General features: G+C 61.9%; 56 protein-coding genes and 1 tRNA gene (1 of these 57 running past the window's edge). 14 read left to right on the top strand and 43 right to left on the bottom strand.

What is annotated here, in order from left to right; all coding sequences use genetic code 11:
* Positions 1-1,302: the 3' portion of a YifB family Mg chelatase-like AAA ATPase gene (locus J2T57_RS19515; RefSeq protein WP_253483919.1), read on the top strand. It extends 195 nt beyond the left edge of the window; the window shows 1,302 of its 1,497 coding nt (coding positions 196-1,497); its start codon lies off the left edge, out of view; the stop codon is at positions 1,300-1,302.
* 162 nt (positions 1,303-1,464) lie between these two features.
* On the opposite strand, the gene ureG is transcribed toward J2T57_RS19515, so the two are convergent.
* The 20 genes from ureG to J2T57_RS22510 form a co-directional block, all read right to left on the bottom strand.
* On the bottom strand, positions 1,465-2,100 hold the full coding sequence (gene ureG / locus J2T57_RS19510; protein ID WP_253483917.1) for an urease accessory protein UreG: 636 nt from the start codon (positions 2,098-2,100) through the stop codon (positions 1,465-1,467).
* Positions 2,101-2,126: 26 nt separating this feature from the next.
* A complete protein-coding gene (locus tag J2T57_RS19505; RefSeq protein WP_253483915.1) occupies positions 2,127-2,849 on the bottom strand; it encodes an urease accessory protein UreF in 723 nt (240 codons plus the stop codon).
* Positions 2,800-3,279 (bottom strand): urease accessory protein UreE, encoded by a 480-nt coding sequence (gene ureE, locus J2T57_RS19500; protein ID WP_253484275.1) that lies wholly within the window; start codon positions 3,277-3,279, stop codon positions 2,800-2,802. Before ureE ends, J2T57_RS19505 begins: the two co-directional genes overlap by 50 nt.
* A 9-nt stretch (positions 3,280-3,288) precedes the next feature.
* On the bottom strand, positions 3,289-4,995 hold the full coding sequence (gene ureC, locus J2T57_RS19495) for an urease subunit alpha (protein ID WP_253483913.1): 1,707 nt from the start codon (positions 4,993-4,995) through the stop codon (positions 3,289-3,291).
* The gene (locus J2T57_RS19490; RefSeq protein ID WP_253483911.1) at positions 4,992-5,312 is read right to left on the bottom strand and encodes an urease subunit beta; all 321 of its coding nucleotides are present in this window, start codon (positions 5,310-5,312) and stop codon (positions 4,992-4,994) included. The genes ureC and J2T57_RS19490 overlap by 4 nt, the downstream gene beginning before the upstream one ends.
* Positions 5,313-5,323: 11 nt before the next feature.
* Complete coding sequence (gene ureA, locus J2T57_RS19485) at positions 5,324-5,626, bottom strand: urease subunit gamma (RefSeq protein ID WP_253483909.1); 303 nt, start codon at positions 5,624-5,626, stop codon at positions 5,324-5,326.
* Between the two features lie 3 nt (positions 5,627-5,629).
* Complete coding sequence (locus J2T57_RS19480) at positions 5,630-6,475, bottom strand: urease accessory protein UreD (RefSeq protein ID WP_253483907.1); 846 nt, start codon at positions 6,473-6,475, stop codon at positions 5,630-5,632.
* 8 nt (positions 6,476-6,483) lie between these two features.
* Positions 6,484-7,080 carry a HupE/UreJ family protein gene (locus J2T57_RS19475; protein WP_253483905.1) on the bottom strand — a complete coding sequence of 199 codons (597 nt, stop codon included), beginning with the start codon at positions 7,078-7,080 and terminating at the stop codon, positions 6,484-6,486.
* A gap of 249 nt (positions 7,081-7,329) precedes the next feature.
* A complete protein-coding gene (locus J2T57_RS19470) occupies positions 7,330-8,841 on the bottom strand; it encodes an amidase (protein ID WP_253483903.1) in 1,512 nt (503 codons plus the stop codon).
* A 10-nt stretch (positions 8,842-8,851) separates the two neighbouring features.
* Complete coding sequence (locus J2T57_RS19465) at positions 8,852-9,967, bottom strand: AAA family ATPase (RefSeq protein ID WP_253483900.1); 1,116 nt, start codon at positions 9,965-9,967, stop codon at positions 8,852-8,854.
* A 69-nt stretch (positions 9,968-10,036) separates the two neighbouring features.
* Positions 10,037-11,083 (bottom strand): aliphatic amidase, encoded by a 1,047-nt coding sequence (locus J2T57_RS19460; RefSeq protein WP_253483883.1) that lies wholly within the window; start codon positions 11,081-11,083, stop codon positions 10,037-10,039.
* 89 nt (positions 11,084-11,172) lie between these two features.
* Complete coding sequence (gene urtE, locus J2T57_RS19455) at positions 11,173-11,868, bottom strand: urea ABC transporter ATP-binding subunit UrtE (protein ID WP_253483880.1); 696 nt, start codon at positions 11,866-11,868, stop codon at positions 11,173-11,175.
* Positions 11,861-12,607, bottom strand: a complete 747-nt coding sequence (gene urtD / locus J2T57_RS19450; RefSeq protein ID WP_253483876.1) for an urea ABC transporter ATP-binding protein UrtD — start codon at positions 12,605-12,607, stop codon at positions 11,861-11,863. Before urtD ends, urtE begins: the two co-directional genes overlap by 8 nt.
* Before the next feature lies 1 nt (position 12,608).
* A complete protein-coding gene (gene urtC / locus J2T57_RS19445; RefSeq protein ID WP_253483874.1) occupies positions 12,609-13,742 on the bottom strand; it encodes an urea ABC transporter permease subunit UrtC in 1,134 nt (377 codons plus the stop codon).
* 9 nt (positions 13,743-13,751) lie between these two features.
* Complete coding sequence (gene urtB, locus J2T57_RS19440; RefSeq protein WP_253483872.1) at positions 13,752-14,621, bottom strand: urea ABC transporter permease subunit UrtB; 870 nt, start codon at positions 14,619-14,621, stop codon at positions 13,752-13,754.
* Positions 14,622-14,683: 62 nt separating this feature from the next.
* Positions 14,684-15,913 (bottom strand): transporter substrate-binding protein, encoded by a 1,230-nt coding sequence (locus tag J2T57_RS19435; protein ID WP_253483870.1) that lies wholly within the window; start codon positions 15,911-15,913, stop codon positions 14,684-14,686.
* A gap of 561 nt (positions 15,914-16,474) precedes the next feature.
* Positions 16,475-17,137 (bottom strand): ANTAR domain-containing response regulator, encoded by a 663-nt coding sequence (locus tag J2T57_RS19430; protein WP_253483868.1) that lies wholly within the window; start codon positions 17,135-17,137, stop codon positions 16,475-16,477.
* 13 nt (positions 17,138-17,150) lie between these two features.
* The gene (locus J2T57_RS19425; RefSeq protein WP_253483859.1) at positions 17,151-18,329 is read right to left on the bottom strand and encodes a transporter substrate-binding domain-containing protein; all 1,179 of its coding nucleotides are present in this window, start codon (positions 18,327-18,329) and stop codon (positions 17,151-17,153) included.
* Between the two features lie 189 nt (positions 18,330-18,518).
* Entirely contained in the window at positions 18,519-19,208 is a 690-nt protein-coding gene (locus tag J2T57_RS19420; RefSeq protein ID WP_253483857.1) for a TorF family putative porin, read from the bottom strand.
* A 296-nt stretch (positions 19,209-19,504) separates the two neighbouring features.
* Entirely contained in the window at positions 19,505-20,047 is a 543-nt protein-coding gene (locus tag J2T57_RS22510; RefSeq protein ID WP_253483856.1) for a c-type cytochrome, read from the bottom strand.
* A 160-nt stretch (positions 20,048-20,207) separates the two neighbouring features.
* On the opposite strand from J2T57_RS22510, the gene J2T57_RS19410 reads away from it, so the two are divergent.
* Positions 20,208-20,284, top strand: a tRNA-Arg gene (locus J2T57_RS19410).
* A 58-nt stretch (positions 20,285-20,342) separates the two neighbouring features.
* Here the strand turns inward: J2T57_RS19410 and J2T57_RS19405 are convergent.
* Positions 20,343-20,891: an outer membrane beta-barrel protein gene (locus J2T57_RS19405; protein WP_253483854.1), complete on the bottom strand. Its 549-nt coding sequence runs from the start codon at positions 20,889-20,891 to the stop codon at positions 20,343-20,345.
* Positions 20,892-21,385: 494 nt separating this feature from the next.
* Here J2T57_RS19405 and J2T57_RS19400 point away from each other — a divergent pair, with 494 nt between their 5' ends.
* Both J2T57_RS19400 and J2T57_RS19395 read left to right on the top strand, forming a co-directional pair.
* Positions 21,386-21,787 (top strand): DUF4398 domain-containing protein, encoded by a 402-nt coding sequence (locus J2T57_RS19400; protein WP_253483850.1) that lies wholly within the window; start codon positions 21,386-21,388, stop codon positions 21,785-21,787.
* Positions 21,784-22,614 (top strand): OmpA family protein, encoded by an 831-nt coding sequence (locus J2T57_RS19395; RefSeq protein ID WP_253483847.1) that lies wholly within the window; start codon positions 21,784-21,786, stop codon positions 22,612-22,614. Before J2T57_RS19400 ends, J2T57_RS19395 begins: the two co-directional genes overlap by 4 nt.
* A gap of 72 nt (positions 22,615-22,686) precedes the next feature.
* Here J2T57_RS19395 and J2T57_RS19390 read toward each other — a convergent pair whose 3' ends face one another.
* On the bottom strand, positions 22,687-23,466 hold the full coding sequence (locus J2T57_RS19390; protein WP_253483844.1) for a Crp/Fnr family transcriptional regulator: 780 nt from the start codon (positions 23,464-23,466) through the stop codon (positions 22,687-22,689).
* Between the two features lie 225 nt (positions 23,467-23,691).
* On the opposite strand from J2T57_RS19390, the gene J2T57_RS19385 reads away from it, so the two are divergent.
* From J2T57_RS19385 to J2T57_RS19365, 5 genes are all read left to right on the top strand, one after another.
* Positions 23,692-23,901, top strand: coding sequence for a hypothetical protein (locus J2T57_RS19385; protein ID WP_253483840.1), 210 nt, complete (start codon positions 23,692-23,694; stop codon positions 23,899-23,901).
* A gap of 157 nt (positions 23,902-24,058) precedes the next feature.
* Positions 24,059-25,408 carry a diguanylate cyclase domain-containing protein gene (locus J2T57_RS19380; RefSeq protein ID WP_253483837.1) on the top strand — a complete coding sequence of 450 codons (1,350 nt, stop codon included), beginning with the start codon at positions 24,059-24,061 and terminating at the stop codon, positions 25,406-25,408.
* Positions 25,409-25,471: 63 nt separating this feature from the next.
* On the top strand, positions 25,472-26,065 hold the full coding sequence (locus J2T57_RS19375) for a PAS domain-containing protein (protein WP_253483819.1): 594 nt from the start codon (positions 25,472-25,474) through the stop codon (positions 26,063-26,065).
* Positions 26,062-28,620: a chemotaxis protein CheB gene (locus tag J2T57_RS19370; RefSeq protein ID WP_253483816.1), complete on the top strand. Its 2,559-nt coding sequence runs from the start codon at positions 26,062-26,064 to the stop codon at positions 28,618-28,620. Before J2T57_RS19375 ends, J2T57_RS19370 begins: the two co-directional genes overlap by 4 nt.
* A 126-nt stretch (positions 28,621-28,746) precedes the next feature.
* Positions 28,747-29,061 (top strand): BON domain-containing protein, encoded by a 315-nt coding sequence (locus J2T57_RS19365; protein ID WP_253483813.1) that lies wholly within the window; start codon positions 28,747-28,749, stop codon positions 29,059-29,061.
* A 60-nt stretch (positions 29,062-29,121) separates the two neighbouring features.
* Here J2T57_RS19365 and J2T57_RS19360 read toward each other — a convergent pair whose 3' ends face one another.
* The 4 genes from J2T57_RS19360 to J2T57_RS19345 all read right to left on the bottom strand — a co-directional run bounded on the left by J2T57_RS19360 (position 29,122) and on the right by J2T57_RS19345 (position 31,793).
* Entirely contained in the window at positions 29,122-29,415 is a 294-nt protein-coding gene (locus tag J2T57_RS19360) for a HigA family addiction module antitoxin (protein ID WP_253483810.1), read from the bottom strand.
* Complete coding sequence (locus tag J2T57_RS19355) at positions 29,415-29,693, bottom strand: type II toxin-antitoxin system RelE/ParE family toxin (protein ID WP_253483807.1); 279 nt, start codon at positions 29,691-29,693, stop codon at positions 29,415-29,417. The genes J2T57_RS19360 and J2T57_RS19355 overlap by 1 nt, the downstream gene beginning before the upstream one ends.
* 120 nt (positions 29,694-29,813) lie before the next feature.
* The gene (locus J2T57_RS19350; RefSeq protein WP_253483804.1) at positions 29,814-30,578 is read right to left on the bottom strand and encodes a polyphosphate kinase 2 family protein; all 765 of its coding nucleotides are present in this window, start codon (positions 30,576-30,578) and stop codon (positions 29,814-29,816) included.
* A 72-nt stretch (positions 30,579-30,650) separates the two neighbouring features.
* Entirely contained in the window at positions 30,651-31,793 is a 1,143-nt protein-coding gene (locus J2T57_RS19345; protein WP_253483801.1) for an NAD(P)/FAD-dependent oxidoreductase, read from the bottom strand.
* A gap of 144 nt (positions 31,794-31,937) precedes the next feature.
* Between J2T57_RS19345 and J2T57_RS19340 the strand changes: the two genes are divergently transcribed.
* The 3 genes from J2T57_RS19340 to J2T57_RS19330 all read left to right on the top strand — a co-directional run bounded on the left by J2T57_RS19340 (position 31,938) and on the right by J2T57_RS19330 (position 35,155).
* Positions 31,938-33,158, top strand: a complete 1,221-nt coding sequence (locus J2T57_RS19340; protein WP_253483798.1) for an NnrS family protein — start codon at positions 31,938-31,940, stop codon at positions 33,156-33,158.
* A 111-nt stretch (positions 33,159-33,269) separates the two neighbouring features.
* On the top strand, positions 33,270-34,472 hold the full coding sequence (locus J2T57_RS19335; protein WP_253483795.1) for a CaiB/BaiF CoA transferase family protein: 1,203 nt from the start codon (positions 33,270-33,272) through the stop codon (positions 34,470-34,472).
* Positions 34,472-35,155 (top strand): glutathione S-transferase family protein, encoded by a 684-nt coding sequence (locus J2T57_RS19330; protein ID WP_253483780.1) that lies wholly within the window; start codon positions 34,472-34,474, stop codon positions 35,153-35,155. Before J2T57_RS19335 ends, J2T57_RS19330 begins: the two co-directional genes overlap by 1 nt.
* Before the next feature lie 33 nt (positions 35,156-35,188).
* On the opposite strand, the gene J2T57_RS19325 is transcribed toward J2T57_RS19330, so the two are convergent.
* Together J2T57_RS19325 and J2T57_RS19320 are read right to left on the bottom strand one after the other, a co-directional pair.
* Positions 35,189-36,418, bottom strand: coding sequence for an amidohydrolase family protein (locus tag J2T57_RS19325; RefSeq protein ID WP_253483763.1), 1,230 nt, complete (start codon positions 36,416-36,418; stop codon positions 35,189-35,191).
* A gap of 170 nt (positions 36,419-36,588) precedes the next feature.
* The gene (locus J2T57_RS19320; RefSeq protein WP_253483760.1) at positions 36,589-37,416 is read right to left on the bottom strand and encodes a class II aldolase/adducin family protein; all 828 of its coding nucleotides are present in this window, start codon (positions 37,414-37,416) and stop codon (positions 36,589-36,591) included.
* A gap of 187 nt (positions 37,417-37,603) precedes the next feature.
* Here J2T57_RS19320 and J2T57_RS19315 point away from each other — a divergent pair, with 187 nt between their 5' ends.
* Both J2T57_RS19315 and J2T57_RS19310 read left to right on the top strand, forming a co-directional pair.
* Positions 37,604-38,446 (top strand): DUF6279 family lipoprotein, encoded by an 843-nt coding sequence (locus tag J2T57_RS19315; RefSeq protein WP_253483757.1) that lies wholly within the window; start codon positions 37,604-37,606, stop codon positions 38,444-38,446.
* A gap of 21 nt (positions 38,447-38,467) precedes the next feature.
* Positions 38,468-39,589, top strand: coding sequence for a site-2 protease family protein (locus tag J2T57_RS19310; protein ID WP_253483754.1), 1,122 nt, complete (start codon positions 38,468-38,470; stop codon positions 39,587-39,589).
* 291 nt (positions 39,590-39,880) lie between these two features.
* Here J2T57_RS19310 and J2T57_RS19305 read toward each other — a convergent pair whose 3' ends face one another.
* From J2T57_RS19305 to J2T57_RS19235, 15 genes are all read right to left on the bottom strand, one after another.
* On the bottom strand, positions 39,881-40,309 hold the full coding sequence (locus J2T57_RS19305; RefSeq protein ID WP_253483751.1) for a polysaccharide deacetylase family protein: 429 nt from the start codon (positions 40,307-40,309) through the stop codon (positions 39,881-39,883).
* Positions 40,310-40,568: 259 nt separating this feature from the next.
* Positions 40,569-42,023 carry an amidase family protein gene (locus J2T57_RS19300; protein WP_253483748.1) on the bottom strand — a complete coding sequence of 485 codons (1,455 nt, stop codon included), beginning with the start codon at positions 42,021-42,023 and terminating at the stop codon, positions 40,569-40,571.
* The gene (locus J2T57_RS19295; RefSeq protein WP_253483743.1) at positions 42,020-42,799 is read right to left on the bottom strand and encodes an ABC transporter permease; all 780 of its coding nucleotides are present in this window, start codon (positions 42,797-42,799) and stop codon (positions 42,020-42,022) included. The genes J2T57_RS19300 and J2T57_RS19295 overlap by 4 nt, the downstream gene beginning before the upstream one ends.
* Before the next feature lie 9 nt (positions 42,800-42,808).
* Positions 42,809-43,558, bottom strand: a complete 750-nt coding sequence (locus J2T57_RS19290; RefSeq protein ID WP_253483740.1) for an ABC transporter ATP-binding protein — start codon at positions 43,556-43,558, stop codon at positions 42,809-42,811.
* A gap of 89 nt (positions 43,559-43,647) precedes the next feature.
* Positions 43,648-44,772 (bottom strand): ABC transporter substrate-binding protein, encoded by a 1,125-nt coding sequence (locus J2T57_RS19285; RefSeq protein ID WP_253483737.1) that lies wholly within the window; start codon positions 44,770-44,772, stop codon positions 43,648-43,650.
* A 106-nt stretch (positions 44,773-44,878) separates the two neighbouring features.
* Positions 44,879-46,270, bottom strand: a complete 1,392-nt coding sequence (locus J2T57_RS19280; protein WP_253483734.1) for a UbiD family decarboxylase — start codon at positions 46,268-46,270, stop codon at positions 44,879-44,881.
* Positions 46,271-46,316: 46 nt separating this feature from the next.
* Positions 46,317-47,948, bottom strand: coding sequence for a gamma-glutamyltransferase family protein (locus J2T57_RS19275; RefSeq protein ID WP_253483732.1), 1,632 nt, complete (start codon positions 47,946-47,948; stop codon positions 46,317-46,319).
* A gap of 52 nt (positions 47,949-48,000) precedes the next feature.
* Positions 48,001-49,890, bottom strand: a complete 1,890-nt coding sequence (locus J2T57_RS19270) for a TRAP transporter permease (protein ID WP_253483729.1) — start codon at positions 49,888-49,890, stop codon at positions 48,001-48,003.
* A gap of 82 nt (positions 49,891-49,972) precedes the next feature.
* Positions 49,973-51,019 (bottom strand): TAXI family TRAP transporter solute-binding subunit, encoded by a 1,047-nt coding sequence (locus J2T57_RS19265; RefSeq protein ID WP_253483727.1) that lies wholly within the window; start codon positions 51,017-51,019, stop codon positions 49,973-49,975.
* 318 nt (positions 51,020-51,337) lie between these two features.
* Positions 51,338-51,580 (bottom strand): DUF6356 family protein, encoded by a 243-nt coding sequence (locus J2T57_RS19260; RefSeq protein ID WP_253483724.1) that lies wholly within the window; start codon positions 51,578-51,580, stop codon positions 51,338-51,340.
* 136 nt (positions 51,581-51,716) lie between these two features.
* Complete coding sequence (locus tag J2T57_RS19255; protein ID WP_253483720.1) at positions 51,717-53,231, bottom strand: class I adenylate-forming enzyme family protein; 1,515 nt, start codon at positions 53,229-53,231, stop codon at positions 51,717-51,719.
* Positions 53,215-54,120: a VOC family protein gene (locus J2T57_RS19250; protein ID WP_253483717.1), complete on the bottom strand. Its 906-nt coding sequence runs from the start codon at positions 54,118-54,120 to the stop codon at positions 53,215-53,217. The genes J2T57_RS19255 and J2T57_RS19250 overlap by 17 nt, the downstream gene beginning before the upstream one ends.
* The gene (locus J2T57_RS19245; RefSeq protein WP_253483712.1) at positions 54,120-54,545 is read right to left on the bottom strand and encodes a PaaI family thioesterase; all 426 of its coding nucleotides are present in this window, start codon (positions 54,543-54,545) and stop codon (positions 54,120-54,122) included. The genes J2T57_RS19250 and J2T57_RS19245 overlap by 1 nt, the downstream gene beginning before the upstream one ends.
* A gap of 4 nt (positions 54,546-54,549) precedes the next feature.
* Positions 54,550-55,572 (bottom strand): quinone oxidoreductase family protein, encoded by a 1,023-nt coding sequence (locus J2T57_RS19240; protein ID WP_253483709.1) that lies wholly within the window; start codon positions 55,570-55,572, stop codon positions 54,550-54,552.
* 90 nt (positions 55,573-55,662) lie between these two features.
* Entirely contained in the window at positions 55,663-56,409 is a 747-nt protein-coding gene (locus J2T57_RS19235) for a GntR family transcriptional regulator (RefSeq protein ID WP_253483706.1), read from the bottom strand.
* Between the last annotated feature and the right edge of the window lie 449 nt (positions 56,410-56,858).

The raw sequence follows: 56,858 nt of genomic DNA, 5'->3' as shown, positions 1-56,858 counted from the left end.
ACCGTGAATCTGGCTCCTGCGGACCTGCCCAAGGACGGCGGCCGCTTCGACCTGCCCATTGCCATCGGCGTACTGGCCGCGTCAGGGCAATTACCGTCTGAACAGCTCCCGCACTGGGAATTCGCCGGGGAACTCGCCCTCACCGGCGCCCTGCGTGCCGTGTCCGGCGTGTTGCCGCTGGCAGTCCAGACCCGCCGGGCCGGCCGCCGGGTGATGGTGCCCAGCGAGAACGGTGGCGAGGCGGCCCTGGCTCATCCCGGTGAGAGCTTCGGCGCGGATACACTGAACGCGGTCACCGCCCATCTCCGTGATGACGCACCACTAACCCCGTCCGAGCCCCTTACCCCGTCAGAAACCCTGTCCGTTGCCGACCTCTCGGCGGTGAAGGGGCAGGCGCGGGCAAGGCGCGCGCTGGAAGTTGCCGCCACGGGTTGCCATTCACTGCTGCTGGTCGGGCCACCCGGCACCGGCAAGAGCATGCTGGCGTCACGATTGCCCGGCATCCTGCCGCCCATGACCGAAGATGAGCGCCTGGCCTCCGCCGCCGTGCGGTCACTGGCCCGGGCCGGCTTCTCCGCAAGCGACTGGAATCACCGCCCTTTCCGCGCCCCGCATCATTCGGCATCGCCGGTGGCCCTGGCGGGCGGTGGTAGCCGTCCGCGCCCGGGAGAAATTTCCCTGGCCCACAACGGCGTGCTGTTTCTCGATGAACTGCCGGAATTCAGCCGCCACGCCCTGGAGATCCTGCGCGAGCCGCTGGAGACAGGCCATGTCACCGTCTCCCGGGCAGCGGCCCAGGTTGAGTATCCGGCCCGCTTCCAGCTAGTCACCGCCATGAATCCCTGCCCCTGCGGTCACCTGGGCGATCCGGTCAAGGACTGTTCCTGCAGCCCGGACCAGATCGCTCGCTACCGTGGACGCATCTCGGGACCCCTGCTTGACCGCATCGACCTGCAGGTGGAAGTGCCGCGCCTGCGGCCGGAAGAATTGCAGGATGAAGCGCCCGGCGAAAGCAGCGATGTGGTGCGGGACCGCGTACTGGCCGCCCGCGAACGGCGCCTGGCGGAGAGCGGTTGTGCCAGCGCCGCCATTGCCGCCGACGCCATTGAGGCCGCCTGCGGGCTGGGTGCCACCGAACGGCGCTTTCTCACGGAAGCGCTGCACCGGCTGGGGCTCTCCGCCCGGGGCTATCATCGCGTGCTGCGGGTGGCCCGGACCATTGCAGACCTGGCGGGAGACGATCGCGTGACCGTGGGTCAACTCGGTGAGGCTCTGGGCTATCGGCGGGTACTGAACGAATAGCAGAGGGGCAATGGTCAGCGTTGGTTTGGTGCGTTACGGCCTTTGGCCTAACGCACCCTACGGGAGGCCGTGCAAATTGCTTGGCCGGCATGATGGGCGGGCTGCGGGCACGGCTGAATGTAGGGTGCGTTAGCGCTTGCGCGTAACGCACCGCGACCTCAGCTAGGCCGCTCCGGTCTTCTGTTTGGTAACAAGCATGCCTTCCCGGATGATGAAGTCCCGCACGGTCTCGAGGCCCTCACCGGTCTTGAGGTTGGTAAAGACGAACGGCCGGTCGCCGCGCATCTTGCGGCTGTCGCGGTCCATGACTTCCAGCGACGCGCCGACGCCATCCGCCAGATCGATCTTGTTGATCACCAGCAGGTCCGACCGGGTGATCCCGGGGCCGCCCTTGCGCGGGATCTTGTCGCCGGCGCAGACGTCGATCACGTAGATCGTCAGGTCGGAGAGTTCCGGGCTGAAGGTCGCCGACAGGTTGTCGCCACCGCTTTCCACGAACACCACGTCGAGCCCGGGAAAGCGCTGGTTGAGATCGGCCACCGCGGCCAGGTTCATGGACGCGTCCTCGCGGATGGCGGTATGCGGGCAGCCGCCGGTTTCCACACCGACGATGCGATCCGGCTCCAGCGCCCCGCGACGGGTGAGAAACTCGGCATCTTCCCGGGTGTAGATGTCATTGGTCACCACGGCGATGTTGTAGTCATCACGCATGGACTTGCATAGCGCCTCCAGCAGCGCCGTCTTCCCCGAACCCACCGGGCCGCCGATACCCACACGCAGGGACTGGCTGTCGCTCATGGCTGTCTCCTTCATCAAGTGCGCGGTCAACTGCGAAACAATCGTGAATACTGGGTCTCATGCAGGCTGCTGGCGATGGCGAGGCCCGGGGCGCTGCCGCCGATGGCCTCATCCTCCAGGGCCAGGCCCACATCCGCGGCGGTGCCCACCGGCCCTGCCAGATCCTGCAAAAGGCGCTGCCCGGCGGTCTGCCCCAGAGGCACCAGCTTGACCGCCGCAGCGACCTGATTGTCGCACCAGCTCCACAGGTAGGCTTCGGCCCCCTCGCGAAGGGGAATCTGCCAACGCGCCAGTGCCAGGGCGAACAGGGGCGCCCAGGCGGCCAGCCGTTCATTGCGCCATGGCTCCGCGTCCTCCAGACCCAGGTCGGCCAGTAACGTGGCCAGCGCGCGGCCCAGGTGGTGATCCTCGGCGGCCAGTTCCGCAGTCTCGCGGCTGGCACGCAACCACGCGCTATAGCGCATGACCGCGCCTGTGTCGTCAACCAGCCAGGCCTCGTGCAGGCGGGCAAGCAGTGGCACATCGACCCGCGAAAGGGTGTGTCGGAGCTGCCCCTCGAGCCAGTCACGCACGGCGTCGGCAGAGGGAATCCACCCCGCCTCCACCGCCGCTTCCAGGCCACCGGAATAGCTGTAGGCGCCAATGGGCAGCGTCGGACTCAGCAGCTGCCAGAGCCGCCGCCGGGCCAGACCGGCCTGGTCAGTGGTGATGGCCGTGTTCATGGGAACCGTGATCGTGGTCGTGTGCATGGGAATGACCGCCACCGTAGGCGCCGGCCTCGGGCTCGAAGGGTGCCTCTTCGCAAACCACCGCCAGGCCGAGCCCCTGGACCATGGCATCCAGCACATGGTCATGCCGGTAGCGGGCGAAGCCATCCCCCACCTGCAGGGGCACATGCCGATTGCCCAGGTGATAGCAGACCCGGGCCAGCTGACGGGCATCGGCGCTGCGAACCGTGCTGACAGATTCCTCGGCAGCTTCTACCCGGATCAATCTGCCGCATTCGGCCCGCAGGCAGTCGCCATCCCGCAGGATGTGGCCGCGATCAAGGAAGACACCCACCTCGGTACCATCGGTCAGGCGGGTCCGGAATCGGCTTTTCTGGCGGAGATCGAAGGGCAGGCACAGCACCCCATCGACCCGTTCCGCAGCAGCAACACGCTCCACCAGTCGTAACATCATCCACCCTCAGAACAGGAAATAGCGCTGCGCCAGAGGCAGTTCCTTCGCCGGTTCACAGGTCAGTAATTCGCCATCTGCGTGCACCGCGTAGGTTTCCGGATCCACCTCCATGGTGGGCTGCCAGTTGTTAAGTATCATGTCCTTCTTGCCGATGCTGCGACAGTTCTTCACCGCGACCAGGCGGCGTTCGAGCTTTGCCTGCTGGGCCAGACCGGCATCCAGTGATGCCTGGGAGACGAAGCTCACACAGGTCTCGGTCATGGCCCGGCCGTAGGCACCGAACATCGGGCGGTAGTGCACCGGCTGCGGGGTGGGAATCGAGGCATTGGGATCCCCCATGGGCGCACAGGCAATGAAGCCGCCCTTGATGATCAGCGCCGGCTTGACGCCGAAGAACGCCGGATTCCACAGGCACAGATCGGCCAGCTTGCCGGGCTCCACCGACCCCACCTCGTGGCTGATGCCGTGGGCGATGGCCGGGTTGATGGTGTACTTGGCCACGTAGCGGCGGGCGCGGTAGTTATCGTTGCGGTCACTGTCCTGCGCCAGGGGGCCGCGCTGCATTTTCATCTTGTGGGCGGTCTGCCAGGTGCGGATCAGGTTCTCCCCGACCCGGCCCATGGCCTGGGAATCCGACGAGATCACCGAGAACGCCCCCAGGTCGTGAAGAATATCCTCGGCGGCGATGGTCTCCCGGCGGATGCGGGACTCGGCAAAGGCCACATCCTCGGGGATGCGCGGGTCCAGGTGGTGGCAGACCATGAGCATGTCCAGATGCTCATCAATGGTGTTCACCGTGAATGGCCGCGTCGGGTTGGTGCTGGAGGGCAGCACATTCGGCTCGCCACAGGCCTTGATGATGTCCGGCGCATGGCCGCCACCGGCCCCTTCCGTGTGATAGGTATGGATGGTCCGGCCCTTGAAGGCGGCCAGGCTGTCCTCGACGAAGCCGGACTCGTTCAGAGTGTCGGTGTGGATGCAGACCTGCACGTCGTATTCCTCGGCGACGCCGAGGGCACAATCGATGGCCGCCGGGGTGGTGCCCCAGTCCTCGTGCAGTTTCAGGCCCAGGGCACCAGCCTCGATCTGCTCCTGCAAGGCACCAGGCAGGCTGGCGTTGCCCTTCCCGAGAAAGCCCAGATTCATGGGAAAGCCTTCCGCCGCCTGGAGCATCCGGTGGATATTCCAGGGGCCCGGGGTGCAGGTGGTGGCATTGCTACCGGTAGCCGGGCCGGTGCCGCCACCGAGCATGGTGGTCACACCCGAGGTCAACGCCTCCTCGATCTGCTGCGGGCAGATGAAATGGATATGGGCATCGATACCACCGGCGGTCACGATCTTGCCCTCGGCGGCGATAGCCTCCGTGCCCGGCCCCACCACGATATCCACGCCGGCCTGGGTATCCGGATTGCCAGCCTTGCCGATGGCATGAATGCGTCCGTTCTTCACACCGATGTCGGCCTTCACGATTCCCCAGTGATCGAGAATCAGCGCATTAGTGATCACCAGGTCCACCACCTCGTTGGCGAGGCGCTGGCTCTGACCCATGCCGTCGCGGATGACCTTGCCACCGCCGAACTTCACCTCGTCGCCATAGACGGTGTGATCCCGCTCGACTTCGATCACCAGGTTGGTATCACCGAGGCGCAGCCTGTCACCCGTGGTGGGGCCGAACATGTCGGCGTAGGCCCTGCGCGAGATCCTGTTGCTCATGCCGAACCCCCTTTCAGTGGACCCATCACACGACCCTTGAATCCGTAGACCGCCCGTTCGCCCGCATAGGCCACCAGCTGCACGGTGCGCGCCTGGCCCGGTTCGAAGCGCACGGCGGTGCCAGCCGGGATATCGAGACGAAATCCCAGCGCCTGCTCACGGTCGAACTGCAGGGCGTCGTTCACCTCGAAGAAATGGTAGTGGGATCCCACCTGTATGGGGCGGTCGCCGCTGTTGGTCACGGACACGGTGACCGTGTCCCGGCCTTCGTTCAGCGTGATCTCGCCGTCCGCCGGCAGCACTTCTCCTGGAATCATGGCTGCACCTCCTATCGAATCGGCTCATGCACGGTGACGAGCTTGACCCCGTCGGGAAAGGTCGCCTCCACCTGGACCTCGGGAATCATCTCGGCAACTCCGTCCATGACGTCCTCCCGGGTGAGTACCTCGGCACCGGCGCTCATCAGCTCGGCCACGCTGCGCCCGTCCCGGGCACCCTCGAGGATGGCGGCAGAGATCAGCGCCATGGCCTCCGGGTAGTTGAGCTTGAGCCCCCGGGCCTTGCGCCGCTCGGCGAGCAGTGCCGCAGTGAACAGGAGCAGCTTGTCTTTCTCCCGTGGTGTGAGTTCCATCGGTCAGGTCCTCCAGATTCTCGGTGGGCAGGCGGGTCGCCCCAGAACGGGCTCCCGCAGCAGCGTCCAGGCGCGTTCGAGCAGTGCCCGCACCGGCTCTGCGCCCGGGCCAAGGCAGCGCAGCACTAATAAATCGTCGAGTCGTGTCACTCCCAGGCGCAGCGTATCGGCACCGTCCAGGTTTTCCCGGAGTTGTTGTTCCAGACCAGGCGGCGCGGGCGTGGCCACCAACGTGCCGATCACCGTGCGCCCCCCAAGACCCCAGGGTGCTGTCAGCAGTCTGTCGCCGGCATCGAGCCGCAGACGCTCATGCAGGCAAATGACACCATCCCGGAAGACGCGGAGATCCTGCAGGCAGGCGCCGCTGGCATAGTGATCGCCGCTACCGGGGCGCCCAAGGCAGACCACGTCCCAGGCGCACAGCCGGGCCTCGCCGACCAGATCAAAGCGATTGCGCAGGTTGACGTCGCAGCCACCGTGCAGAATGGTCTCGGCGGGCAGAAACTCCAGCGCACCGCCATCGGCAACCGTGAAGTGCTGATCCTGCTCGGCACGATGGCCGCCGCTGCGGTAGAACTTGGCGGCAGCCGGAGTCGTCAGCACGGCATGGGCGCCAGCAGCCACATCCACGTCAAGCAACAGCCGGTCTCCGCCAACCACGCCCCCTGGCGGGTGAATCACATAGCTATGGCAGGGTTCGCCCTCGGGGTGGAAGCTGCGCTGCACCAGCAGCGGCCCTTCGTGGTAACGATGAGCCAGCACGGTGCGGTCGCGACGCCGCGCGTATTTCAGCCGCAGACGCGCCAGCCAGCCGCCGGCTTCAACGACGTCGGGAACAGCCGCCGCCATGGGGCGGCCTAGACCAGCAGGACCAGATAGACCGCACTCGCCGCCAGCAAAGCCAGACCGGCGGTGCGGGACACCGATGCCTGCGCCATTCGCCGCTCTGCGAATCGCCAGGCCGTGACGCCCGCCGCCAGTAGCATGCCAGAGGCGATCACGAATCCGGCACCGAACAGGTTGCCGGAAAGCCCCACGGCCATTTCGGCACCGTGGGCATGACCATGGAAAACGGCAAACAGGCCCGCAAGCACACCGGCCGCCGCCACGGGCAGCTGTCGCTTGACCAGTATCAGCAGCCCCACCAGGGCCAGCGAGCCGACGATGCCGAACTCGATGATCGGCAGCGAGGCAGAGCCGAGACCCAGCACGAATCCAATCACCAGGGCCGTGATGAAGCCCGCCGGAATCAACCAGAAGGTGCGGCGGTCCGCCTGCTGTGCGGCCCAGAGACCGACGCCGAGCATGGCGAGAAGATGGTCCAGACCCAACAGAGGATGCAGGAAGCCCGCGCCGAAGCCACCGTGAGCGTGGGGGTGGGGATGGGCGAGCACCAACGCCGGCACGGCCAGCAGCGTCAAGGCCGCGATGATTGACAGCACGATCCGTTTCACGGGGTAACCTCCATTGCGAAGCCGGCTATTCGAGTGTTGCTGCGAAGCGCCTGCATGGTGCGTGCCACGCCAGGGGCATGCCCAACCCGCGCCCGCAGCCATCCGCACGCGTGCCGCGCGAATCTCCGCAGCGCAGATATACCCTGGGCCTGACCGCCTTCCCGCGTTGCATGTTCGTCGAGCGATCTGACGCACTATAACGGTGCAATCGCACCAATATTGCACCGAGCCTGCGCGGCCGCGTTCGCTTCAGGAAGCCTTCATCTGAAAGGCATGGGCTGCCCGCAATACGGTTGCGTCCTCCCAATGCCGGCCGATCAGCATCATTCCGATCGGCAGACCGTCGGACATGCCCGCCGGCACGCTCATCGCCGGATGACCGGTAACATCGAATGGCGCAGTGTTGTAGAGGTTACCCAGGGCGCTGGCCATGATCGTTGGTAGCGATCGATCGGCCGGCTTGCGCATGGCCTTCATCGGTGTCGTGGGGAGTACCAGCAAGTCGACATCCCGCAGGGCCTCGTCGTAGCCCGCCTGGAGACGCCGCCCCAGATTCTGGGCCTTGGCGTAGTAGTGGCGATTGTAGCAAGTCGACATGTAGTGTCCGGCCAGCACCGTGGCCTTGACTGTCTGGCTGAAGTCGCGGCCACGGGCCCGGCGTGCGCGGCCGAAGAAATCGATCAGGTCCGTTGAATAGTGGCCGCGGGCATTGGTGCCGTAGGCGTCCCCCCAGACCATGAGCTCCGTGGCGCCTTCGTTGGCAATGGCAACCCAGAGCACCAATCCGTCAGCGTGCATCGGCACGGAGACTTCGGAAACGCTGGCGCCGGCCTTCTCCAGCACCGATGCGGCCTGGCGCACGCCGTCGTCCACGTCGGCCTCGCTCATATCCGGGATGGCAAAGCCCTCGCGCAATAGCCCAACACGCAGTCCGGACAGGCTGTCTCCCAGCGAGGTCAGGTAGTCGTCAGTGCGCACGTCATACTGGCGCGGATCCAGCCCGTCGGGGCCGGCGATGACTTGTAGCATCCGTGCACAATCCTCGGCGCTGCGGGCCATGGGGCCCGTGTGATCCAGGGTTCGCTCGATGGGGAATATCCCCGTGTAGGGCACCAGACCCTTGGTCGGCTTGAGCCCATAGCAGCCGCTCCAGGAAGACGGCATCCGGATTGACCCGCCCTGATCGCCACCCAGCGCCATGTCCACCTCGCCGGTGACGACCACCACAGCACTGCCGTTGGACGATGAGCCCGCCATGTGATCGGGGTTGTGGGGGTTCTCGGGCTGCGGCTCCGGGTAGCCGGTGCAACCGCCGCCGTCGAAGCAGAAGGCCGGAACGGCAGTCTTGCCGATGATGTGGGCACCCGCATCGAGCAGGCGGGTCACCACCGTCGCATCCTCCCGGGGAACGTATCCTTCAAGGATGGGAGAACCATTGAGCATGGGAATGCCTGCGACCAGGACATTATCCTTGATGCCAACGGTGCACCCGGCCAGTGGTCCGCTGTCGGCCCCGGGAATCGAGCATTTCCAGGCCCAGCCGTTATTCGGGTTCTCCTCTCCCACCGGTCGATAGCCGACACTTGCTCTCGGGTACTTCACCGGGAGCAGTTCGTCGGCATACTCGTCAATGCGGGCATAGATGCCGAGACCGGCGGCAACGGCGGCTTCGTACTCCACCAGTTCCTGAGGCGACAAGTCAAAGCCGTACTCGTCGGAAATGGCCTTCAGCGTGGACGGACCGGGTGGCTTCACCGACATGTTGTTCTCCTTAAGTGTTTGCGACCGCACGAAATCTGACCTTGCCTGTCTTCAGGTGCGCCTCCAGCGACTGAAAGCCGCCGGCGCTGCGGAATTCCGTGAGCAGGAAATGGGCTAACGGTGCCTCGATGCGATGACGCATGGCGCGACGCAGGGACCGGGCGCCATACTTGCGATCAAACCCCTCCCTGGCGATGTGGGCCCGCACCGATGGCTCCAGCTGCAACTCCACGCTGTGCTTGCGCAGACGGCGATTGAGGCGAACCAGTTCCAGGTCCACCAGTTGCTCCACCACGTCCCCGTGAATCCAGTTGAATACGGTGATGGTGTCGATACGGTTGACGAATTCGGGCACGAAACGGCGCAGCAGTTCCCGCTCCATCATCTGGTAGAGTTTGTCGCGGCGGCGGCGCGCAGGCATCGGGAACAGCTTGCCCGGGAAGCGCTCGCGACGCTCCTCGAAACTCTGAAGGCGGCGCGCACCCAGGTTGCTGGTCATGAACACCAGGGCGTTGCGGAAACTGTAGGTGCGCTCCCCGGAGGCGACGGTGAGCATGCCGTTGTCGAACACGTTGAGGAGCGCCTGGACGACTTCGTCCGAGGCCTTTTCCAGTTCATCGAATAGTACGATACCCGGCTTGCCCAGGCTGCCCTCGATCAGTTCCTGATTGAGAATGGTGGTGCCTTCCTTGCTGCCCACATAGCCGGGCGGCGCCCCGGTCAGAGCGGCGGCGTAGTGTTCCTGGGACAGGGTGTTCATGTCCACTCGGCAGAAGGCGTCAGCGTCACCGTGCAGTGCCCGGGCCACGGCGCGGACCAGTTCCGTCTTGCCAACGCCGGTGGGGCCGAGGAACAGGGCTGTATGCAGCGGCCGGCGCGGATCGGCGATATCGGCGCGGACGATATGCAGCATGCGCTCCACGGCATCCACGGCCTCGTCCTGGCCGAGAATTTCACCGCGAACGGCGCGCATGATAGCGTTGACATCGAAGCGATAGCGGCTCTCGATGGTATTGGGTTCCGGGACTTCGGCAGGCAGCAGTTCGCCGGCGTTGTCCTCCGCCAGGCGTTGTTGTTCCAGCCGTTTACGACTGGTTTCGTCCAGCATGTCGTTCAGAAAGGGCATGCAGTTGCTCCACGATAGCAGCGGCGGCCGGATCCGCAGACCCGACCGCCGCGATCAAGGCCCGGGCCGTTACTCGGCCGCCTCTTCCTCCTTGGCGTCGTAGGGCAGGTCCTTCACCGGCGCGCTGGCAACACCGGCTTTCTTGCGGGTGATCTTCTCCACGTCGGCCCGCGCCTTTTCGGCATCGTTGACCCAGGTGCGGTAGAACTCGAACGGGCACTCCGCCAGACCCTGGGAACCGTCACCGGAATCGTGCATGCCGGTGTAGCCGCGATGCAGCAGTTTGAACAGGTGGTTCTGCGACTGATCGTTGGCACGGGCATCGCGAATGGCTGACACCGAGAACTGGGCGTACTGCACGCCGTTCTCCTCGGTACCGCACTCACCGAGAGTACGACCGTCGAAGCCGATCAGCGCAGAATGGCCGAAGTAGCTGTAGACACCGTCGAAGCCGGAGGCGTTGGCCACGGCCACGTAGGTGTTGTTGGCCCAGGCCATGCACTTGGACATGTTGATCTGCTGCTCCTTGGCCGGGTACATGTAGCCCTGGCAGCGGACGATGAGCTCGGCGCCCTTCATGGCGCAGTCGCGCCAGATTTCCGGGTAGTTGCCGTCATCACAGATGATCAGGCTGACCTTCAGGCCCTTGGGCCCTTCGGTCACGTAGGTGTTGTCGCCGGGATACCAGCCCTCGATGGGGCACCAGGGAATGCACTTGCGGTACTTCTGAACAACTTCACCCTTGTTGTTCATCAGAATCAGGGTGTTGTAGGGCGCCTTGTTGGGGTGATCCTCATGGCGCTCGCCGGTCAGCGAGAACACGCCCCAGACGTTGGCCTTGCGGCAGGCACGGGCGAAGATCTCGGTCTCGTCACCGGGAACGGTGGCGGCCGTGGCGTACATCTCGTCCGGGTCGTACATGATCCCCATTGTGCTGTACTCGGGGAAGACGATCAGATCCAGGCCGGGCAGACCAACCTTGATGCCCTCGATCATGTCAGCGATCTTCTGGGCGTTGTCGAGCACCTCGGCCTTGCTGTGGAGCCGCGGCATCTTGTAGTTGACGACCGCTACACCCACCGTGTCCTTGCTGCTGGAAATGTCACCGTGACGCATGATTGAACTCCTCTCTCTTCACTAAGCACTCGTGGTGTCCGGGGCACGTCGCCCCATTGCCTCGCGATGCCGGGCGGGAGCCCGACGCTCTAGAACGTGAGGTACTCATCCTGGATTTCATCGGTGAGTTCCTCACCCGTACCGGAAACTGCGACTCGGCCCTTGTCGAGCACAATGAACTGGTTCGATGCACGCCGGGCAAAGCGCACGTTCTGCTCAACAAGAAGGATGGTGATGCCCATCTCCCGGTTGAGCCTGACGATCACATCCTCGATTTGCTTGACGATGTTCGGCTGGATGCCCTCGGTGGGCTCGTCGAGCAGCAGCACCTTCGGGCCCATTGCCAGGGCGCGGGCAATGGCCAGTTGCTGCTGCTGGCCGCCGGACAGGTCGCCACCCCGGCGATTCAGAAACTCCTTGAGAATGGGGAACAGCTCGTAGATGAAATCGGGGATGCCCCGCTTGCCATCAGTCCGGGCGTAGGTGCCCATGACGATGTTCTCCCGCACCGTAAAGCGCGGAATGATCTCCCGGCCCTGGGGGATATAGCCGATACCCAGCTTGCTGCGGGCGTGGGTCGGCATACTGCCGAGGTTCTCGCCGTCGAAGCTGAGATTGCCGGCAATGCCATCGGTCAAGCCCATGATGGTGCGCAGCAATGTCGTCTTGCCGACACCGTTACGGCCGAGAATGCTGGCGAAGGCACCTTTCTCGATGCGAAAGCCGACATCCTGGATGATCGGGCTCTTGCCGTAATACGAAAACAGACCAGTCGCCTCAAGCATCGTCGTGCCCTCCATCGCCGAGGTAGGCGGCACGGACGGCCGGATCGTTTTCCACCTCCTGAATGCTGCCCTGGGCCAGCAGGCTGCCCTGGTCCATCACCGTCACCGTCTCGGCGATCTGGCGGACAAAGCCCATGTCATGCTCAACCACGATCATGGTGTGGCTGCCTTTCAGGGAGTTGAAGATCTCGCCAGTCTTCTCCGTCTCCTGGATGGTCATGCCTGCGGTGGGCTCATCCATGAGGATCAAGCGTGCGTCCTGCATCAGCAGCATGGCGATCTCCAGCCACTGCATCTGCCCATGGGACAGGTTGCCGGCCTTGGTATGGATGTGCTCCCTGAGCTCGACCAGTTCCAGCACCTCCTTCAGCCGCCCCTGCACACGGGTACGGAACACCGTCAGCGAGGCCAGCACGCCTGGTTTGTGGGAGCGAGCGAGTTCGAGATTCTCGATGACGCTGAGCTCCCTGAAGATCGCCGGCGTCTGGAACTTGCGGCCGATACCGGACCGGGCCCGCTTGAATTCCTGCAGATGGGTGATGTCTTTACCGTCGAAAATGATCTGCCCGCCGGTGGGCTCCGTCTTGCCGCATATCAGGTCCAGCGTGGTGGACTTTCCTGCACCGTTGGGGCCGAGCAGGCAGCGGAGTTCACCGTGCTCCAGGGCGAGATCCAGGCCATCCACGGCGCGCAGGCCACCGAACTGCACCGATAGGCCCTTCAATTCAAGATGCGCCATGTCAGCGGCCTCCCTTCTCGGTGGATTCGGAACCGATGGGCCGGCCGCCCTGCAAGGACTCACGACGTTCTGCGGTGGCCTTGCCGTAGAAGCTCACGATGCGGTCCATCGCAGACTGGAACAGGCCAAACAGACCCTTGGGCATGAGCAGGACGACGAGGATGAAAGCGGCGCCCAGGAAGAGGGTCCAGCCATCGACGAAGAGGTCGGACAGTCGCCCTTCCAGCATATTGACGATGATGCCGCCCAACGCCGCCGCAACCAGGGATTCCCGGCCACCCACGGCACACCAGATGACAATGGCAAGACTGAAGGGCACGCCCATGTAGGTGGGTGCCGCGAATTCCAGCACCAGGACGTAGAGCATTCCCGCCCAGCCGGCAATGGCTGCCGACATGCAGAACGCCAGCGTCTCGTAACGGGCCACGTCGTAGCCGAAGAAGCGGACTCGTGACGGATCTTCCTTGATGGCCCGCAGGACCAGGCCCACCTTGCTGCGCACCAGCGCGATGCAAAGCGCCAGCGCGGCGATCAGGCAAGCTGCCACGAAGTAGTAGAAATCAAGGCTGTAGCCGTCCGCGGTCCAGCCGAAGAGCTCAAGGGGTGCGAGGCCCGTGATGCCGTTGAATCCCCCGGTGTAACGCTGCTCCTCGATGAAAACCAACTGGATCGCCACCAGGAAAGCCAGGGTGATGATGGCCACGAATACGCCGGTGATACGGCCACGGAACATGAAGATGCCCATGACCGCAGCCACGAATACTGGAACCAGAAGTCCGGCCAGGATGGTTACCGCGACGGAATCGAACGGCGCCCAGAACCAGGGTAGCGACTCCACGTTGGTCCAACCCATGAAGTCCGGCATGCCATCGGGATTATTGACGCTGGCCTTGAGCTTCAGGTGCATGGCCATGATGTACGCGCCCAGGCCAAAGGTGGCAGCCTGGCCGAGATTGAGTATGCCGGCGTAACCCCAGGACAGTGCCAGCGCCATGGCCACCATGCCCAGCGCCAGATAGCGGGCAAAGGTGTTCAGTTCGAAGCCATCGAAATCCAGCGCCCACGGCACCGCAATCAGGATGAGGATGGCGAACAGGCCGTAGCCGATACAGTCGAATGCGAAATTCCTGTTCATGCTTCCCCCTCAGCGCCGGACCTTGTCCGGGAACAGGCCCTGAGGCCGGAACCGGATGAGAATGATGATCGCCACCAGCACCGCTACCCGGCCCATGGTGTCGTTGAGCAGGAACGAGAACAGTGCCGTGGCCTCGCCTACCAGCCCGGAGGCGATGGCCGTGCCGAGCAGGCTACCGACGCCACCGACAATGACGACCAGGAAGGCGTCCACCACCAGGTAGGTACCCATGGTGGGCGTCACGCTGACCAACGGCGTGACGAGAGCACCGGCGATGCCGGCCAGCCCCGCACCATAGGCGAAGGTCAGGGCATAGACATGATCTGCCCGGATGCCGTAGCACTGGGAGATTTCCTTGTTCTGGATGACGGCACGCAATTTGGTGCCGAACTCGGTTCGGGTCAGCAGATACCAGGTACCCACCAGAATCGCGATGGAGAAAAACACCACGAAGATTCGATAGTTGGACATCACCACGCCGCCGAGCACCACATTCCCGTCGAGGATCGTGGGACGGCCGACATAGCGCGAATCCGAGCCGACGCCCATGCGGATCAACTGCTGGAGCACGATGCCAATGCCCCAGGTGGCAAGAATAGTGTCCAGGGGCCTGTGATACAGCCATTGCACCACCCCCCGCTCCACCACCAGGCCGACCAGGCCCACCATCAGGAAGACCAGTGGCAGCGAGACCAGAATGCTGAAGCCGAAATAGGTCTGCAGCAGCCAGGCGCTGTAGGCGCCCAGCATCACGAATTCGCCGTGGGCCAGGTTGATGACACCCATGGCCCCGTAAATGATTGCAAGCCCCAGTGCCACCATCAGCAGGATTGACGCCATGCTGAGGCCGGCGAAGGCCTGGTTGAAGAATGCATCCATCGGCAAGCACCCCTGGTGCCAGGCGGTCCCGACGCCCTCCCGGTCGGGACCGCACTGTATGGTCAGCTACGGACGAGTCCTTCGCCGGTGCAGTCCTGGCCCTCGTAGGCCCAATAGGGCAAGGGTTCGACCCGGTCGTCGGACTGGACCACGACCTCGGCCTGGCCATTGCTCTGCCACTGGGCGATCTTCGGCCAGAGGTGCGTATGCAGGTTCTCGTCGATGAGAATTTCACCCTGGGGCGCCATGGTGGTGAGACCAACCGCCGCATCACGGATGCTGATGGGGTTGATATCGCTGGGATCGAGCCGCTCCAGGGCTGCCTTGAACTGGTAGACCTGGAAGTAGGCCGCCTCGCTGACGAAGTGAGTCACCTGATCGCTGCCGTACTTGGCGAGATACGCTTCAACGAATGCTTCGTTCTCCGCCGACTCATGGCCCATGAAGTAAGGCGCCGACGAGAAGTGACCCGCTGCCGCCTCACCCCCGATGGCCTTCACCTCCACCTCGGAGCGCGTGAGACTCGCTACTGGCAGCTGCTCGGGATCAAATCCGGCGGCATGGAACTGTCGCTGGAACGCCACGTCGGAGTCACCCACCAGAGTGCAGAAGATGACGTCCGGGTCCAGTGAGCGAATGCGGTTGATCACCGAGCTGAAGTCGGAATGCCCCATGGGCACATACTCTTCGTGCACCGGTTCACCACCGATACGATCCAGGATGATCTTGCAGACGTTGTTTTCTTCCCGCGGATACACATAATTGTTGCCGATGAGGTAGAAGCGGCCGCCGAAATTCTCCTTCAACCAGGGCACGAAATCCTGCTGCTGCTGGTTGGGCACGGCACCGCCATACATGACGTTGCGGGAGCACTCACGTCCCTCGTACAGCGTCGGATACCAATAGAGATTGTTGCGGCCTTCCACCACCGGCAATACCGCCTGACGACTGGCGGAGGTGTAAGAGCCGAACACGCTGACGCAACGGTCGCGAATAACCAGGCGCCGCGCACGGTCGGCGAAAGTGGCCGGATCGGAGGCCGGGTCTTCCACATAGGGGCGCATGCCATGCACACCACCGGCATCGTTGATTTCCTCGATGGCCATCATGGCGGCGTCATGCAGTGTGCTTTCCACAACGGCTACTGCGCCGGTGAGAGAAAACAGCACACCAACAGGAATCTCGCCACCCTGTGCCCAGGGCTGATGGTTCTTGATCCAGATACCGGGGAATCCGGCCACACCGACCGCCCCAGTGGCAGCCACTCCCTTCAAAAAATTGCGTCTTTTCATTGCCCGCCTCCAGTGATCCAAACGCCTGGCGTTCATCGCAGCGGCGAATCCGCCAGGACTTCTTCTGAAACAAAAAAGGCCCCTTAGCTGACGAATGAATTCGCCGAACCAAGGGGCCTCTCTGCCCGTTTTTACGAGAAACATCGCAGTTGATGCTCTCGCTGAATAACACTTAAAGCACAAAAAAAATCTTATCGCAACAACAAAAATCAAAGAAAATATACGGCGCTCTTTTTCTTAATTCTCGGACAAAAGAAAACTGCTTCCGCACAAAAATTGCGCAAAAGAAATCATGCTGCATTCACATGGTGCAGCGGCAGATTCCGGAAGCGGGATTACACCTGAAACGTGTGTGATCTGCTTCACTCTGAGTGTACGGCGCCGTTGCCATACGGTGGTGGAACACGCGTGGTTCCACCCGGATAAACACCTGCTACGTGGTTTGGTCCCCAGGCCGCCATGCGGCTGCGAACTTGAACCAACGCTACCGGTGATCTGCCTCTGTCAGCGTTAAACGCTTCGCATTGTCGCCATTCGAATCCTCCCATCCAGGCGATGGCATCAGGACTTAGCGCTACGAATATCGAGACGTCCCAAGGGCGCCTCAACCTCTTCCCCTTTACTGCTTATATTGCCGAGTATTCCATCCGCGTTAATGATTGCCTGGGCGATCTCCGCAGTCGTTGTTCGCTTCGACATCGCCTGGGAACGAATTGTGCGGTAGGCCTCCTCTTCGCTGATTTTATGCAGGCGCATCAGAATGAATTTCGCCTGACTGATCTTTTGCGTGTTCTCGACCTTGGACTTCAATTTGCTTATCGTTTTTTCTACGCAGCGGAACTCATGCCAGATTCGCCGTGCCATGACCATGCTGCTCAGCACGCCATAGGCCCGCAGGGGCTTGGTCACCACCGCGTCCACACGCAGTTCCAGCAGGTTCTGCAATACCGACGGATTCTCATAGCCGGCAATGCCAATCAACGTGGGCCGGCTGGTCGCGCCACCATCAAACAGGTGGCGCAGCCCGCGAGACGGTGTTTCGTTCACTTCCACGAACACCACATCCGCACAATCAGGGACGGACTGCGGCAAAGGCCAGATCGCCTCCGCCCGGCAACCGATGCGGGTCACCTGCTGCAACAGCTCTTCAGCGTGGCTGTCACGAGGATGCATCACGAGCACGCGCAGCGCCCGAAGGTCCTTTATGATGCTGCTTGTTGCCATCGCATTAGCCTGGTCATAAGGTGATCAGACCTTCCCTGGGCGGCATAAGCCGAATACTCCAGTCGTTCAGTGCCGGCGTCACCAGATAGGGATCCGGCTTGATCGCGCGGCCCACTTCCATCTCCACCACGTATTCGCCCAGATCGTCGACGCGACCGATGCGGGACTGGAGATAGGTGTGGTTGTTGTCGGGGTCGATCTTGACGCGCCCCTGGGGTGCGTCGAAATCGGCACCCTGCAGCGCGCTGCGCAGCCGGTCCGTGTCCATGGACCCGGTGGCGCGCAGGGCATTGGCGAACATGTGCGCCTGGAAGTACGCCGCCTCGCAGCAACTGGTCACATCGTCAAGCGTGCCGAAGCGACGCTGGTAGCGTTCGAGAAAGCGGCGGTTGGCCTCACTCTGGATGTTGCGGAAGTAAGGCGCCGCAGTGATATGACCGGCGGCCGCCTCGGGGCCCATCTCCGCCACTTCGGCTTCGTTTGTGGTGAGACTGGCAATTGGAACACGCTTGCCGTCGCCGCCAGTGCGCAAATAGGCTCGATAGAGATTGATGGTGCCGGTACCGACCACCGTTGAGAAAATCACGTCAGGCGCCTGGGCGCGGACGTCCTCGAGGATCTTGTCAAAGTCGTGCGGCCCGGCCTCCAGCGTTACGTAGCGCTCACCGACAACCTCGCCGCCGCCCTGGCGAACGACGTTGCGCATGACCCGGTTCGACTCCCTGGGGTAGATGTAGTCGGAGCCGACGAAATAGAAGCGGCTGCCGAAATTCTCCATCAGATAACTGGCCAGGGGCACGCTGTTCTGGTTTGGTGCAGCGCCGCCGTAGATAACGTTGGCGGAATACTCGAACCCCTCGTATAGAGTCGGGTAGAAGAACAGTGCGTTCCGTCGCTCGATGACAGGCAACACTTCTTTGCGGCTCGATGACATGTAGCAGCCGAAGATCACATTGACGTCATCCTCGGTGAGCAGGTGCTCGGCGAGTTCACCATAGCGTGCAACGACGGAGCCCGGATCATAGATCACCGGCTCGATCTCCCGACCGTGCACACCGCCGCCCTCGTTGATCTCCTCGATGGCAAGCAGGGCGCCATTGAGTTGAGACTTCTCGATGACTGCGGTGACGCCGGTCTGCGAGAAAAGCACGCCGACCCGCCAGGCATTCTCGGACGAACTGTTGCGCCCCATGGTCGTGTCTGCCTCCGACAAACGAAAAAAGCTCCCCGGACCCCGCCAACCTTGGCTGGCGGTATCACAGGGAGCTGCTCTGCTCCGCGACGGGGTTCGACACCGAACCCCTATGGTTCATCCAAGATCGACCTGTGCGGTACGAATGTCAAGCAGCGCCGTTGCTGCACCGCACCCATACGGAAGCGTCTAGAACTCCGTACTGATGGTGAATGCGAACTGCTCACCATCGCCGCCTTCGCGCCTCGACAGGTCGTTATCGCCATAGCTCACGCTGAAATCCAGCCCGGCGTAGCTCACACCGACACCAAGCAACCAGTACGTGAAATCGGTGGCGTCGGAATCATCGAAATCGACGTATGCCAACTCGGCGAATGCGAAGGTGTTGAACGGCATGCTGTAGCCAGAGCCCAGGATGTACTCCAGGTACTCGCCGTCATCGAGCTCGTAGAGCACGGTAAAGCCGGTATCCAGATCGCCGAAACTGTAACCGACGCCTGCGTAAAGCTCGGTAAATTCGGCGCGCCCCCCTGCCGCCGGGAAGAAGAAGTGCGACACCCCGAGGTCGAGGCTAAGTGCGTCGGTCACATCAAAGCCGTAACCACCATAGACCTCCATTTCGAGATAGCTCGGATCCTCCTTGCCACCGAAGAGGCTCAGGTTGGCGTTGCCAAGGTAGAAACCCGACTCATGCTCGATTTCAAAGCCGCCGAATATGGCGGGCCGTCCACCCGTTTCACTCTGCCCCTGAAAGATGTCGTTGGATGTGACGCCGAAATCCCCACCCCAGGAAAAACCGTATCCGAGTTCGTTCGCGGATACGGCGGAAGTCGCGACCAGCACGCTGGCGGACGCGACTACGGCAAGGGTCTTTTTCATCAATGTAGCCTCTGGATAAAGACATCGTGATGGTGTTCGCCGCCAGACACGCAACTCGGGCGATCAAGCCGGAGCCCGCGTGCAGCTTGGAGCCATCTACCGATTAGCAGTGTTCGTACCAAAGATGGTGCGGCGCGCAAGACCCTGTGGAAACAGGGCTCGCCACAGCTCCGGCTGCGCCGGCCAGAGAAGAAATGCAACCAAATGGTGCAAACGCACCAGGGCGGAGCCGTATTCAAACCAAAAAAAGGGCCGCATACGCGGCCCTTATGGTACCTACCGGGGAAACCTGCTGATCAGGTCTCCTCTTCCTCACCGGCATCCACGTCACTTTCCTCAAGCATGTAGATGACCGCGTTACGCACTTCCTGATCGCTCAGGCTGGAGTCACCGCCTCGGGCGGGCATCCCGCGAATGCCGTTGATGGCGTTATGGACAAGTTCATCGAGCCCCTTGTCGTCGAAAAGAGCCTGCCAGACGCTGTTATCTCCCGTGGAGGGAGCAGCGTCCATGCGGCCTTCGGCGTGACAGGCCATACAGACCGACTCATTGATATCAGACCCGGTGCGTACGACGTCGTCATCGGCGTCGTCGTCATCTCCCGAATCATCACTGGCCATCTGTACCGGCATGGCCTCCCCATCCTGGCGTACGGCACTTGCGGGCCGCAGGTTGCGCTCAAGACGCTCGCGTTGCAGTTCAGCACGGCCCTGTTCCGTCGACCGGTCGAAAGAACCGGCAAACAGGGCAAGGGCCAACAGGATGACGGCCAGAACCGTCAATCCGATCATGACCCCGATAAAGGTTCGCATGAAAGCCGTATCGTCCTGGGTACTCACTCTGACCCCCGTCTCAACGCTGTTTCGGTGAGGGCGCACGAAGCCCGCCGCCTCGGCACAAACAGCTCGGGAGTATAGCGGCAAAGCCCGTAGCGGGAAAGCAGAGCCCATGGACGTGCAAGCGGGGAGCCGGTATCATGCGCAGCCTGCATGATGCAACGCGCCCGTAGCTCAGTTGGATAGAGTGTCGGCCTCCGAAGCCGAAGGTCGCAGGTTCGAATCCTGCCGGGCGCGCCATAGACCGCGCGGTCCCATAGCGGACCGCCCCCGTGACGGGGGCACTCCTCGGATACCGTCAGAAGTTGTAGCCAACCCCTACGGTGTAGGCCCAGGCGCCGTCGTCGAAGGCGTCGTCGGCGTCGCTGCTGCTGTTGAAGAACCACTGATACTCGACCCGTGCGAGCAAGTAGGTTTTCTGCTGCACGTAATACTTGATACCCGTTTCCAGGCCGGCGAAAGCACTATCCTTGACGCCATCGCCATAAATGGCACCGAGGCTGGCGCCGAGGAAAGGCCGCAGGCGGTTGAAGGCGAAGTGGTAATCCACGTAGCCACGGGTTGCGCCATTCCAGAAGTCGTCGGTGACGCTCTCGCCCTCGATACTCGCGTAATTGACGCTTTGGCGAAGACCAAGCACCAGCGGCTCGGTCAGGTGCCAGCCCAGATCGGCTACCAGTCCGAAACTTCCGCTATCGAACTTCTTGTCACTGCTACCACTTCCAGAGATCGAGAACTCCCTGTCGCCCTGAACGGGGCCGAATTGACTACTGCCGGTTTGTTGCGCGATCGCGGTGATCGGCAGCACGCAGGCAGCGCATAAAGCGAGACCGACAAATTTCTTCATTTCAAACCTCTTCAATCATAAAAAATAAATAATGAGACAGATGCAGAAACCCTATTTACGAAAAATTGCCTTCTGCATTCTGACATCCCTTCCAGATGTTTTTTAAAGCCTGCAACTTCCCTTGATCGTGTCCCAGCGCGTCGGGAAATCCTCCAAGCGGATCCACAACATCGCAAACCCGATTTCGAAAATCCTGATCGACACCTGGTTTCGCGTCTGTGCGCGGCCACACCGACGAAGGGATGAACAAACCAGGGTATGCGGCAGACCGTACAGAGCACCGCCGGAATTACGCGTACTGTCTTCTTTGATCAACCGGTTTTCGGTGGATATCAGAGAAGCATTACCAAAAGGTTTGGATTAATGAATAGCATCGTTTATCTGGTTGGCGCCGTTGTCATTGTCCTTTTCATTCTGGGCGTGATCGGTCTGCGATAACTCTTACTACACAAACTCGTCCGACTGGAGCGCCAGCCGGGTCAAGGAGCAACACAATGAACAATCGAAACGGAGCCCGCCTGAAGCAGGCGGTTCTTTTATTCCCCATGCTCCTATTGGGGCTGTTTCTGTTAAGCGCGTGCGCATCGACCCCGGTAGCCCCGACCGCATCACTTGACGAAGCGCGGGAGGCGATAGCGCGTGCCGAGCAGTCGGACGGACGGCAGTATGCCAGCAGCGAGCTTGACGACGCCATGCAGAAGCTGCAGAGGGCAGAACAGGCCGTTAGCCAGGAGGACATGGTCGAGGCCGAGCGACTGGCCCTTGAGGCTGCGATCACGGCGGAGTTGGCGACGGCAAGGACAGAAGCCGCCAAGGCCGCCGAAATCAATCGGGAGATGGGTCGCGGCGCTGAAGCCCTGACAGAGGAAATGCGCCGCATGGGAGAACAGCAATGAATACCCGAACGAAAACGACAGTAAGGAAGAGCGGCGCCGTCACGGCACTGGCTTTGTCCGTCGCCCTGTTGGCCGCCTGCGCGTCAACGCCGGAGAGTCCGTCGGGTGCCAGCGCCTTGCGCAGTAACCTCAGCGCACTGCAGAACGACCCCGATCTCGCCGAACGAGCTCGTGTCGAGTTGCGGGAAGCAGAGGAAGCTGTGCAGTTGGCCGAACAGCCGTTGCCATCGTCCGATGCCCGGCTCGCCGAGCATCGCGTCTACATGGCGGAGCAGAAGATCGAGATCGCCCGCGCCAAGGCCTCAACGCGCTATGCGGAGTATCAGCGTCAAAGCATGGAAGAGGCGCGCAGCGACGAACGACTGACCGCGCGTACGGAAGAAGCGGACCGCGCCCGCGCCGGCGTCGCTGACTTGCAGAGACAAATCGCCACACTTCAGGCGGAAGTCACTGATCGCGGGATTGTGTTGACACTGGGCGACGTGCTCTTTGCCACCGGAAGTGCCGAGTTGCAGCCCGGCGCGGATGGCAACCTCAACCGCCTGGTGGACTTCCTGAACGAACACCCGGAACGACGGGTCCTGATCGAGGGCCATACCGATAGCGTGGGTAGCGCGGAGTCGAACCAGCGGCTGTCCCAGCGTCGGGCGGACGCGGTGCGCTCGCATCTCGTTCGGCGTGGCTTGTCACAGGATCGGCTGTCCACCTCGGGCATGGGCGAGGATCGTCCGGTTGCGAGCAATGAAACAGCCTCCGGCCGCCAGCAGAACCGACGAGTGGAAATCATTATCGAGAATGCACCGTTGACGTCGGGCGCAGGTTCATAACGCGTCCAACCTGCAGTCAACAGCAAACGAGGCCTGACAGCTTACAGTCAGACCTCGTTTGATTTTGCCTGGCTATTTCGCCTGGGTATCCGGGAGCAGCCGGTCGTATTCCTTTTTCACCACCTCATAACACTCGCAGGTGCGCTGCTCGAGACCCTTTCGGTCCTGAATGAAAATGTGGCCGCGGTGATACCTGATCAGCCCTGCTTTCTGCAGCTTGCCTGCGGCTTCGGTGACACCCTCGCGGCGCACGCCGAGCATATTGGCGATCAATTCCTGGGTCATCACCAGCTCGTCGTTGTGGAGCCGGTCGTTGCTCAACAGTAGCCAACGGCAGAGTTGCTGATCCAGGGTGTGGTGTCGGTTGCAGACGGCGGTCTGCGCCATTTGCGTCAACAGGGCCTGGGTATAGCGCAACAGCAGACGCTGCATCGGGCCGCCGCGATAGAACTCGGCTTTCAGCGCTGACCCGTTGAGTCGATAGGCAGACCCGGCGGACTGAACCACCGCCCGGCTGGGCGTGGTTTCCCCGCCCATGAACAGCGAGACTCCGACAATCCCCTCGTTGCCAACCACCGAGATCTCTGCCGAGCCACCATCTTCCATGAGGCAGAGCAGCGACACGATGCAATCCACTGGGAAGTAGACGTGCTGCATTGCCAGATACGGCTCGCACAAGCTATCGCCCAGGGGCATCGAGACCGCCTCGAGGTCCCGATTCAACCGCTCGAACTCATCAGCGGGCAGCGCAGCGAGCAACTTGTTGGATCGTGCATCCGGAAGCGCAGGCAAAGACGAACGTTCCGTCTTTGGCGTCCGGGTGGGATTGCGTTGGGCGCTTGGATCAACCATCGGTGGCACCTCCGTTGATCAGTATAGAACAGCGGTTATGCAGGAATCCGAGGGACGCACGTCACCTCGGAACAGACTGGCCTGACCGCACAGGCAGTCTTGACATGCTCGGGCACCCTTGTCCGTACGGTGGAGCACATAACAGGGGGCTAATCCACGCAAAGCGCACAGACGGCGCACTCCCAAAAGCGCAGTCTGTGGTTTCGGATACTTCAGGACACCGTCATGAACATGAGGAAACGCGTCAATCAGGCACCTCTGCAAACCTGGGAAGACGAAGGTGGCAGCGTCTGTCCGCCGGTGAAGGATGGCATGCCCACGAAACACGGCCCTGTCAGAGAACACTACTTCGTTCCCGGCGGCTGGCCACCCATGCCGCGAATGGCATCCATGCGCTCGCCGGCATTCGATTGCGCTTTTCCCGAGCGGACGTGATGCAGGCTGCCCGTACATCAGCAAGACCAGGGCCGGTGCATCTCCAGCGCCTGATGCTATGTGCGCTACCGCACAGACAGGCGCTTTCGTGACTGACCATATCAATGTCAGGGCATGGGCATGGGACGGGAAGCATCGTCATGGACGAGATCAGTTGATGACCAGAGAAACAGGAACACGGGCAGGCGTAGCAACAGCCGCGCAGCCCGTGTCGATACTCCTTGTCGGGGCCAACCCCTCGAACGCGGCCGCAGTCATGGCGGCGATCGCCGGCCACGCCGATGGGCCGTGTCGCATCGAGAGTGTTGACACCTTATCCCGCGCCATTGGCTCGCTGGCGATCTGCACAGCGGATGTGGTGCTGTTCGGTGACGCCCCGGACGACAACGCCCATGAAGCACTGGCGCAGGCAAGACGCGCCGCGCCCGGGGCGTTGATGCTTCCCATGGACGCGACACAGCTTGGAGCCCATGGCTGGTTGCCCAACATTCTTCGCCATATCACCAGCCGCAAGACGGCCGATGCGGCCTTGCGGGTGACCGAGGAAGCCTTGTTCGAGGAGGCGGAGCGCGCCCGGGTCACCCTGGAATCGATTGGCGACGCCGTGCTGGTGACAGATACCCAGGGCCGGGTCACCTATCTCAACCCCGTCGCGAAATCCCTGACCGGATGGCTGGGCGAAGAAGCGTTGAAACAGCCCCTGACCAAAGTCTTCATGATTGCGGATGGGTCCACCAGCGAGCCGATGATGAATCCCGCCGTGACTGCCATGAACGAGGACAGAACGATCACGTTGATGGCCAACTGCGTCCTGCTGCAACGCGACGGCGGCAGCATCGGTATCGAGGACTCTGCGGCGCCTATCCATGATCGCAACGGCAATGTAACGGGCGCCGTCATCGTTTTCCGGGACGTGAGCCAGTCCCGGGCCGTGACCCGCAGGATGGCTTACCTGGCCCAGCATGATTCCCTGACCGGCCTACCCAACCGGGCGCTGCTGACGGAGCGTATGAACCTGGCCATGAGCGCCGCCCACCGCCATCGTAAACAAGTCGCACTGCTGTTCGTCGATCTGGACCACTTCAAACGGATCAACGACTCGCTGGGCCATGGCGTCGGTGACCAGGCGCTGCGCGCCATCGCCGAGCGAATCTCTGGCTGTGTCCGCAAGACCGACACCGCCTGCCGCCTCGGTGGTGACGAGTTCGTGATTCTGCTCGGCGATATCGACGGCCCGGATGATGCCGCACATATCGCAGAGAAGGTGTTGGCAGCCATCACGACGCCACTGCGCATCAGCGGCCAGACGCTGCAGGTCTCGGCCAGCGTCGGCATCAGCATCCATCCGGGTCACGGCGTGGATGCCGAGATCATCATCCGGCAGGCCGATGCGGCCATGTACCAGACCAAGGCCGACGGCCGGGATGGTTACAGGTTCTTCGAGCCGGATATCAAAACTGATGGGCCCGAGCGCCGTTCCGACAATCGCCCAACTGGCGTACCATAAATACAGGTTTGGGGCGTCGGCAACACCTTTGCCCGGCGAACCAGTGAAGCCACCGGAGGCCACATGACGTCCAGTGACCTGGTCGAGGAAGCAAGACTACGCCTTGTAGCCGAAGGCAAGCTCAGATCGGGTAATGCGCCGCCGGCTGCTGGCTGGGCGGTGAGTGCGGATGCCCTCGGCATGCTCTATCGGCTGGCCAGTTCTCCCGACACGGCCCATGATGCGCTCAAGCTCCTGCACGAACTCCAGGTCCATCAGGTGGAACTCGGTCTGCAGCAGGGCCAGCTGGAAGCCGCCGAACGTGAAACCACGGAAGCCATGAACCGCTACCAGGCTCTTTACGAGCTGGCTCCCCTGGGCTATTTCGTGGTTGATCGGTCAGGCGCCATCCTTGATGTGAATCGCGCCGGCGTCAGCCTGCTCGGTGTCAGTCGCGAATGTCTCATCGGTCGTGCATTCGGCGGATATCTCGCGCCGGAGAGCCGGCCCGCCATGCGAGACCTGTTCACGGTGCTGTGTGGTGAGGGCTACGGAGCGACCTGTCCCGTGCGGTTCATGCAAGGCGACGTCAGGGCAAACCTGGTGGCCTCGGTTGCCCCTGGCGGCGAACTTGTGCTGATGATCGCGTCGGAAGAGCCCGGGTCACGGGCGTCTTGACAACCCCCGATTCAGACACGCCCCTGCCTCGCATTGTCGGGCTGGGGGCGTCCGCTGGTGGACTCACCGCGCTGGAAGCGTTCTTCGTCCACGTCCGGCCCGACAGCGGCATGGCCTATATCGTTGTCCAGCATCTTGATCCAACCCAGAAGGCCTTGCTGCCCCAGTTGCTGCAACGGGTCACCGCCATGCCGGTGAGGGAGGCGGAGCATGGCATGCAGGTCTCTGCCGATTGTGTTTACGTTATCCCGCCCAATGCAGAGCTCACCCTTGCAGATAATACGCTGAAGTTGGCCGCACCTGTTCAACCGCGGGGCATGCGGCTGCCGATCAACGTGCTGTTCTCCTCGCTGGCGAGCGTCCTTGGAGACCGCGCCATCGGCATTGTGCTCTCCGGCATGGGCGCTGACGGCACCCTTGGCATGCAGGCGATCAAGGCGGTGGGCGGCCTGACCCTGGCGCAGCAACCCGAAACAGCGCAGTTCGACGCCATGCCCCGAAGCGTGATCGAAGCCGGTTTCGCGGACATCATCGCACCGGCGGATTCCCTGGCCAGTCGCATTGAGGCCTATGTCGGCAGAGTTGCCGAACCGGCGCCACATCCGGGCGATGGCGCGGCGCTGACCGCAGCGCCGCCGCCGCTGTCGCGCATCGTCAGGCTGCTCCTGAAGCGGACTCGGCACGACTTCTCGTTATACAAGAGCAGCACCCTGCACCGCCGCATCGAACGCCGTCAGGCCATCCACGGCATCGACTCGCTGGCCCGCTATGCCGACTTTCTCGAACAGAATCCGCAGGAAATCGACCTGCTGTTCAAGGAGTTACTGATCGGGGTTACCAGCTTCTTTCGTGACCCGGAGGTCTGGGACTACCTCGTCACCAGCGCACTCCCCGCCCTGATCGAGCGTCGTGATCCATCTCGACCGCTACGGGCCTGGGTGGCAGGTTGCTCCACCGGCGAGGAAGCCTACTCGCTGGCGATGGCACTCCGCGAGGCGGCGGAGAGCATACCTGGCTCCAGGCGGCTCGACATACAGATCTTCGCATCGGATCTGAGCCCCGATGCTATTACCACCGCACGCCGCGGCGAATACGCGCTGTCCATCGCCGATACCATACCCGCAGCGCGACTCCAACGGTTTTTCAGCCGACACGACACACACTTTCAGGTGAACACCGAGATCCGCGAGCTGATACTGTTCGCACAACACGACGTGGTGCTGGACCCGCCTTTCACGAAACTCGACCTGCTTGCCTGTCGCAATCTGCTCATCTACTTCGATGCAACGCTGCAACGCAGGCTGATTCCCCTGTTCCACTACTGCCTGCAACCTGACGGGCTGCTGGTGTTGGGCAGCTCCGAAACCGTGGGCCGGCAGACACACCTTTTCGATCCTGTGCAGTCCGCACTTCGCATCTACGCAAGACGCAAGACACCCGCGACGGAGGGGCCGGCCTTCTTGCTGGACGCATTCCCTCCATTATCCCGGCTGAGGAAGGAGCACGCCGTGTCCATGCCGAACCTGCCACCCGACAAGACCGACAACCTGCAGTCCGCTGCCGACCATGTGCTGCTCCAGGTCTATGCCCCGGCCGCGGTCGTGCTGAATAGCGACGGCGACATCGTGTATATCAGCGGACGTACGGGAAAGTACCTGGAACCCGCCGCGGGCAAGGCCAACTGGAATATCCATGCCATGGCCCGGCCAGGCCTTCGGGCACCGCTGGCCCAGGCGCTAAAACAGGCGAGCACGCAATCCGAACCGGTGCACCTCCATGGCCTTGCCCTCACAGACAAAGACAACGGCCTGACCCTGGACATCACCGTGCAGGTTTTTCATGAGCCCGCCGCCCTGCAAGGCATGAGCATGGTGGTGTTCCGGGAAATGCCCCGCGAGTTCTCGGTGCAGCAAAGAAAAGGAAGGCGAAGCACAGTAGCCGCGGCACATGCGGCCGAACTTGCGCAGTATCAGGACGAGATCATCGCGCTGCGCGAGGAAACCCGAGCCTCGAAAGACGCGCTGCAGTCGTCCAACGAGGAACTGCAATCCACCAACGAAGAGCTTCAATCCACCAACGAGGAACTCACCACCTCGAAGGAAGAAATGCAGTCCATGAACGAGGAGCTGCAAACCATCAACAGCGAACTGCGGGCGAAACTGGATGATCTCGCCCTCGCCCAGAGCGACATGCAAAACGTCCTCAACAGCATCGACATCGCGATCCTGTTCCTGGATCAGCAATTAAACGTGCGGCGCTATACCGATCGCGCCTCGGCCATTGTGAGCCTGCGCGAAAGTGACATCGGTCGCCCCCTGAGCGACCTGACCACCAGCCTCGACTACCCGACCTTGCACGAGGACGCAGTTGAAACGCTGCGCACGTTGATAGCCTCGGAAAAACAGATCGTTACCGCCGACGGTCGCTGGTTCTCCGTGCGCATCATTCCCTATCGCAGGCTGGACAACATGATCGACGGCGTGGTCATCACATTGTTCGACATCACGGAGACCAAAGTGCTGGAAGCAGCGCTGCGAAAAGAGTCCGAGTCGTAGCGACGGCCTGCCGGGTACGGGATCGCACCGACTGCGGCCGGTTGGGGGCACATAGTGACTGGTGGAAGGGCCAACGCACGCTGCGTTGCTGAACCCCTACTGTCACTGGCCCAGGAGGGCAATACCATGAATCCCTACATCCGTCTCTTGTCCGTATTTCTATTGGCGTTTTCCATGATCGGCCTGGCCGCCTGCACCGCCACCGACACCCGGCAGGCCCCTGGCGAATACATCGATGACAGCGTCATCACCGGGAAGGTGAAGGCCGCGATCTTCAACGATCCGGATCTGAAGGTCATGGAGATCAACGTGGAAACCTTCCGCGGCGAAGTGCAGCTCAGCGGCTTCGTCAGCTCGCGGGAAGCTGCAGACCGGGCCGTGGTCGTAGCGAGAGAGGTAGGCGGTGTCACCTCGGTTAAAAATGACATGCAGATCAAGTAGCTCTCAGGCACCCGGGAAGCGCGGAACTATTCACGCTTCCCGGGCCCTGCGAGCCATTGGTTACGCTGCTTCGAAGTCGATTGGATGAACGTCATCCAGATTGACCGCACGCCGAGCCACCCATAGATCGTAAATATCCTGCATCGCTAACCAGCTCTCAGGGGTACGCCCGAGAACTTTGGACAGGCGCAGAGACATTTCCGGACTAATGCCGCTCTCCCCTTTGAGCAACCGAGACAGGGTAGAAGGCGAAACGCCCAGATTGGAGGCAAGTTGCCGGGAGCTGATACCGAAAGGCTGCAGATAGACTGCTCGAATGAACTCACCAGGATGCGGCGGATTATGCATGGTCATCAGTGATAATCCTCATAATCAAGAATGTAGGCGTTCCCGTCCCGAAATTCGAACGTCACGCGCCAATTTCCGTTAACCCGAATGGACCACCGCCCCTTGTCTTGTCCCTTCAATGGGTGAAGCCGAAAACCGGGGATGTCCATGTCATCCACCGAAGCAGCGGTATCAAGAGCAGCAAGCTGCATGCGCAGCTTGCCAGCGTGATCAGGCTGTATGCCCGCCGTACTGCCGGTGGAATAGAACCGTCTCAGTCCTTTGTGACGGAATGACTTGATCATGAAGAAAGCATAGCTTGTTGCGCATCACGCAACAAGAAAGCGCAACAAGCGTTAGCCGCTTGGCTTGTTTAGGGAATCACTCCAGTTTCGACCAGCCGTGGCAACTGCCTGGCAAGCGCATCAGGGCAACGGCAACCGATCCAGCGGCGGCTCCGCCGCACCACTGCGCCGCGCGCCAGCGGCCAGCGCCTCTGTCACCGCGCGCAATGCCGCAAGCCTGGCGTAGCGCTTGTTGCCGGCACCGATCAGTGTCCAGGGCGCACAGGCGGTGTCGGTCTCGCTGAACATATCCTCGGCCGCGGCGATGTAGTCATCCCAGCGCGCCCGGTTGCGCCAATCCTCATCCGACATCTTCCAGCGCTTGAACGGATTCTCGAGCCGCTCCTCAAAACGACGCAACTGTTCGTCAGGGTCAATGTGAAACCAGAGTTTGCAGAGCACGACGCCGTCATCCACCAGCAGGCGCTCAAGATCGTTGATCTCGCGGTAGGCGCGACGCCACTCCGCGGGCGTGGCCAGCCCCTCCACCCGCTCCACCAGCACGCGTCCGTACCAGGAGCGATCGAAGATCACCAGTTCACCGGGCGCGGGTACGCGCTGCCAGAAGCGATAGAGGTAGTGCTTCGCCTGGTCCATGGGATCCGGCGCACCAATCCGATAGACCCGGTAACTGCGCGGGTCGAGCCGCGCCACCAGCCGCCGGACGGCACCACCCTTGCCCGCCGCGTCCATGCCCTCGACGTTGACTATGGCCCGACCGCCGCCACGCAGAAAGCTCAGCTGCAGTATCAGCAGGTCCAGCTGCCAGGCCTTGAGCAGACGATCGTAATCGGCCGCACCCAAGGGGTGGCGCAAGTTCAGCCGTGACAAACGTTGCTCACTCATGACCCGGCGACCTCCTGTACTCCGGCTAAGTAACCGGCATTGTTGTCACAAATTCTGTTTCTTGCGAATGAACTAGAAGAGGTCAGGTAGCTCCTTTTGCAGGGCCATGCGCTCCCGGATTCGCTTGCCGGTGAGGGCGAAGCCCAGCAGCGTGCCACCGTCTCCCCGGAACTCGGCCTTGATGTCTGGCGCCTCGCCGTCGAATTGCCATACGCCTTCAGCGCCGCCGGCTGGCGGCCAGGCAACCACCTGACAGCAGCTGGTCTTGACGTTGACGGGCATGACCGGATAGCGCACGTCGGTGGTTTCACCGGCCAGCGTCTTTGCCAGCGCCCGGGCGGCGTTGGTGAGCGGCGCCACGTAAGGCAGCACCCAGCCCTCGACCTCGGCGCAATCACCCAGCGCATAGACGTTCGGGTGGGAAGTCGCGAGGCTCCTGTCCACACGGATGGCCTTGCCGACGCTGAGCCCCGCGGCTTCTGCAAGTTCTGTTCTTGGGCGCAGGCCCACGGCCGCCAGCACGGTGTCGGCCTGCAGGGTAGAACCATCTGAGAGCTTTGCCGTCAACTGTTCGCCGTCGGCGTCGACGCGATCCACGGTACGCTCCGAGTGGATCACGACCCCCAGATCTTCCAGGGCAGCGCGCAGCGCCTCGGCGGACTGATCGGGCAGCAACAGGGGCAAGGGCAGCGGCTCTGGAAACACCAGATCGACCTGGCGATCAGCTTCGCGCAGATCGTTGGCGAACTCGCAGCCGATCAGCCCACCACCGATCACCAGCACGCGGCCGGCATGATCACCGACCTTGCGAAAGCGCTCATATTGATCCAGGTCGTTGATCTGGAATATCCGATCCACCGCATCCCCCCTGATGGGCGGGGCAACTGGATCGGCGCCCAGGGCGAGCACCAGTTTGTCGAAGGCGATGGACTTGCCGTCGCGGAGGTGGACCTCGCCCTCATCGGGCAGGATCGCCTCGACCCGGGTGTCTGTCAGCACCGTTGCATCAAGCTGCCTGGCCATTTCTTCCGGACTGGATTGCACCAGATCATGCGGCGTCTGCTGCTTGCGATAACCGGTGGAGAGCATGGGTTTGGAGTAGGCCCTGCCCGAATCCGCAGTGACAAGGGTCAGCGATGTGTCCGTGTCGTGCTTGCGAAACTCCCTGGCCGTGGTGTAGCCGGCCAAACCAGTACCAATGATGACGATGCTCAAGCGCACCTCCGTGAGGTTCAAAAGTTGGCAATGCTGACAGCGAACCCTGCCGCGTGTTCCTCATGGTAACGCCGAATCATCCAACCGGCTTCGCCATGGACTTGATGTACATCAATCCGCCTATGCCGGTACTGCGAGAGAAGGGTGGAGCCAGCAGGCGTAGTGACGGGTGATCGCCATGATCGAATCAGGAACCACATTATCAAGTCGCCTCGGCAGCGCCGGCGGGCAACTCTTTCAGTACCCCTTCCGGATCTTTTCCTGTCGCTGGCTCTGCTCGCGGTGGTTGCGGTTCCGCTCTGGACAGCCGAACTGACGGGTTGGTTCTCAGCGCCGCTCGCGTTACCCGGTTATTTCTGGCATCAGCATGAGCTTGTTTTCGCATTCCTGAATGCGGGTATCGCCGGTTTTCTGCTCACCGCCGTCTGCGTGTGGACGGGCACGGAGCGGCTACACGGTCTCCCGCTCATGGGGCTCTGGCTGGTCTGGCTCGCCGGCCGTCTGGTGATGGGGTTCGGCGCGGAACTGCCCGCCTGGGTGGTCATGGCGGTTAACCTGGCATTTCTGCCCCTGGTGATGGTGGATGCCGGCTGGCGTATCTGGCATGGCCGGCAAAAGCGCCAGCTGGTGTTGCTGCTGGTCATCGGGTTGGTCTGGCTGATGCAACTGGGCTTTTTCCTGCAACCCCACGGGCCTTATGTCCATGGTGCATTGATTGTCGCGGCCGCCTTGATGCTGGTCATCGGCGGCAGAATCACGCCGAACTTCTCCAAAGCCTGGTTGCGACAGCAAGGCCTGCCAGGCCGCGGCCCGCACACCGTTCCATGGCTGGAAATCACTCTGCTGATCGCCATGGCCATGACGCTTGTGGGCGTGCTGACCGGCCTACAGGCCGTGATCGTTATCGCAGCAGGGCTTGCCGCCCCGCTGTCTCTGGCACGCACCCTGCTGTGGCGCGGATGGGAGGTGCGCGGGGAACCACTACTGTGGATGCTGCATCTGTCGCTGCTGTGGATCCCCCTGGGCCTGGCCCTTCTCGCCGGCAGCGCCGCCGGCTGGTGGCCGGCGACAGCCTGGATACACGCGCTGGGGGTGGGCGCCATGGGTGGCCTGATACTTGGCGTGATCAGCCGGGTTGCCCTGGGTCACACGGGCCGGACCCTGAAACTGCCCGCCGGGATGACCGCGGCGTTTGTTGTGATCCACATCGCTGCTCTCGCCAGGGTTGCCACCGGCCTCGGCGATCTGCCATGGCAGGCAGGCATTGGCATCGCCGGCACCCTGTGGACCGTGGCGTTCGGCCTGTTCCTGGTCCGCTACACGGGCATTCTGGCCGGCCCCAGGGCGGACGGCGCGCCAGGTTGATCCCCGCCAAACTGGCGATCCTGCCTGGCAGCCGTTACGATCGTTGCTCCCTGTGCCAGATGATTCCGGCCTGCTTTTGCGAGTGCGCCATCCGCCCTGGAGTCCACCCCTATGCCCGGCCCCCTCGACGGCATCCGCGTTATCGATCTCACTGCCATGGTGTCCGGGCCGCTATGCACGATGATGCTCGCGGATCAGGGCGCCGAGGTCATCAAGATCGAGAACCCGGCCGGGGGTGACTTCACCCGGTCGGCTTCCAACCGCCGGGGCGGCTACCCGGCCTCGTTCCTGAACAACAATCGCAACAAGCGTTCCGTGGCGCTCAATCTGAAGGCAGCCGAGGGGCGCGAAGCGCTGCTCCGCCTGGTGGATAGCGCGGATGTCTTCGTGCAGAACTTCCGGCCCGGCGTTATCGAGCGCATGGGGCTCGGCGAGGCGGTGATTCGCGAGGTCGCGCCGACGATTGTCTACGTCTCGATCAGCGGCTTCGGCGAGCAGGGCCCCTATGGGCAGAAGCCGGTCTACGATCCGCTGATTCAGGGACTCTCGGGGCTCGCTTCCGTCCAGGCCGGATCAGACGAGCGACGGCCACAGCTGGTCAGAACCATTCTGCCGGACAAACTCACCGGAGTCGTGGCGGCCCAGGCGATAACCGCCGCGTTGCTGGCCCGTGCACGGACCGGTAAGGGTGAGCATGTGCGGCTGTCCATGCTGGACGCAGTCATCGCGTTCCTCTGGGGCTCGGACATGGGCAGTCAGACGTTTGTGGCCGACGCATTACCCCAACAGGAAGCGGCGAGCTTCCAGGACCTCATCTACGAGACCACTGACGGCCATATCACCATCGCCGTACAGAATGACCGTGAGTGGGAGGCGCTGACCCACGCCCTGGAGCGGCCGCAATGGCTGGAGGACCCGCGTTTTCGCAACGCCGCCCTGCGCCAGGACAATATCGATGCGCGGCTGGAACTGACCCAGTCAGTGATTCGTCATGGCTCCAGTGAACACTGGTTGCAACGCCTCGAGGCCCACGGTGTTCCCTGTGCGCCGGTGCTGACGCGTCAGGCGATGCTCGATCACCCCCAGGTCCAGGCCAACGGGATTCTCCGGGAATACGACCACCCCGCCGCGGGACGCCTGCGCCAGTCCCGACCGGCGGCGCGCTTTGCCGGAAACGACGCCTTCGAGCCTCAACCGGCACCCGCCCTGGGTCAGGACACCCACACGCTGCTGTCCCGGTGCGGTTACGACGATGCCACGCTGCAGAAAATGCACGCAGCCGGGGTGATCAGGCTCGACCAGGAGAACGGCTGATGATCGACTTCTACTACTGGCCCACCCCGAACGGCTGGAAAGTCTCCATCATGCTCGAGGAGTGCGGGCTGGACTACCGGATGATTCCCGTCAACATCGGCAAGGGTGACCAATTCAAGCCCGAGTTCCTTCGCATCAGTCCGAACAACCGAATCCCGGCCATCGTTGATTTTGACGTGCCGGGTGAGCCGCTGCCCGTGTTCGAAGCGGGTGCGATTCTGATTCATCTGGCAGGGAAGACCGAGCGGTTCCACCCCACCGATGCACGGGCCCGCAAGGAAATGCTGGAGTGGCTGTTCTGGCAGACGGGCAACCTCGGGCCGATGGCCGGGCAGGTCAGCCATTTTGTCAATTACGCCGAGGGCGAGCACACCTATTCCAGGGAGCGTTACAGCAGGGAGTACAACCGCTGCCTGGCCGTACTGGAACGGAGGCTCGCGGATCGGGAATACCTGCTCGGCGACACCTACAGCATCGCCGACATGGCGGCCTGGCCGTGGGTGTTGATCGCGAAGCCGCTGGGGCAAACCCTGGAGGAATTTCCCAATGTGCGCCGCTGGCGCCAGACCATCAAGGAGCGTCCAGCCGTCCGCGCCGGAGTGGATCTGGGCAAGGAGTACCGCCGCCAGGCGCCCCCTGACGAAGAGGAGCGCCGCATTCTGTTCGGACAGGACAAGCGCTAGACCGGTCTCCCTGGGCATCAAGCGTCGGGACAATCACGCCGGAGCATGCAGCTCGACAGGCAGACGCGTGAACGAGCGCCGTCCCCGCTTGAAGCCGAACAGCACCGGCGCGTTTTCCGAGATGGCCTGGGCCTTGTCGACGCAGTCGAGCACCACCAGATCCGCCGCGCAACCCGGCGCCACGCCGTAGTCGTCCAGTCGCAGCATGCGCGCGGAGCGCTCGGAGACCATGTCGAAACAGTCCTGCATGTGCTCCGCACTGCCCACATGGGCAACGTTGGCGTAGAGGTTCGCCATGCGCACCAGCGAGCAATCACCAAACGGCGTGAACGGATTCAGCACATTGTTGGTGGACAGCGAACAGTTCACACCGTAATCGAGCAGGTGATGGCAGGGAGTCACGCCTCGCGGTACGTTCCGGTCGGCATCCCGCCCCATGAGGAACAGATCAGTGGACGGCAGCACGGTCAGGGCCACACCCGTATCAGCCATGCGCCGGGCAGCCTCGGCGAAGCGCTGGGGGCTGACGGCGGATAGCTTGGTGACATGGCCGATGGTAACGCGGCCACCGTACTTGAAACGCTCGGTCAGCTCGCAGACATAATCGAGAGCCAGGGACGTGGGATCCAGGCTCAGGTCCAGATGCATGTCGATATCTACATCGAACTCCCGCGCCATCTCGAATATGCGATCCATCTGCCCATGGGGGTCGCTGTCCGTGTAGGGGGCCGCACCCACGACCCTGCAGCCCCGGCGCAGGGCTTCCACCATCAGCTCATCCGTACCCGGGTTGTTGAGCAGGCCCTCCTGGGGGAACACGCAGATATCCAGGTCGATGGCCCAACGATAGTCCTCGGCCAACTGCTCCACACCATCAAGACTGCGCAGCCCGACGATGGGGTCGACCTCGAGGTGGGTACGCATGTGGGTCGTTCCCTGGGAGATGGCCTTGCGCAGCGTCCGGCTGCCGCGTTCGTAGACATCCTCGGCGGTGAAATCCCGCTTGGCACGGGACACCTCTGCAATGGCCTCTTCCAGATCCCCGCGTTTCGATGCGCAGCGCCCCAGCAGGCAGGACTTGTCCAGGTGGATATGGGTTTCAATGAAACCGGGAGAGACCAGCCGGCCGCCCACATCCAGCACCTCGGCGTCCGCCGATAATGCCTTCTCGACGGCAACGATTCTGCCTCCCTCGATACCGATATCCACCGTGCCCGACGCCGCATGCCCCTGCACTGCTGCATTCCTGATAATCAGGTCCATCACTCGACTCCTCGTTGACCCACGAGCACACCGCGCCGCCAAGCCGGGAGGCTGCGGCTGCAAGATTGGAAGGCACGAGGGTAGCAAGAGCCGTGCCATGATGTTCGAGGCACTGCGGATGAAGGTAGGCACCGGCGACGCCCTGGAGACGTCGCCGGCCAGGCTCGATCTCAGTCGAACATGTCAGGCTGAGTCTTGGCGATATGGTCGTAAATCGTCTGGAAATGCAGCCAGCCGATGTAGTCACTGCCCACATGCTGCTGGCTGTAGCGCGCCTTCTCCTCCGGAACGAGGATGGGCTTGATACCGGCCGCTTCCACCATCAGCTGCTGCTTGCAGCACCGTTCCAGGGCAATGAACCAGAATGCAGCATCATCGATGCTGTGACGGCTTGCCGTCAGCAGTCCGTGATTCTGGTGGATGGCGGCGCGGACGCCCTTGAAGGCATCTGCGACTTTCTTGCCCGCCGATACCTCAACCGCCACCTTGCCGCCCTCTTCCCGAATCACCGTGTGGTTCTCGAAGAAGGCCGCCGCATCCTGGGAGATGGGCTCAAGCGGGCGCCCGGTGGCCGCCCAGGCTGTCCCGTAGACCGTGTGCGCATGGCACATGGCGAGGATATCCGGATGCTCGTTGTGGACGGCGGCATGTAGCACGAAACCGGCGCGATTCAGTGCATGGTCACCCTCGACCACCATGCCGTCATGGTCTACCAGGATGAGGTTCGACATCTTCACCTGGGAGAAATGCACACACATGGGGTTGGTCCAGTACAACTCGGGACGCTCCGGATCACGGATGGTCAGATGACCGGCAAAACCGTAATCGAAGGATTCAAGGGCAAAGGCGCGGCAGGCTGCGACCAAGTGCCTCTTGCGATAGTCGCGCTCTTCGGCAGCCGACTTGAACTCCGGAATCTCGGGGAAAATCAGCCCCTCCTGATCGGGCTGATAGATGGACAGCTTTTCTTTCGTGGCTTTCGGTTTGATTGCGTGCATGACTCCTCCGAATCAAATCATTGAAATGACTTGTTATTTTTTATTTTTTCATCGACTACATTAATGCGGTTCGTCGACGATGTCGATACGGTCGAATGCGCATCACCACCATGATCCGGTCTCCGGTCCAGCGAACGATGCGAGCGCCCGTCGGTCTCAGTAGGGTCATCCGGATGAGCGACGCCGCATGCCCGACAGAACAATTCCCGGCCTACTGCGCACAGTCACCCTGCTTGTTGTCGGGGCGCTCCTGATTGGTGGTTGCAGCCGGCTGGAGCTGGTCTACGAGAATGCCGACTGGCTGGCGGCAAGGCGAATTGCCAGCTTCCTGGAACTGGACCGGCAACAGCGGCTTGCGGTACGCGATGAACTCCAGGCGTACCGTGCCTTCCATCGCGAGGAGCGGTTGCCAGAGCTGAAACACTTCATGGCGCAGACGGCTGCGCTGCTTGCCAATGAAACCCCTTCCGATGAGGCAGTACAGGCCGGACTCACCCGGGCGGAAGGCCTGCTGCGCGAGACCCTGGAAGACATCATCCCGCTGGCGGCCCGCACCGTCCGCGGCCTGACCTCGGGCCAGATCGATCAACTGGAACAGACTCTGGCCGACGGCCGGCAGAATTACGTCGAAAACATTGCTCCGGCCGGACCCTCACGCATGATCGAACGCGTCGAGTCCTGGACGGGAGAACTCGGTACCAGACAGCGCGTGGATCTCCGTCGCTGCGAGGCACGCCGACCCGACGTGCTCTCCGACTGGTTGACCTGGCGGGAGGCGCGTGACGAGAGATTCATCACTCTCTTGCAGGAAGATGCGTCGCAGGAGGCTGTGGAGACCTTCCTTCGCGAATGGTGGCTTGAGGACGAAGCCCGCAGCCCGGCCCTGCAGCAGGCACGGCAGGAGAACCGGGCCATCACCGCGAATTGTGCCCGAACCCTGCTGGCCAGTCTCACACCTGTACAACGAGACCATGCCATTGCCAGACTGGAAGGATACCGCGGCGACATCAGCGTCATCGCGTCTCGCTAGCACAACGCAAGGGCAACCGCCATGTTCAAGTCAGTGCTGGTACTGGGCCATGTTCGAGGTATCCGCCTCGAAATCCACGTTAGCTGGCTGATCATCTTCACGCTGCTGCTGGTGACCATGAGCGCGGGCTTCCAGCAGCAATACCCGGACTGGACCCTATCAGTCGCACTCATGACAGCGTTTGCGACCGCCATCGTGTTCTTCGCCTCCATCGTCGCCCACGAATTCGGCCACAGCGTGGTCGCAATCCGCCGAGGCATACCCGTCCAGGCCATCACGCTTTTCATCTTCGGCGGCATGGCTCAGATGACGCGGGACAGCGAGCGCCCGGAGGACGAGTTCTGGATTGCCATTGCGGGCCCCCTGGTCAGCCTCGGCCTCGCGGCACTGTTCGGTCTGCTGGCCGTGGCGACCAGCGGCCTGTCGGAACCGCTATTTGTCGCCCTCGGATGGTTGGCACTGATCAACCTGGTCGTCGCCGTGTTCAACATGATTCCGGGCTTCCCCCTGGACGGCGGACGCGTATTCCGTGCCCTGGTGTGGAAGCTCACCGGCGATGCCCGCAAGGGTATCCAGGCAGCCGTTGCCGGAGGCCGCCTTGTTGCCTACGGCCTGTTTGCGCTGGGCATCTGGAACATGCTGTTCGTCGGCAACCTGATCGGTGGCGTCTGGATCATGCTGATCGCCTGGTTTCTTCTGACCACCGCCCGTGGCCAGGGCTGGGCCTATGACCTGCGGGAGGGATTGTCCGGGGTACTGGCTCAAGACCTGGCGGAATCCGGTATACCCGAGGTGGCTCCTACAAGCAGCATCGATGACTGGATCCAGCAGCAGGTGCTGCCCGCCGGCCGTCGCGCCTTCATTGTTGGCAATGCCCGGCAACCACTCGGGCTCATCAGCCTCAGCGATGCCCGGAGAGTGCCCCGGGAGCGTTGGCGGGATGTCGCCGTTAGCGAGGTCATGATCCCCGTCGAGCGCCTGCTTCATGTGGGCCCACTGGTGGAGGCTGACCGTGTACTGCAGTACATGACGGAGAAAAACCTGAATCAGGTTCCCGTGATGCAGGATGGCCGCATTCTCGGCTGGATCGACCGGCAACGCCTGCTGCGCAGCATCGGCCTGCGACTGGAAGTTCGCCGCTGAGTGTATCCGCACCCTGTCGGTGCCTAGGCATCATTTTCGCGCACCGTTACGGTGCGCGCCGGCCTTCCCGCCACAGACGGGACGCAAACAAGCCCCCACCACGCAATACAACCAATGGCATAGCCCGCCTCTCAATGCCGGTGTCGGCGTCTTGCTGGCATGCCGATTGCAATTGCCCCTCCCTGCAGAGCGAGAGCCTGCATGCGTGCCCACCATGGGGCACATCTGATTCCAATACCTTGGGGCCCGAAAGTCGCGTGGCCCCAAAATGCGGAGATCGAGGGCAATGTCTCAAAATAAACTTACAGGACTCCTGGGCGCAGCCATTCTGGGCTGCGGATTCGTGATCTCGCCGGCACACGCGGAATCCAACCCCTGCATCGGCGCCTCCCTGCCAATCACCGGACCGACAGCGTGGGCGGCGGAATCAATCGCGATGGGATTCTCGTGACTGTAGCCGTGCACTCCGATCTCGTGACCGGCATCCGCCACAGCCTGCATCTGCTCCGGGAATGTCTCGATGGAATGTCCGGGAATGAACCACGACGTCTTGATATCGTATTTCTCGAACAGCTTGAGCATCCGCAGCGAACCCACCTCGCCGGAGAACATGCCCCGTGAGATATCCAGCGGGGAGTCTTCACCACCATACGAGCCCAACCAGCCGGCAACCGCGTCGACATCCACACCGAACGCACAGAGAATTTCTTTCTTCGCCATTATCAGTCCTCCAGGGCAAATTTGCGGACCAAACCCATGCAAGACATCGGCCATACCACCCCATGGCCCTTGCGCGGCAGCCATGGCCTTTTACTGGAGCCGCGTAGCCGCCTTGCCGCAGGGATGATCGGCAATCGTGGCCTGGCTCCTCCAGCAACTGGCAAAGCCTGCCCCCAGTTCGGGCACTGCCGGCAGGCGTGGCCTATTTCGGTGCAACCGGACCGAACGGCGTCGCGAAGCGAGTCAGGGGACTGGAATGTCAGTCATAGCCTGGCGGGCTGAATACTCCCACCAAACGCTCCACTTCCCTGGCAAAGGCAATGCAGGTTCTATCATCCAGGTACTCACCCACGACCTGCACACCCACGGGCAAACCATTGTCCTGCAGACCGATGGGGATCAGCGTTGCGGGGAGTTCGGCCAGCACCGGTAGCGCCGCCCAGAGCAGCTGCTCGTTGTAGTCGCGCTCCACACCATCGATAAGCAGGGTCCGCTCTTCGCGAGGGCGATCGAAATCAATGGGAAAAGCCGCTGACACCGCCGCTGGCATGAGCAGCACGTCGATCTGCCGGAACAGCACGCGCATGTCGTGCTTGAGACGACCGACTTCCTGCCGGGCCCTACGCCAGTCCCGGTGACGTTGGACCATCGCGCGATTGGTGGCTGCCACATAACTTTGATCGTCCCGCGGCGTGCGCTCGACCTGCGCAATCAGTGCGGAGAACTCTGGGTCGGACAGGCCGTCCACGGCCATGGCCCTGAGGATACGGATGAACAGGTCATGCAGGTGCGTCGTATCGAGTTCCCTGAACGGCCCCTCGGTCACCGAAGCCCCTGCCTGGCGCAGGCGCTCACCGAGCGCGCCGATCACAGCCCGATAGGCGCCATCCACTGGCGCGGTGGGAGCATTGTCCAGGATGCCTACCCGGAAATCGCCGATGGTGGTGATCCTGGCAGGCGGCAGCTCCAGCCGCCAGGCCGGGGCATTGCGGCTGTCCGCCCCGGCCACCACGTCGAGCAATAGCGCCATGTCGTCGACGTTTGCAGCCAGCGGGCCAGCGCTGACCATCGCGGAGCTTCCATAGGTACCGGGCAGCTGATGGCCAATCATCGATACCACGCCATTGCTCGGCTTATGCCCGCAGATCCCGCAGTAATGCGCAGGAATCCGTATGGAACCACCGATATCGCTGCCAATTTCGGCACTGCAAAGCCCTGCGGCGACGGCCGCAGCCGCGCCGCCGGAGGAACCACCCGGGCTCAGATCGGTATTCCAGGGGTTTCGAGTATGACCATGGATGGGATTGCCACTCTGCCAGTCCCTGAGCAGTGGCGGGACGTTGGTCTTGCCGACGATCAGTGCGCCCTCCGCCTCCAGGCGGCTGACCACGTCGGAGGTCCGCTCGGCGACATTGTCCTTGAGGTGCTCAAGGCCGAAAGTCGTGGGCCAGCCCTCTACGTCGAAGGAATCCTTGATCGTCATGACGAGTCCCGCCAGGCGTCCCACCGGGCGCCCCGCCGCCAGGTCGGCGTCGATCTGCTCGGCAATAGCCTTGGCACGGTCACGGCCGTCATGAATGACGGCGTTCAGCACCGGATTGTGTTTGTCCATGCGGGCCAGGAACTGCGCCAGATTGTCTCTCGCGGCGAGTTCACCGTCGGCAATCCGTTGTATCAGTTCCCGGGCGGTGGGTCTCGCTGCAGACGTGGTCATGCTGTGCCCTCTGATAGACCGCCCGCGCTTTTCTCCCAGAACACCACTTTCCGGTGGAGCAGGCGGACGAAGAAGCTGCCGACAATACCGAACACCGACAGCAGGAAAATACCCGCGAACATGGTGCTCAGATTCATGTTCATGGTCGCCGCCGAGATCATGTGTCCGACACCCCGCTGCGAGGCGATGAACTCACCCACCACGGCACCAATCAGCGCCAGCACAATACCGATCTGAAGTCCCGCGAAGATGCTGCTGGCGGCACTTGGCAGCTTGACGTGGAAAAACACGTAACTGCGGCTCAGGGAAAATGACCGACACATCTCCAGCAGGTCCGGATCTGTCCGGCGCATGCCGACGATGGTATTCACCAGGACCGGAAAGAAGCAGATCAGCCCCACGAGCACGACTTTCGACGTCAGCCCGAAGCCGAACCAGACCAGGATCAGCGGCGCCAGGGAAACCTTGGGCATGGATTGCAGGGCGATGATGTAGGGATACAGCATGCGCTCGGCAATATCCGATTCGACGATGAGTGCGCCAATCAGCACTGCGGCGAGGGAACCGATGATGTAGCCGATGATGGTGGACTGCAGCGTGAAGCTGATGTGCGGCCAGAAGGAACCGGTTGCAAAACCGCGGTAGATGGCCCACCAGACCGCTTCCGGCGTCGGTAACAGAAACGCTTCCACGTAACCGAAGCGGGTTGTGATGTCCCAGGCGGCGAGAATGATTACCAGGGTCACCAACGGATAGAGCATTCGCATTTTCGACATGACAACCACCTATGTGATGCCGGGCATGGCCGAAAAGCGCGACGCCAGCAATTCCCGCAATTGATGGGCGATGGCGTTGAACTCTTCCGAAGCCATGTCACGAACCGTACGCGGCCGCGGAAGGGGTACGTCGATGGTCTCGACAACGCCCGCGGGCTGACCGCCGAGGACCATCACGCGATCCGCGAGAAACACAGCCTCGGGGATGCTGTGGGTCACGAACATGACGGTCTTGCGCTCTCTGAGCCAGAGCGCCTGCAACTCGTCGGAGAGCACTTCCCGGGTCAATGCATCCAGCGCCGCGAACGGCTCATCCATGAGCAGAAGCTTGGGGTCATGCATGAGCATCCGCGCCAGCCCCACCCGCTGCGCCATCCCTCCGGAAAGCTGGTTCGGATACAGGTCCGCCGCCTTCTCCAGCCCGACCGAGCCCAGCAGTTCCAGTGCCCGCTGACGCTGCTCCGGCGTGGACTTGCCATGGGCACGGGTGGGTATCAGCACGTTCTCCAGCACCGTCTTCCAGGGCATCAGCCGTGCCGCCTGGAATACGAAGCCGGCATCTCGCGTCGGCCCGCGGACCACCTGATCATTGATGCGAATTTCTCCTTCGGTCGGTGACAGCAACCCACCGATCAGCCGCAAAAGAGTCGACTTGCCGGACCCGGACCCACCCAGCACCGCAACGAAATCGCCTTCGCTCAAGTCGAATGACACATCACCGAGCACCATGTCCGTGTCACCGCCGTAGCTAAAGGACACGTGCTCGGCGACGAGGGACGATCGCCCTGGGTTACGGGCGCTGACTGCGTCAGCGCCCCCGCGACCCGATGTTGTAAGAACGTTTGATTTCATTCGTGCGCCCGCGCCTGCTCGATAACCGCGTCCATGTCGAAGTCGTTGAACTGCTCCACCAGGTCGTTGGAGAAGTAGGTGGTCACCGGCACATCGGGAGTCTGAAGTTCACCAGCTTCGTACAACTCCTGCACGTAGGCCTGGATGACCTCCAGGTCGAATTCACCAAAGCGACGGGTTTCGCCGTTCTCGTCCCGCATGAGTAGATCGAGTCGCTTGGCCATGATCTCCAGTGACTCCTCCATGACCTGGTCGGGATCGCCGTCAGGTCGCGATTCGGGGTTGGCGCGCCAGAAAGCATTTACACAGGCCACCGGGTTGGCGTCGCAGGCGACGACGGACTTGCTGTAGGCGCGCCCATAACGACCAAGCAGATCCGGCTGCTCTTCGAGCATGGATCGATGCACCAGGAAGGCGTTGTTCACCATTCTGGCGTAGAGGTCGGGGTAGGGCAGGCGACGGGCCTTGGTGCCGGTCTGCTCCAGGAGATCGATCCAGGTGTGGTTATAGTTGAGGGCATCGACCCGGCCCTGCCGCAGCGCATGGAAACCCGAGCCCAGCACACCCACGGCGACAATCTCGACGTCCTCTCCCGGCGTCAGGCCGGCGCGACGCAACAGCGCCCGGGTCTGGGGAATCGTGCCCCAGGTCAGAGCGCCAACCCCGATCCGCTTGCCGCGAAGATCGGAAATGGAGTGGATATCCGATGACTCCAGCACCGCCAACTCCAGTGTATTGGCTGGAATGGCATTGAAGATGTACACCACGGGTAGCGGACCGGATGCCGGGTCATACGCGGACAACAGGGTTTCCGGCAACGGTTGCCCCATATCCACGTTGCGTTGTGCAACCTGCGGCACCACGGAACCCGCCCCTTCCAGGATGACGGTGTCGACGGTGATGTTTTCTTCATCGAAGTAACCCAGCTCCCGACCAATTGCGAAGATACCGCCATCCGCCAGGGTGAAGGGAATCGCCATGCCAAGAAGAATTTCGTCTCGATCCTGGGCAACCGCGTTACCGGATCCGAGCAGCGAGAGAGCCAGACCTGCGGCCAGTCCACCCAGTAGCGATGCACGCCGAGCCCGGGTTGAAAGTACCTTGTTGATTTGCTTGTTCATGATGACTTCTGCCTCACGTAGTGATGAAAAGCGAGCCAGCATTGGCTCAACGATGCTCGAATGGATAAACCCATGGTCCCGACTGCAAACCCTTTCCCGATGCGCGTTACTGCATTCCAGCGATACCCATGCCCGCGAGAATTTCCCGGGCCCTGGCGCGCTGCTCGTCATCGATCACGAGCCGCTCCGCATAGTCGCGACCACTGGGCTTGGTGGCGTCCACCCCGACCTTGGTCACGGTGTTGTCTTCCGGATCCGACGCCGGGTCGAGGATCGCGCCCATGGCGCCGGGAATCAGGAACAGGTCCCGATCTGCCCTGGCCCGTGTCGCCACCGCCCACATCACGTCGGTGAGATTGAAGATATCCACGTCATCATCCACAACGATGACGCACTTGCAGTACGTCTCCGTACCAAACGCCGCCATGATGGCCTGCTGGGGCTGGCCCGCCGCCGTCTTCTTCATTTGTACGATGGCCATCAGTGCACCGCAGGTTTCCGCCGGCACATGGACCGCCCGCACGTTGGGCAGATTGCGCCGCAGGGAGTTGAGAATTTCCGCCTCCCGGCTGATGCAACTGATCCGGATATGATCGGCGGCCATCCCCGATACCACGGAGTGCAGCATGGCGTCGGAGCGCATCTGCACGCGGTGGGCCACGAACACGTTCTGGGTACTGCGATAGGAGGCGTAGCCGGTGAACTCTCCGAAGGGGCCCTCGGGCTCACGGACGTCATTAAGGATATGCCCTTCGATGACGATCTCCGCGCCCCAGGGCACTTCCAGACCGTCGGTACCGGTTCGACCAAGACGATACGACTCGCCGAACAGCGCGCCGATGATCTCGAACTTGCGTACACCCGGGGGATAGTGGAACGCCATGGAGCCCATGTAGTGCAGCGGGTGAATGCCCAGGGTAATGGCGGCTGGCAACGGCTCACCCCGCTCTTCGGCACGGCGATGGAATTCGTACATCCGACGCCGGGAATGCAGCGAAACACCAAGCCTGTTCTTGCCCTTGAGCATCAAGCGGTGAAAACCGGTGGTATCCACGCCGGTTTCCGGATCGCGGGCGCAGATCTGTCCAGCGGTAATGTAGGGTGCAGCATCCACCGGGAACTGTATGGGGATTGGCAACTTCGTCAGGTCGATGTCATCGCCTTCGAGCACAACGTCCTGCCAGGGCGCATCCCCCACGACCTCCGCCGGCAGATAATTCTGGCAGCGATCGCGAAACGAGGTGGCCAGGTTCGCCGGGTCGACATCGAGGATCGCTGCGAGCAGTTTCCGGTTCGCTGCGACGTTCGTGACCAGGGGCATGGAGAAGCCCTTCACGTTCTCGAACACGATCACCGGGTGCTGCCCCGCCCTCTCCAGTTCGGCAACGATGGCCGTACTCTCGAAGGAGCGATCGATGGGTGTGGTAACCCGCAGAAAATGTTCCGGGTAATCCCGCTGCACCATGGAGAGGAAATCCCGCAATGCCTGTCCCGACATGTTCCAGCCCTCGCTGTTATTGTGAATATTCCTGGGCCGGACCCTCTCAGATCACCGAGATGGAGGAATCCGTACGCCAGTCGCAGCCACCGTGATAGACCCCACTGTCCGGGTCGCGAACGATGACCTGCCCCCGACCGAAGATGGTGGTATCAAGGTCCACCTGAATGTCATGCCCGCGATCCACCAGATGACGAGCCATGGCCGTGGGAAACTCCCCCTCCACCGACACCTGCTGACCGCTGGTCCACATCCATCGCGGTGCATCCAGGGCGGCCTGGGGATTCAACCCGCAGTCCACCATGTTCATCACCACCTGCAGGTGCCCCTGGGGCTGCATGACGCCACCCATTACGCCGAACGGGCCCAGCGCCACGCCGTCCCGGGTCAGGAATCCGGGAATGATGGTGTGGCGGGTGCGCTTGCGGGGCTCGAGTGCGTTGTGGTGGTTCGGATCGAGGCTGAAACCCTGGCCGCGGTTCTGCATGGAGATTCCGGTATCCGGGATCACCACGCCTGAACCGAAGCCATGGAAGTTGCTCTGGATGAACGACACCATGTTGCCGTCTGCATCCGCCGTGGCCAGGTACACCGTCTCGCTGCCTTCCGGTCGGCCCGCCACCGGCGCCAGCGCCTCTTCGCCGATCATCGCCCGCCGGCTTTCCAGGTAGGCGTCGTCCAGCAGTGCCTCGACGCCAACCGTCATTCGAGCCGGGTCGGTGATGTAGGTGTTGCCGTCGATGTAGGCAAGTTTCAGTGCCTCGATCTGCCGATGCACCTGTGCCGGGTCACTACGATCATGGCCGGCGAAGGCCTCCAGCATGCGCAGGCTGGCAAGGGTCACCAGGCCGATACCGTTGGGCGGGATCTCCCAGACATCGAATCCACGATAATTGACGCTGATCGGGTCAACCCACTCCACCCGGAACGCGTCCATATCCTCGCCACGCAGAAAACCGTTGGTCTCCCGGGAGAAGGCATCGATGCGGTCGGCAAGCCGGCCGCTGTAGAGACTCCGGCAGTGATCGTCGGCGAGCGTCGCCAGGGTCTTCGCCAGCGGCAGGTTGCGATAGACGTCCCCGGGCCCGGGGGCCCGACCACCGTCGGTGAAGCAATCGAACCAGTGTGCCGTTTCGGGCTGATCGAGTACCTGTCGGAAGCGACGAGCGGCCCTGGTCCAGAGGCGACTGATGATCGGGGAGATGGGTACACCATCACTTGCCAGACGCACCGCGGGCTCGAGCAACGTGCCGAAATCGAGCTTGCCGAAACGCTCCGAGAGCGCCGCCCAACTAGCAGGCGCACCCGGCACCGTCACTGGCAGCCATCCATACATGGGCATGGCGTCCAGGCCACGTGCGCGAGCCGCGTCACGAGTCAGCGCGGCGGGTGAACAACCACTGGCATTCATGCCGAACAACTTGCCGTTGCCGTCGCTCTCCGCCTGCATCCAGACCAGCGCGAAGCTGTCACTGCCGATTCCACAACCGGTGGGCTCCACCACAGTCAGTGCGGCGGCGGTCGCGATAGCCGCATCCACCGCGTTGCCACCCCGGGCCAGCATGCTCTGGCCGATCTGGCTGGCAACCGGCTGCGAGGTCGCCACCATGCCGCCGCGGGCACAGGTGACGCTGCGACGGGATGGATAGGGATAATCCGGCGAAAACGTCGGAATCATGCGTGCTCCTCTTCAAGTACGAGTCGGGAAATGGGCAACAGTTGTGCGATGGTCATGGGCTGCTCACCCCGCGGACAAGACGGCCACGCACCAACTGCACGACGGCTGCCAGGCCAATGCCAATCAGCCCGGCGGTGGTCGTGGTCGGCTCGGGGAAGATGGTCAGTACGCTTAGTGCACACAGGACGATGCGCACCGGCATCGCCAACATGCCGAAGAAGTAACCGCCGGCCGCCATGGAGAAGGTAACCACGCCAATGCCGACGGTGAGGATGACTCGCACGCTTTCTGCGAAATCCCCCTGCAGGGCGAGAGCCGGATTCTGGACAAACCCGAACGGAATCAGGAAACCGGGGATGGCGATGACAAAGGCCATGACGGACAGTCGCCACACATTGGCCTTGGCCAGCCCTGCTGCCGCGTAGGAGCATAGCGCCACCGGCGGCGTCACCATGGACAGGATTGCGAAATAGAAGATGAACAGATGCGCCATCAGCCTCGGCACACCGAGTTCCTGCAGCCCTGGGGCAACAAGAATTGCGCCGAGCAGGTAGGCAGCGGCGGTGGGCATGCCCATGCCGAAGACGATAGTCATGATCATCGCCCCGAACAGGGTCAGCAGTAAGGCGCCGTCGGCGAAACCGAGGATGACCTGCTGCAGCTTCACGGCGAGACCGGTGTAGACCAGAGTCCCGACGATGATCCCGGCCACGGCACAGGGTACGGCGACATCCGCCGCGACCCGGGTGCCGGACATGACCGCTTGATAGATGGTTTTCGGCGTGAGCCGGGTTGAGGTGCGCAACTGGCTGATGAGGATGGTCACGAGAATCGTCGCGCTGCCTGTGAGCATCAGTGAGTATCGATTCATGAGCATCACGATCATGAACACGATAGGCAGCAGCAGGTGCCAATAGGCACGAAACTCACTCGAGTACTGGGCAAAGCCGTAGCTGTTGTCCGGCACCAGGTTCTCCCGCCGGCTATAGGCGTGCACCAGCATGAAGATCGACAGGAAATAGAGAGCCGCCGGCACAAAGGCCGCCTTCACGACCTCGACATAGGGAACACCTACCATCTCCGCCATGATGAAAGCGGCGGCGCCCATGATCGGCGGTGCCAGTTGACCGCCGGTCGAGGCAGTGGCCTCGATGGCGCCGGCCATGTAGCGCTTGAAGCCCGCGCGAATCATCAAGGGGATCGTCATCGTGCCGGCAACCAGCACGTTGGACACGGCGCTGCCGGAAATCATGCCGAACAGCCCCGAGGAGACGACCGAGGCCTTGCCGGCCCCACCCCAGGAGCGTGCGGTCATGCTGTAAGCGATACTGGTGAACAGCTTCGAGGCGCCGGAGCGTTCAAGGAACGCGCCGACCATCACGAAGTAGAAGATCATCTGCGCCGAGGCGGAGATGGGTGAGCCAAACACGCCCGAGGTCGACAGGATCTGCAGGTCGATGAAGCGGCGGAATTCCATGCCCCGATGGCCGATTGCCGTTGGCAGGTATGCACCGTAGATCGCATAAAGGATGAAGATCGCACCCACGACGGTCAGAATCATACCGCTGGCACGGCGACAGGCTTCAAGCAACAGCAGTAGCAGGATTGCGCCAAGCGCCTTGTCCCAGAACTCCACCGGCGAGACACCATGCATGCGCATCGACAGGCGTTCGCCCTGCATGGCGAGATAGACGGCCACGGCAGTGATGGCCAGGACGAACAGCACGTCGAGGAGGGCAATGCGCTCCCCGGGCTCACGCCTGTGACCACGCCAGGAGCGCGACAGCAGAACCAGGGAGATGGCAGCGCAAACGTGCGTTGCCAATAGGATGATCTCGTACTCGTAGCCGGAGACGATGACCTGGTAATACTGCACAGCACACCAGGCCACCGCAGTGAGAATATAAAGCGCCCGGGCCACGTAACTGGGCAGAAGCAGCATCAGTTTCCTCCCGTCACATGGTTGGCCCGGACGCGCATCGCACCGCCTTTGAGTAAAGCCACGGCGGTGACATGCATCCGACCTAGTCCATCAGGCCCGCATCGCGGTAGTAGGCAACGGCACCGGGGTGGAACGGACAGTTGCCGTTCACGCCGGGGTCGAGGGCGACTTCAAGGTCGAATCCCGACAGCGCAGCATGAAAATCCGGGAACCGGTCCACGCTCTCCACGAGAGCCTTGGTGATGGCGTAGACCACCTCGTCACTGAGGTCTGCAGAGACAACAATGCTGCTGCCAGTGCCGACCATGGGGAGGTCTTCATCCTGGCCTTCGAAACTGCCAGCTGGCAAGGTGACAGGCGTCCAGCCAAGGCCGACCAACTCCTCGATTGCGGCTTCGTTATGTATGCCGATGACACGCATGTCGGTGACGGTCATCAGTTCTGTTGCGACGGGATGAGCAACGGTGACCGTATGCCCCCAGAAGTCAGCGGAACCATCGGCAAAGGCTGCCGCGGTGGCGGCCCGCTCGAGAGCTCGGACCGATCCGCCCGCCGAACGAACGCCGTCGTAGCTGGAGCCATGCGCTTCCAGTATCTGGCGCATCCCGAGTTCGCCGGTGCCACCGCGCTGCGTGGTGATCATGCGGACCCGTTTATCGTCGGAAGCGACGTCCTCCCAGGACTCGATGCCGGACCGCACGGTGGCGAAGCCCGCAAGGTAGAAGGTGTCCAGCGCACCCATGACCGCTCGGACCTTGTCACGCTGACCGTCGAAGGTGAGTCCACCATCTTCACTACACGCTTCCCCCGCCGTGTGCGAGAAGGCAATGGCGATTTCGGCTTCACCGTTCTGGACCAGTTCCATGTTCCCGACACCGCCAGAGATGGGTAGCACGTCCACCCTGGAACCGGCTGGCAACTGCGACTGAATGGCGGGCCCCATGCCCTGGCCGTAGGCATACCAGGAACCGCCGATGCCCACGGTTGCGAAACGCAGATCCACCGGATCGGCGTGCGCCACCGAGGCATGGGCGACAACCGCCGCAACGCCGATGCCAATGCAGGCACCACGAGAGGCGGAAAAAAAACGCTCTACAGTTGATCGTACGGATAAGCTTGCATGATTCATTGCGACATCCCCCTGCTGAAGAATTGGGTCTTGGCTAGCCATCACAAGCAAGCAAAACATGTTCCATATATAATATTTCTTGATATAGACATGGAACTATTTGGCTTTTACCATTTTGCGCGGTTACGCGACATTAATAAGGCTTTATTTTTCTGCACCAAATTCGGGCTTTTTTAATTTTTCTGCCCTGTCTTGATGCGCAATTCTCTCCAGACCAGTGCATACCCTGAATAACGGTTCGCCGCCATGAGCCAAGCAGGAACCTGACACACGCTGGAGGCGTTAGCACAGCCTTACCCGATAACACTCCGAGACCTGTCAGGCCTTGGATTTTCCTTCAGAACCCTTGCTACAGGAAGGGCCACGCTCTATCCGTTCCTTCAGTTCCGTGATGCGTCGACTCGCCGTCGTCTTGAACAAGAATGGAAAAAAAGCATGGATCAGGCAAGCGACGGTGGCGACAAAGAGCGTCCCGGCAAACGAAAGAGCCATCAGCATGTGTTCAGAATAGGTCTCTCCCACTGATGCCGGGTGCTCCGTGAAAAGATTCAATAATTTCATGAGCAATCTCCAGAAAAAAAGACCTTAACGACTTCAAAAAGAAGTCATCAAAAAATGCGCCTCAAAAAAGCCGAAAGAGGCAGAATGATCGAGAAAAATAGTCTGGTTTTCTTAGAAGCGGATCAAATGCGCTCCGCTAGTCCAGCAGGGCTCCTCCCAGGTCAGCCGCCGCCTGCTTCTTGAGACGGGCACGATCAATCTTGTTGGTGCCCGCCAGGGGCATGTCAGCGACAAAGAAGACCCGGCGCGGAAACTGGTAGACCGGCATCACGCTGCGGGCGAAATCCTGAACCTCCTGCTCGCTCAGGTTGGAGCCATCTCGGGTTGCAACGAAGGCAACCGGCTTGTGGCCCTTGATCTCGTCCTCAACCGGCACCACGCAGGCCTGCTGAATGTCCGGATGACGCTCCAGAGCGGCTTCGACTTCAGCCGGAAAGATGTTCTCTCCCCCGCAGACGAACATATCGTCATGGCGCCCTACGAAGTAGTAGAGCCCCTCGGCGTCACGACGGAAGACATCACCCGTACTGTAGTAGCCGTCTGGCGTGAAGGGATCCTTCACGTCGGGGCGACGGTAGTAGCCAAGCATGGCAGCCGGCGAGCGGACCTGGAGGATACCCTGATCGGAAGCATGTCCCGATGCATCCACCAGGCGAACGGCAACGCCAGGGTGTTCTCGCCCCAGGGTGTCCACTGGATAGCCATCGCCGGTGACCGGCATGAACGTCACCGGACCACTTTCCGTCGTGCCGTAGGCATTGATGACGGTGGCCTTCGGGCAGAGCTGTCGAATCTGTTCTCGCAGTTGGGGCGTCACCACTGCGGATCCCAGTCGCACGAACTTGATGCTGTCGAACTCGGCGCCGGAGAGCGCCTGTTCATCGCGCAGCAGCATCGCAATCATTGGCGGAACCGCGGTCATCCAGGTGCATTCCCAGCGCATGATGCCGTCCGCGTAGACACTAGTTTCAAAACGCGGCAACAGCACACATGTGGCACCTGCCCCCAGCGTGAGGAAGAGCAGCGCAAGTGCGTTCATGTGGTAAAGGGGCGCGGCCACGATGAAACGCTCGTTCTCGGTGCCGGGGAAGTCGGCAATCCGGGTGTTCACCACCCACCGTTGGCCGGCATGGGAGAGCATCACGGCCTTGGGACGTCCCGTGGTTCCAGATGTGTAGAGAAACAGCGCGACGCCATTCTCGTCTGGTGTGACCGGCTCGAAGGGGCCTGGGTCAAGGAAGCTCGTGAATCCGTCAGCACCAACACCGTCCAGCACCACACAGCGGCAATCGGTCTGTACACGATCCCGATGTGCCTGGTCACAGAACACGTGGCTGATCTCACATTCCTCGAGAATGCCGGTGATGGTTTCTGCAGGGAATTTGCCGTTGATCGGCACGGCAATCATGCCGGCACGCACGGCGCCGAGGACCACAGCCATATACTCGGCACTGTTGAGCGCAACGACACCAATGCGCGACTGCTCAGGCAGGCCTTCGCCGCTCAGCGCGCGGGCCACGCCGTTCGCCATGTCGTCCAGCTGAGCATAGCTGTACTGCGTCCACTCGCCGGTATCATCCCGACCTATGATGGCCGCCTTGTCCGGCGACGCCATATTGAGGATGGCGCCGAGATTAGGTCTTGCTTGCATGATGATCCTCTTCGACGAATTCAAGCAGGCAATTGAATAGAGAGATGCCTACAGCCAAGGCTCCGTCAGAGAGCTGCACATGAGACACGTCGCTATCCGCAGCCTCTATGGCGGCGACGAGCGCATCCATGCTTTGGACGCGTAGGCGTATGGCGCCGAAGTAACTGCTTCTTCCCGAACCGTCGCAGCACAGATCACCGTAACGGCCGCGGTAGGCATCCTCCGAGACGAAACGAATGTCCATCGGACGATGCTCGCCGAGGCATCGATTGGCCGGCAGACGAATGTAAAGACCATCCTCATCACGCTCGGGTGTGCGGTCGATACACTTGCCGTAGGCTTCGGCATCCGCGGCCGGATAAGCACTAACCACCGACAGGCTCGCGAGGCTGTAGGCGGTGTTTGCGTGCCTACGCCACTCTTCCCGCCAGACCAGTTCAGGAGTGTGGTGGTGACAGAAATACACGCGTCCGGCCGGATAGGTGTCGCCCGCCAGACGCACGGCGGTGAATTCCGCTTCGAAAGTCCCTTCTCCACATTCCACAGGTCGGGAGAACTTCTGGGGCGGATCAACGCGGAAGCCACGTTGAGTCAGATAGGTATATCGCTCGTCAGACGCATCTTCTGCGAACACCAGGCCATTGATTCCCTTGGGATGCTCCAGCAGTTCCTTGCGGATGCGATCTGCTCCTCGAGGGAGCCCCACCAGTTCGACATAACTGTCATCAAGCACCACGAGATGATTGATGGAACCGAGCGTGTGATAACCCCGCGGGGTCAGACAGAAACCGACGGACGCCAGGCACCGGGCTGCATCGTCCATGTCATACAGGGTATTGATGACAACATGGTCGACAGTGGTCTCTTGGCGGCCGTCAGTCATCATCATCAGCCCTTGGCAATATTGCTCACGTAGACGCCGCGGCCGCTGGCAAGCAGCTTGCCGTCCATGTCGTAGACCTTCGCCTCAGCCACAGACAAGCGGCCACCTGGCTTCACGACAGCGCCCTTGACCCGAAGGTCCCCGGACTTGGCTGGCCGGTGATAGTCCACACGCATGTCCACCGTCGGCACGCCGCGGCCGGTACGGGAATAAAGCGCCCAGTCCGCTGCCAGATCCACCAAAGCTCCGAGAATCCCGCCGTGGGTGTAGTCGCCTTCGACGTTGACCACCCACTCTTTGCGCCAGCGCGCGATGAGTTCGATCTCGTCCTCGCCGACGGACACCACTTCCAGGCCAAGCCACTCATGAAACGGCCCGCGTCGCAGCATCGCCGTCACATGCTCAGGTGACATATTGATTTCTTCAGACATCTGTTTACCTCTGGGGGTTAACCACGACCTTGCCGAGCACTTCCCGATCACGGATCAGGCGCAGCCCTTCGGCGGCCTCCTCCAGGGGCACCTCCCGATCAATGATCGGGCTGATGGAACCCTCGCCGATCAGGTCGAGCAAGCCTCGCAGGTTCTCGTCATAGAAACTGTTGGAACCGATGACCCGAAGCTCGAAGCTCCAGATGTAGCGAAGGTCCTCCGCCGGGTCATGTCCGGCCGTGGCACCGCAGACCAGCAAGGAGCCACCCCGCTTGATGCACTTCAACGACGGGCGCCAGGTATCACCGCCGGTGAAGTTCACCAGCACATCGACCCCACCCTCGTAGGAACGTCGCTGCGGCTTGCCATGGTGCTCGATGACCCACTTGGAGAAATCCACTTCGTTATAGTTGATGACTTCATCGGCGCCGAACTCTTTCAACGCCTTGGCCTTGGACTCGCTACCGGCACAGGCGATCACGTGCGCGCCCAGATGCTTTGCGAGCAGTACGGAAGCCGAGCCCACGCCACCGCTCGCCCCGAGAATCAGCACCTTGTCACCGGCTTTCACCGTCTTGTGGGTGATCAGCATGCGGTGCGCCGTGCCATAGGCGACCGGAAGCGCTGCAGCCTGGGCGAAGGAGACGCCGTCGGGCATGGAGATCAATTGCTCGGCATCGACCAGGCAGTACTGCTGCATGCCGCCGTCCATCATCTCGCCCATCAGACCCCGCTTCTTGTTCAGCGGGTTGACCAACACCTTGTCACCAGTCTTCCAGCCGTCCACACCGGGGCCGACTTCCTCGATGACACCAGCGAAGTCAAGACCGATGACAATGGGCATGGGAACCTTGATGCCCGGCATGCCCTTGACGGTAAAGACGTCGTGATAATTGAAGGACGACGCATGGACCTTCACGATTACGTGGCCTGGGACGACCTCCGGAATCGCTTTGTCGTGGATCACCTTGAGTTTGTCCAGGTCTCCATGCTCGGACAATTGAAGCGCTTTCTGTGTTTGAGCCATTACTGATCTCTCTGTCTTGGTTCAAGTTCTCGCGTTTTCCGCCAGCACCCGTCACAACCGACCGGGCACTCACGGCTGTACTTGCGTGGCCTAAGTACGCCCCTGCCTGGTAATCGGAAGCTCGGCGCTGACATCCCGAAGCGCCACCAGAATCTTGTCCATCGTCATTCCTCGGAATGCATCGACATGTCGACGGGCGATCCTGGCCGCCTCTTCGCCATCCCCGTTGCGGAATGCATCCAGCATGCTTTCATGATCAGACTTGATGCCGGGCTTCAGGCCGCCGAAGCCAAAGCCCAGCGCGGCGAGTCGGGACATTTCGTCGAGCAGGGACCGCATGAAACTGTGCAAGCGACGGTTATCGCTTGCCGCGGCGATGGTCATGTGGAATTCCTTGTTGGCATCCAGAAAGACCTTGATCTGGTCCGCGATATCCATCTCCACGCAGTCCTCACGGCAGGCCTTCTCCCAGCGAACCAGCTGATCCAGATCAACCCGCCCCACTGCCAGGCGCGCAGCCATCGGCTCGAGTTCAAGGCGCAGATCGAACACCTCATCTACGTCCTTGACGCTGATTGGCTTCACGAAATAGCCGCGGCGCGGCTGGGAAACCACGAAACCATCTTGCAGCAACCGCAAAAGTGCGTTGCGGCATGTGGCCTTGCCGATCTCATAGCGATCCATGAGTTCGGCTTCGGTGAACCGCTGACCGGGTGAGAGCTGACAGGAAATGATGTCCCGGCGTATGCGCAGGTAGGCGTCGTCGTGCCGCAGCCGCGGCTCTTCTGCCGATGCAGCCTTGATAACACCGTTACTGGCTCTGCCTGTCTGCTGCATGCAATCCCCGCTAGTACGCTTGCATCAAATTCGTGAACACTCTTGAAGCAACCTGTGAGCTGCTCACAGGTCCTCCTTAGAAAGCTAGATAGCTCCCTGTGGAATGTCAATCAAAAGTTGGCCGTCCACGGAAACACGTCGCGAAGAGCACCGATGCCGGATTGACGCGGATGTCCGTCAAACCGGACAAACCTGCACCGAAGCAGCGCAAGCCTCGGATTGACGCACCAGTTGAGTGCGGTTTTCAGCGGCTCGGGAACGCCGCAGATAGCCACTAAATTATTGTTTTTTCTCTTTACAATAGAAAAATCGGACTGCAGCGCGGCGCCGTGAATACTTCAGCGCTTCCCTAGATGTGATCTCTCAACAGGTTGTCCACGGAGTCCCTCCGATGGATGCTGAGTTTGCGGACTTGGCATTCCAAGAAGGAGAAACCCCGTGGACATCCA

It is taken from the genome of Natronocella acetinitrilica (assembly GCF_024170285.1).
Classification (GTDB): domain Bacteria; phylum Pseudomonadota; class Gammaproteobacteria; order Nitrococcales; family Aquisalimonadaceae; genus Natronocella; species Natronocella acetinitrilica.
This window is presented reverse-complemented; position numbering and strand designations above follow the sequence as displayed.

Excerpts from the sequence above, each read along its gene's own strand:
- ureG (WP_253483917.1), bottom strand. The coding sequence starts at position 2,100 with ATGAGCGACAGCCAGTCCCTGCGTGTGGGTATCGGCGGCCCGGTGGGT.
- J2T57_RS19505 (WP_253483915.1), bottom strand. The coding sequence starts at position 2,849 with ATGCACACGACCACGATCACGGTTCCCATGAACACGGCCATCACCACT.
- ureE (WP_253484275.1), bottom strand. The coding sequence starts at position 3,279 with ATGTTACGACTGGTGGAGCGTGTTGCTGCTGCGGAACGGGTCGATGGG.
- ureC (WP_253483913.1), bottom strand. The coding sequence starts at position 4,995 with ATGAGCAACAGGATCTCGCGCAGGGCCTACGCCGACATGTTCGGCCCC.
- J2T57_RS19490 (WP_253483911.1), bottom strand. The coding sequence starts at position 5,312 with ATGATTCCAGGAGAAGTGCTGCCGGCGGACGGCGAGATCACGCTGAAC.
- ureA (WP_253483909.1), bottom strand. The coding sequence starts at position 5,626 with ATGGAACTCACACCACGGGAGAAAGACAAGCTGCTCCTGTTCACTGCG.
- J2T57_RS19480 (WP_253483907.1), bottom strand. The coding sequence starts at position 6,475 with ATGGCGGCGGCTGTTCCCGACGTCGTTGAAGCCGGCGGCTGGCTGGCG.
- J2T57_RS19470 (WP_253483903.1), bottom strand. The coding sequence starts at position 8,841 with ATGTCGGTGAAGCCACCCGGTCCGTCCACGCTGAAGGCCATTTCCGAC.
- J2T57_RS19465 (WP_253483900.1), bottom strand. The coding sequence starts at position 9,967 with ATGCCCTTTCTGAACGACATGCTGGACGAAACCAGTCGTAAACGGCTG.
- J2T57_RS19460 (WP_253483883.1), bottom strand. The coding sequence starts at position 11,083 with ATGCGTCACGGTGACATTTCCAGCAGCAAGGACACGGTGGGTGTAGCG.
- urtE (WP_253483880.1), bottom strand. The coding sequence starts at position 11,868 with ATGCTTGAGGCGACTGGTCTGTTTTCGTATTACGGCAAGAGCCCGATC.
- urtD (WP_253483876.1), bottom strand. The coding sequence starts at position 12,607 with ATGGCGCATCTTGAATTGAAGGGCCTATCGGTGCAGTTCGGTGGCCTG.
- urtC (WP_253483874.1), bottom strand. The coding sequence starts at position 13,742 with ATGAACAGGAATTTCGCATTCGACTGTATCGGCTACGGCCTGTTCGCC.
- urtB (WP_253483872.1), bottom strand. The coding sequence starts at position 14,621 with ATGGATGCATTCTTCAACCAGGCCTTCGCCGGCCTCAGCATGGCGTCA.
- J2T57_RS19435 (WP_253483870.1), bottom strand. The coding sequence starts at position 15,913 with ATGAAAAGACGCAATTTTTTGAAGGGAGTGGCTGCCACTGGGGCGGTC.
- J2T57_RS19430 (WP_253483868.1), bottom strand. The coding sequence starts at position 17,137 with ATGGCAACAAGCAGCATCATAAAGGACCTTCGGGCGCTGCGCGTGCTC.
- J2T57_RS19425 (WP_253483859.1), bottom strand. The coding sequence starts at position 18,329 with ATGGGGCGCAACAGTTCGTCCGAGAATGCCTGGCGGGTCGGCGTGCTT.
- J2T57_RS19420 (WP_253483857.1), bottom strand. The coding sequence starts at position 19,208 with ATGAAAAAGACCCTTGCCGTAGTCGCGTCCGCCAGCGTGCTGGTCGCG.
- J2T57_RS19405 (WP_253483854.1), bottom strand. The coding sequence starts at position 20,891 with ATGAAGAAATTTGTCGGTCTCGCTTTATGCGCTGCCTGCGTGCTGCCG.
- J2T57_RS19400 (WP_253483850.1), top strand. The coding sequence starts at position 21,386 with ATGAACAATCGAAACGGAGCCCGCCTGAAGCAGGCGGTTCTTTTATTC.
- J2T57_RS19395 (WP_253483847.1), top strand. The coding sequence starts at position 21,784 with ATGAATACCCGAACGAAAACGACAGTAAGGAAGAGCGGCGCCGTCACG.
- J2T57_RS19390 (WP_253483844.1), bottom strand. The coding sequence starts at position 23,466 with ATGGTTGATCCAAGCGCCCAACGCAATCCCACCCGGACGCCAAAGACG.
- J2T57_RS19385 (WP_253483840.1), top strand. The coding sequence starts at position 23,692 with ATGAACATGAGGAAACGCGTCAATCAGGCACCTCTGCAAACCTGGGAA.
- J2T57_RS19380 (WP_253483837.1), top strand. The coding sequence starts at position 24,059 with ATGACCAGAGAAACAGGAACACGGGCAGGCGTAGCAACAGCCGCGCAG.
- J2T57_RS19375 (WP_253483819.1), top strand. The coding sequence starts at position 25,472 with ATGACGTCCAGTGACCTGGTCGAGGAAGCAAGACTACGCCTTGTAGCC.
- J2T57_RS19365 (WP_253483813.1), top strand. The coding sequence starts at position 28,747 with ATGAATCCCTACATCCGTCTCTTGTCCGTATTTCTATTGGCGTTTTCC.
- J2T57_RS19360 (WP_253483810.1), bottom strand. The coding sequence starts at position 29,415 with ATGACCATGCATAATCCGCCGCATCCTGGTGAGTTCATTCGAGCAGTC.
- J2T57_RS19355 (WP_253483807.1), bottom strand. The coding sequence starts at position 29,693 with ATGATCAAGTCATTCCGTCACAAAGGACTGAGACGGTTCTATTCCACC.
- J2T57_RS19350 (WP_253483804.1), bottom strand. The coding sequence starts at position 30,578 with ATGAGTGAGCAACGTTTGTCACGGCTGAACTTGCGCCACCCCTTGGGT.
- J2T57_RS19335 (WP_253483795.1), top strand. The coding sequence starts at position 33,270 with ATGCCCGGCCCCCTCGACGGCATCCGCGTTATCGATCTCACTGCCATG.
- J2T57_RS19330 (WP_253483780.1), top strand. The coding sequence starts at position 34,472 with ATGATCGACTTCTACTACTGGCCCACCCCGAACGGCTGGAAAGTCTCC.
- J2T57_RS19325 (WP_253483763.1), bottom strand. The coding sequence starts at position 36,418 with ATGGACCTGATTATCAGGAATGCAGCAGTGCAGGGGCATGCGGCGTCG.
- J2T57_RS19320 (WP_253483760.1), bottom strand. The coding sequence starts at position 37,416 with ATGCACGCAATCAAACCGAAAGCCACGAAAGAAAAGCTGTCCATCTAT.
- J2T57_RS19315 (WP_253483757.1), top strand. The coding sequence starts at position 37,604 with ATGCCCGACAGAACAATTCCCGGCCTACTGCGCACAGTCACCCTGCTT.
- J2T57_RS19310 (WP_253483754.1), top strand. The coding sequence starts at position 38,468 with ATGTTCAAGTCAGTGCTGGTACTGGGCCATGTTCGAGGTATCCGCCTC.
- J2T57_RS19305 (WP_253483751.1), bottom strand. The coding sequence starts at position 40,309 with ATGGCGAAGAAAGAAATTCTCTGTGCGTTCGGTGTGGATGTCGACGCG.
- J2T57_RS19300 (WP_253483748.1), bottom strand. The coding sequence starts at position 42,023 with ATGACCACGTCTGCAGCGAGACCCACCGCCCGGGAACTGATACAACGG.
- J2T57_RS19295 (WP_253483743.1), bottom strand. The coding sequence starts at position 42,799 with ATGTCGAAAATGCGAATGCTCTATCCGTTGGTGACCCTGGTAATCATT.
- J2T57_RS19285 (WP_253483737.1), bottom strand. The coding sequence starts at position 44,772 with ATGAACAAGCAAATCAACAAGGTACTTTCAACCCGGGCTCGGCGTGCA.
- J2T57_RS19280 (WP_253483734.1), bottom strand. The coding sequence starts at position 46,270 with ATGTCGGGACAGGCATTGCGGGATTTCCTCTCCATGGTGCAGCGGGAT.
- J2T57_RS19275 (WP_253483732.1), bottom strand. The coding sequence starts at position 47,948 with ATGATTCCGACGTTTTCGCCGGATTATCCCTATCCATCCCGTCGCAGC.
- J2T57_RS19270 (WP_253483729.1), bottom strand. The coding sequence starts at position 49,890 with ATGCTGCTTCTGCCCAGTTACGTGGCCCGGGCGCTTTATATTCTCACT.
- J2T57_RS19265 (WP_253483727.1), bottom strand. The coding sequence starts at position 51,019 with ATGAATCATGCAAGCTTATCCGTACGATCAACTGTAGAGCGTTTTTTT.
- J2T57_RS19260 (WP_253483724.1), bottom strand. The coding sequence starts at position 51,580 with ATGAAATTATTGAATCTTTTCACGGAGCACCCGGCATCAGTGGGAGAG.
- J2T57_RS19255 (WP_253483720.1), bottom strand. The coding sequence starts at position 53,231 with ATGCAAGCAAGACCTAATCTCGGCGCCATCCTCAATATGGCGTCGCCG.
- J2T57_RS19250 (WP_253483717.1), bottom strand. The coding sequence starts at position 54,120 with ATGATGATGACTGACGGCCGCCAAGAGACCACTGTCGACCATGTTGTC.
- J2T57_RS19245 (WP_253483712.1), bottom strand. The coding sequence starts at position 54,545 with ATGTCTGAAGAAATCAATATGTCACCTGAGCATGTGACGGCGATGCTG.
- J2T57_RS19240 (WP_253483709.1), bottom strand. The coding sequence starts at position 55,572 with ATGGCTCAAACACAGAAAGCGCTTCAATTGTCCGAGCATGGAGACCTG.
- J2T57_RS19235 (WP_253483706.1), bottom strand. The coding sequence starts at position 56,409 with ATGCAGCAGACAGGCAGAGCCAGTAACGGTGTTATCAAGGCTGCATCG.